The organism is Leucobacter musarum subsp. musarum, from assembly GCF_001273845.1.
Lineage (GTDB): Bacteria > Actinomycetota > Actinomycetes > Actinomycetales > Microbacteriaceae > Leucobacter > Leucobacter musarum.
This window is the reverse complement of record NZ_JHBW01000086.1, coordinates 1-56330: the sequence shown is the minus strand read 5'-3', so window position 1 is coordinate 56330 and position 56330 is coordinate 1. Positions and strand designations below refer to the sequence as shown.

Sequence of the window (56330 nt, the reverse complement as noted above, 5' to 3'; positions counted from 1 at the left end):
TTCCACGTATCGTTACCGACGAGCCAATCAAAGCTCTCGAGCTGCAGTGCCAGCAGATTGGGCACCGACAGCGTGTCGGAAATCTTGGCGAAGGAGAGCCGCTGGTGATCGCGGCCGTTCTTCGGATTCTGGGTGGACGATGCGTTGCGCGCAGCAGCCAAGGAAACTACCTCCGTGGGCCCCGTCGGGCCGGTTGACCTGGTCTTGCGAGAATTGCTTCGGGATCACGCGGGCGAGGCTCATCTGCGCTTTCGCGCCAGCTCCCGGGGCCTCCCGCTATATGGAGGCACACTGGTGTCCGTAGTGCAACTGCCAACTGTAACAGCATTGTTATGGGATGTCCAGTTCCCATTCCAGAATTCGCGGGGATGCGGATCGCGCAGCGTTGCGATGCATTCTCGTTCAATGCATGGACGCCTGCGTCGCCCCCTCAGGCGACTCCACTACCGTATCGGGATGGCACCGAGTGAACCCCCCGCAGGCCGCACCCCGTCGCAACAGCGGGCCTCCCCCGCACGCCGCACACCGCCCCGCGCGGCTGTGGGCGGCGCCATCGTCGCGATCCTGCTCGTCGCCGTCTTCGGCGCGTTTCTGCGACTGACGCACACCGGCGCGCTGCCGATCGACACCTGGTGGAACAGCGTCGTCACGGTCGAACGCGGCTCCGGCCCCTACGCCGTCGCCGTGTTCCTCGCCCAGGTCGGCGACGGTGCCGGCTCGGCGGCGCTCGTCGCCATCTTGGCCGCGCTCTGCCTCGCGCTCCGCCGCCCGCGAGATGCTGCGGCACTGATGACTGCCGCACTCATCGGCGTCGCGTGCTCCGAGACGGCGAAAGCGCTCGTGCTTCGCGTGCGTCCGTCTGGCCAGCTCTTCGAGAGCCACGGAGCGTCGTACCCCTCCGGCCATTCGATGGGTGCGGCCGCGATCGCCGTCTCGATCGCCCTCATCGCGATCGGCTCGGAGCGACTCGGCCCGCAGCTCACCCGATGGATCATCGTCGCCGCGGGCATCTGGATCGTCGCGATGCTCTGGAGCCGTACCGCCCTGCACGTCCACTGGCTCACCGATACGCTGGCCGGCGCAGCGCTGGGCGCAGCTGCTGCGGTGCTCGCCCGGCGACTCTGGTTCAGCCCCGAACGCCGCCCCGCCCTCAGTCGCTGAGCAGTTCCTCCGCAGTCGCCTGCGGCAGTGCGAGGGTGACCTGGGTGCCCCAGGGATCGTGCGCGACGATGGAGCGGCCGGTATCGGCGAACGCGATCCCGCGCCGCCGCAGGCGATCGCCGAGCGCGTCGAGATCTTCCCGCGCGGGCAGGGTGATGGCGACATCGCCCAACCCCAATCGTGCCGCACGGGGGCCCGCGCCGCGGCTGTTCCACGTGTTCATCGCGACGTGATGGTGGTACCCGCCCGCCGACGCGAACAGCGCCGTCGGGATCCCCGATACGGTCGGCTCGAACCCCAAACCGTCGACGTAGAAACCGCGAGCCGCCGCGACATCGCCGACCTGCAGGTGCACGTGGCCGACGCCTCCGGCCTGCTGCGCGACATCGGCGAGCACCTGCTCGTCGAGGTGAGCGCGCAAGTACGCATTCGGATCGAGATACTCGGTACCCATCTGCAGTTCGGCGCCGACATAGCTCCACTCGTCTCGGGCACGATCGACGTAGAGCTCGATCCCGTTGCCCTCGGGGTCGGTGAAGTAAAAAGCTTCGCTGACCCCGTGGTCCGACGAACCGGAGAATCGGCTGCGCGCATCACTCGCGGTGCGGAAAACGGTGGCGGCGAGCGCCGCCTGCGAGGCGAACAGGAATGCCGTGTGGAAGAGACCGGCATCGCCCGGTCGCACGGGTGGCAGCTCGGGAGTACCGATCAACCGCACGAACGGCACCGACCCGCGGCCGAGCACACGGTGCACCTCGGTGCCGCGGGCGCGCTCTTCGATCGGGGTGAGCGCGAGCGCCTCGGCGTAGTACGACGACATCTCTTCGAGGTCGCCGACGCGCAGCGTCACCGCGTCCATGGCGAGGTGCGGGCTCAGCGCCTGCTCGTCGACTGCTGATGCGTGCATCGTGCGTGCTCCGTTCGTTCGCGATGCGCCGCGATCCGCAGGAACGACGCTCTCCTGTTGTCACAGAACACGGCGCGCATCGGTTCCATTCCCCCGGCACGGCCGGCATCACTCTGCGCGAAATCGACATCGGATGTCGGCGGCCCCGCGTAGGCTGACACCATGAGCGATCAGATCTCCACCGAGCCCATCGCCGGCGCGGCCGCACCCACCACCGAGACCGTCATTTTCGGTGCCGACTGGTGCGGCGATTGCCGCCGCGCCAAGCTCATCTTCGACCGTTCGGGCACGCCCTACCGCTACGTCGACCTGGTGCAAGATCCGGCGGCCGCCGACGTTGCCCGCGATATCAGCGGTCGCACCAACATTCCGGTCATTCTGTACCCCGATGCGAGCCACCAGGTCGAACCGTCGAATGCCGACATGCTGCGCAAGATCGACGAGCTGGGGCTCTCGCGCCCGTGAGGCAGTTTCCCGACCCGGTGACGCTCAGCTCGGGGCTGAGCGCCGAGATCGAAACCGACCGATGGGTGCCCGGAGCCGTCCAGCTCGTCGTCGACGGCACGCCGCAGTCGCATGTGAATCTCCGCGATCCGAGCGAGCTCTTCTTCGAGTACGTGCGTCGCATCGGGCACGTCATCGACCTCTTCCGCCCGCAGGGCCGCCCCATCTCTGCACTGCATCTCGGCGGGGGCGCGTTCACGCTACCGCGATACATCGAGGCGACCCGGCCCGGCAGCCGACAGCAGGTCATCGAACTCGAGGGGGCACTGGTCGACCTCGTCCGCGAGGCCGCTCCCCTGCCGAAGCGGGCGAGCATTCGCGTGCGTCGGGGCGATGCGCGCGATGTCGTCGCCAAGCTACCCGAGGGCATGCGGGGCGCCATGGATCTGATCGTCGTCGACATCTTCGCCGGCGCACGCACACCGGCCCATGTGTCGAGCGTCGAGTTCTACGAATTGCTGCGGCCGCTGCTCACCCCCGACGGCGTCGTCGTCGTCAATGCGGCAGACGGCGCGGGGCTCCCGTTCGTGCGCGGTCAGGCAGCCACACTCGATCGCCTCTTCACGTCTGCGGTCGCCATCGCCGAGCCTCAGGTGTTGAAGGGCCGCCGGTTCGGCAATGTCGTCTTCGTCGCCTCCGACGCCGACCTCGAAGCACTCGAATGGTTGCCGCGTCTGCTGGCGGGGGGACCGCACCCGGCTCGCATGCTCGTCGGGTGTGAGTTCGCCGAGTGGGTGCGCGGCACTGCCGCGGTCACCGACGCAACCGCCGTCGACTCCCCCGAGCCTGCCCGCGAGCTCTTCGAACGGAACTGATCGTGTCCGATCTCGCGCGTGTTCGTGTCTGGGCGGAGGCGCTGATCACGGCGCACCTGCAGCCGCGGCTCGCACCCGGTGACCGGCCCTGGTCGTTCGCATTCGATCACGCCAAGCGGCGCGCGGGGCTCTGCAACTACACCGACCGTCGCATCACGGTGTCGCGCTATCTCGCGGAAAAGTTCGACGACGATGAGATCCATCAGGTGCTGCTCCATGAAGTGGCCCACGCGCTTGCCGGGCCCGAAGCCGGCCATGGAGCGAGCTGGAAGGCCATCGCCCGCGACCTCGGCTACGTCGGCGGAGTCACGCACCACGGCGAGATCGCGCACGAACGCGCGCCGTGGGTGGGGCGCTGCTCAGCGGGGCACGAGCACTATCGCTTCCGCAAGCCCACGCGCGTCCACTCATGCGGTCGATGCGCGAAGCGGTTCGCGCCCGAGCACGTCATCTCCTGGCGCCCGCGCGACTGACGCAGCGGGCCGACCTCGCCCGCGGTCAGCAGCTCATGGACGAGAGCGCCTGCCGCAGCAGGGCACCCCGGCCATTCACGAACTCGTCGAGGTTCGCCGGGTGCAGCGCCTGGTCCGGGGCCATCCACGTGACCTCGAGCGCATCCTGGCGCGGATTGCAGGTTCCGGTGACCGGCACGACGTACACGAGCGACACCGCGTGCTGCCGCTCATCCACATAGGGCGAGATGCCGGGCATCGGAAAGTACTCCGCGACCTGCACCGGCACGAGAGCCGCGGGCATCTGCGGAAACGCCATCGGCCCGAGGTCGTTCTCGAGGTGACGGAAGAGCGCCTCTCGCAGCGTTTCGCCGTAACGCACGCGACCGGAGACGAGCGATCGCGTCATCACACCCTCGGGGGTGCTGCGCAGCAGGAGGCCGACTTCGACCACCTGGCCGAGACCGTCGAGGCGCACGGGCACCGCTTCGACGTACACGATCGGCAGCCGGCCGCGTACGAAGCTCAGCTCGTCGTCGCTCAGCCATCCGGGGTTGCCCGGCGGTGTCGGTCGATCTTCCGGCCCCTCGGGGTCGGGGAGCTCGGCGGTATCGATCGTCATACCCTCACCATTCCCGGTTCGCGCGGCTCGCACGCGCGAACCGATCCGCGTTCCATCTTCGCATGACCCGAGACGCTGTCGCGCTCGGCGCGCCTCACCTAGGCTGGGAGTCATGCAGGTCACCGAGCACGCCCGTTCCGAGTCCGCGCGCCGTGTCGCACTCGTGCAGATCGCCAGCCCTGAAGCAGAACTCCCGCAGGCACGCATCGCCCGCGTCGAGGCGCTGCTGCGCCACACCGGCCCCGTCGACCTCTTCGTGCTGCCCGAGCTGTGGAGCGCCGGCTACTTCTCGTTCGAGCAGTACCGCGAGCGTGCGGAGACGCTGGACGGGCCGACGGTGCAGATGGCGCAGCGCGTGGCGCGCGACCTCGGCTCGGCCGTGCACCTGGGCAGCTTCGTGGAGCTCGGGAATGACGGCCGGCTGCACAACACGGCCGTGTTGATCGATAGCGCCGGGCGGATCGCGCAGACGTATCGCAAGATTCACGTGTTCGGCTATCAGTCGCTCGAATCGCAGTTGCTCACCCCGGGGTCGAGCCTCAGTGTCGTGCCGGGGCCGCTCGGCCCGACCGGCAGCACGACCTGCTATGACCTGCGCTTTCCGGGCCTGTGGCAAGAGCTGAGCGCCCGCGGCGCCGAAGCCGTCATCGTGCCTGCGGCGTGGCCGGCGGCACGTCGCGAGCACTGGCGCTTGCTGACCCAGGCTCGGGCGGTGGAGCACCAGCTCTGGGTGATCGCGGTGAACGCCTGCGGCGCGCAGGGCGACGTGCAGCTCGGTGGGTTCAGCCGCGTCGTCGACCCGTCCGGGCGCATCGTCGCCGAGTGCGGCGACGCGGAAGAGGTGCTCGTCGTCGAACTCGACGGCGCGCGGGTCGCGGAGGTGCGCGGCGAGTTCCCCGTGATCGGCGACCGTCTGAGCGTCGACGATTACCGGGCGCTCGCGCACGACTGAGGCGCCGAGCTCGCCAGCGGACGGGCGTACTTCTCGGAGGCAGGCGGCGCTACTCCGGAAGGATGGTGACGTCCGGGCCGAGAATCGCACTCGATGTCGCCACCTGTTGCTCGGCGGTCACGCCGAAGCGCGTCGTCGCCAGCAGCGCGTCCGCCTGCACCAGCGGCGTGATCGACAGGTTCGTGCGGGCGAGCAGATCGTTCGCCGCCTCCTGCTCCGCCGTCCAGTCGTAGTGCATGTAGGTGAGGATGCCGGTCGGGTTCGCAATGCTCACCGCGCCGGTTGCCGAGTCGCGCACCGCATCGAAGCCTGCGATCACCCCGGTGCGCTGGTCGAGTTCAATCTGGGTGTTGAACATGTTGCCGATCGAGTACCAGACGAGCGTGCGCCCGCCATCGGCGCGGTCGAGCCAGGCCGTGGGCTGCAGCACGTGCGGGCCGGTGCCGACGATGACGTCGGCACCGAGATCGGCGACCTGCTGCGCAAATGCCCGCTGCTGGTCGTTGACCTCGTGCGAGTCTTCGGTGCCCCAGTGCGCCGAGACAATGACCACGTCGGCCGCAGCGCGCGCCTGCGTCATGAGATCGGTGACGAGGGCCGTATCGCTCATCATGTTCAGCGAGACCCCGTCGATGGGGGCATTCGAGTACTCGGCGAACGACACGAGAGCGAAGGTGATGCCGCCCTGCTCGAACACCGGCACCGAGCGCTGTTCTTCGGCCGTGCGGTTGGCGCCATCAACGACGGCCGGTGCCAGCCCGTCCCAGACGCCGCGGGTCGCCGCGATACCGGCGGCGCCGAGGTCAGCCGAATGGTTCGTGGCGATGTTCACGAGGTCACACCCTGCCGTGGCCTGCAGCGCCTGCGCGAACTCTGCGGGCGCGTTGAAGGTGGGGTACCCACTGATGCCAAAGTCGACGCCGGCGCTCGGCACCTCCTGGTTGCAGAAGGTCACTTCGGCGGCGGCGAGTTGCGGGGCGATGCCCGAGAAGAATTGGCCGTAGTCGTACGTGCCATCTGCGCCGAGCGCGTTGGCGTTTACCGAGTCGTGCGGCAGCATGTCGCCCATGGCGATGACGTGCACCGATCCGTCGTTGTCACCGGTCGCGGGAGCCTCCGTCGGCTCCGATTCAGGGGTCGGCGACGCACTCGGGCTCGGTGCGGGGGTTGCGACCGGCGGCGCTTCGTCGCGCGACGCGCCCCAGACGAGCGCCGCTGCTCCTCCGCCCAGACCGAGCACGATTACGGCGATCGCACCGAGCGTGATCGCCGTGCGAGCGCGACGCGAGAGCCGCTTCCTGCCGGTCACCGCGATGGGGGTGTACCCGGGTTCAGGGGTGCGCGATCCGCTGCCGTCATCCATGCGTTCCAGCCTAGCCGGGGCCTCCGACAGTCGGGCGTCGGATCGAGCCCGAACGCTACGATGGAGGGTATGACACTGCGAGCGATCACCCGCGCGACGATCGCCCTCCTGGCCTCTGCAGCGGTGCTCGGCAGCGCCGGGTGCGCCCCCGAGCCGAACGACGCATCGGGCGCTTCGACTTCGTCCTCGTCCTCGTCTACGTCAGTGGCGCCCGCTACGACGGAGCCGTCGACCCCATCGCCGACCGCACCGGCGTTCGACGCGACCGCGAATTCGACCGATGATCCGATGTCGATCTGGGTCGTGAGCAACAAATTGCGTCCGCTGCAGCCCCTCGGCTTCGCCCCCACCGACCTCGTCATGCCGGAGGGCGTCGAGAACGAGTTCACCCAACCGCTGCGCGAACCGGCCGCGCGGGCTGCCGAGGCGTTCATCGCGGGTGCAGCCGACGCGGGGCTCGACGTCCGCATCATCAGCGCCTACCGCGACTACGCGACGCAGGTCTCTCTCTACGACAGCTACGTCGCCCGCGACGGCCAGGAGGCCGCCGACACCTATTCGGCGCGCCCCGGCTTCTCGGAGCACCAGACCGGCCTGGTGATCGACCTCGACGATCACGGCGACTGCTACCTCTCTGCGTGCTTCGGCGACACCCCGGCCGGTGTCTGGCTCGCCGAGCACGCGGCCGAGTACGGGTTTCTCGTGCGCTACCCCGACGGCAAGCAGGAGGTCACCGGATTCATGCCCGAGCCCTGGCATTTCCGATTCGTCGGCCCCGACCTCGCCCAGCACCTGCGCGACACCGGTGTCACCACGCTCGAGGAATTCTTCGGTCTCCCTGCAGCCCCCGGGTACGCCTCGTGAATCCACAGGAGCACCGCGACGTTCCGGAGCACCCGAGCATCGCTGAGCGCGTGATTCGCGTCAGCGCCGTCGTCATGCGCGATGCGGCCGGGCGGGTGCTCAACGTGCGCAAGCGAGGCACCGCGTCGTTCATGCTGCCGGGCGGCAAGCACGAGCCTGATGAGGCGCCGATCGACACCGCGGTCCGCGAGTTCGGCGAGGAGCTGGGTATCGATCTCGACCGCGAACTGCTGCGCCCGCTGGGCGTCTTCCGTGCGGTGGCGGCGAACGAACCCGGTCACATCGTGGAGGCGACCGTGTTCGAGCACCCGTTCGTGGAGTCGGCCGACGCCGCCGGGCCGCTGGCGGAGATCGCTGCGGTGGAGTGGATCGATCCTGCAAGCGATCGCGATGATATTGCTCCGCTGAACACCGATTACATCTTCCCCGCACTGCTGCAGGGCTGAATTGCAGGACGGCGCGAGCGCGCCCGTTTACCTGCGATTCATCTTTCGCGAAGCGATTGCATAACTTTCACATAGCATCACCGGTTCGAATGGATCCAGTATCCACCGGGGCCCCGCCCCACCGCCCTCGATCCTGGAGATCCCGTGACGTCCAGCACTCTCATCCTCATCGCCGTCGACCTCGCCGCAGCGCTCATCCTCACCTTCGGCATCTACTACCGCCGCCATCGCCGCCGCGACCTCGTCGTCGCCTTTCTCGGCGTGAACATCGGCGTACTCGCGGTCGCGACGGTGCTGAGCACGGCTGAGGTCGCCCTCGGTCTCGGTCTCGGTCTCTTCGGGGTGCTCTCCATCATCCGTCTCCGCTCCTCGGAGATCTCGCAGCGCGAGGTCGCCTATTACTTCTCGGCGCTCGCGATGGGACTGCTCGGCGGGCTGAACACCGCCAGCCTGGTCACGCCGATCCTGTGTATCGCGCTCATTCTCGTCGTCATGTGGGCGGCGGATCACCCGGCCCTGCTCGCACGCAGCCGGCACCAGGTCGTACGCCTCGATCGCGCGATCGTCGACGAACACGAATTGCGCGGCGAGATCGAGCAGCGGCTCGGCGCACGCGTGACCTCGCTCACCGTGCAGGATCTCGATTTCGTGAACGACACGACGCTCGTCGACGTGCGCTATCGGTTGCCCGCGCCGCCGGCACCTCAGATGCACACGGCGGGTCGCACTGCGGGGCGTACCGAGGTGGCAGCCCGATGACCGCCGAACTCAGCCGCATCGCCGACTCCCTCGCTCCGATCGACCTCGATGAGCTCGTCTCGGACGCGGCGCTCCTCACCCGCGTCGACCGCAAGTATCTGCTTCCGGCCGCCGACGCCGCGCACCTGCTCGCCGCCGTCGACCCGGCCACCCGCGTGCTCGATATCGCCGGCGAACGCGCCTTCGCGTACTCCTCCGTGTACTTCGACACCCCGGATCGACTCAGCTACCACCTCGCCGCACGACCGCGTCGCCGTCGCTTCAAATTGCGCACCCGCGCCTACCTCTCGAGCGGCACCGCCTACCTCGAGATGAAGACGCGCGGCGGCCGGGGGGCGACGGTGAAGGAGCGCATTCCCTACCCCGCCGACCACCTCGACCGATTGACCCCCGAGGGGCACCGGTACGTCGGGGAATCGTTGGAGGCGATCGGGCTCGATCCGAACCTGACTCACGAGATGCGCCCGACGATCACCACGCGGTACTGCCGCACCACTCTGCTCGCTCCCGGCGGCAGCCGGGCCACCATCGACACCGAGCTCGACTGGATCGACGCCGGCGGCGAGCGCGTCGCGCTCCCCACGCACGTGATCATCGAATCCAAGTCAGCGGGCCCCGCCACCGCCATCGACCGGGCGCTCTGGCGACTCGGACATCGCCCGCAAGGCATCAGCAAGTTCGGCACCGGCACCGCGGCGCTGCACCCCGAGCTGCCGAGCAACAAGTGGGCGCGCGTCCTGCGCGACACTTTCTCGGATGCCGACCATTCGGTTCCGCCTCGCGCCTCCTCCGCCGGTCCGATCCCCCGGCGCACCGCACCCCACCCCCACACCCCCGATTCCTTGGAGGACGCAGCATGACCCCCTCACTCAAACGCACCGTCTTGGCCACCTCCGCGGTGCTCCTCTGCGGAGGCCTCCTCGCCGGCTGCACCGCGGTCACCTCGTCGGCAACCACGACCTCCGGCAGCGACGGGTCGACCACTACGGCGGTCTCCGCGGCGTTCACGGGCGATCTCAGCCCGGACGACGTGCTCGCCGCCAACGCGAACGCGACCACCGTGAACGATGACGAGTGGAAGCTCGACGACGCGGTGGACATCGCACTGAACGGAGATTCGGCGACGGACGAGAGCGACGCGGTCGCCGTCAGCGATGCGTCGGGTACCCCGACGCTCACCATCTCCGCCGGCGGCGTGTACCGGCTCGCCGGCAGCTTCGACGGCACCGTGGTGGTCGCCGCCCCCGACGACGCGCAGGTCGTGCTTGTGCTCGACGGCGCCACGATCACGAACACCGCGGGGGCGGCGATCGACGTGCAGACGGCCGATGACGTCGCGATGTATCTCACCGACGGGTCGAAGAACGCGGTCTCCGACGCCTCGAGCTACGCGGACGACGCCGATGCCAACGCGGCGATCCACTCGCACGCCGATCTCACCATCTCCGGCACCGGTGCGCTCACCGTCGCCGGTAACGGCAATGACGGCATCGTGAGCACCGACGACCTCGTCATCCTCTCGGGCACCATCACCGTGACGGCCGCTGACGACGCCCTCCGCGGCAAGGACTCGCTCGTCGTCTCCGGCGGCACGCTCGAGCTCACGGCGACCGGCGGCGACGGACTGAAGAGCGACCAGGATTCCGACGACACCCAGGGGTACATCTGGGTGTCGGGAGGCACGATCGACATCACCGCCGGCGACGACGGCGTGCAGGCCCAGACCGATACCGTCATCTCGGGCGGAGACCTCACCGTATCGGCCGTGGACGACGGCGTGAAGGCCGAGGCGATCGTATCGATCGGCGACGGCAGCGTGAACATCACGCAGTCGAACGAGGGCATCGAGGCCGCCGCGATCGGCATCGGCGGCGGTACGGTCTCGGTGACCTCCAGCGACGACGGGCTGAACGGTTCGGGATCGGCCAGCTCCGCGACCACCAGCACGGATTCGAGCGGCACTAGCGCCGAGAACGGGATGGGCGGCGGCGACATGGCCGACGGCGGTCAACGCGTCGAGATCTCGGGCGGCACCGTCACCGTGAACGCAGAAGGCGACGGTCTCGACTCCAACGGCTCGCTCACGATCTCGGGCGGCACGATCACCGTGTACGGTCCGAGCGCCTCGATGAACGGCGCCCTCGACGCGAACGGCGATCTCTCGATCACGGGCGGCATCCTGGTGGCGTTCGGCAACGGCGGCATGGAGCAGTCGCCGAGCGACGCATCGGGGCAGGGCTGGGTCATGCTGACGGGCCAGGTCGCCGCGGGCGACACTGTCACCGTGGTCGACAGTTCGGGAGCGACCGTCGCCACCGCGACCGCGGCGAAGTCGGCGGGCGCGATCACCGCTTCTTCGGCAGACATCGCGACCGGCGAGTCGTACACCCTGCTGGTGAACGGCTCCGAGGCCGGCACCGCGACGGCCGGTGAGTCGGCTGCGGGTCAGGGCGGCGGCTTCGGAGGCGGGCAGGGCGCTCCGACCGGTCAGGGTGGCGGCATGGGCGGCCCCGGTCAGCAGAACTGACCGGGTCTTTCCGCACACCGCTTAGAGCGGAGGGCGCGCTCCTGTCGGCACATCGAGTCCGAGGAGCGCGTTCTCCGCGACCTCCATCAGCGCGGGGTGAATCCAGTACTGGCCGCGCGCAGCCGTGTGGGCGTCGATGCCGAAGCTCATCGCCGTCACCACGACCTGAATGAGGTTCGATGCCTGATACCCCAGCACGTGCGCTCCCAGAATGCGTCCGTCACGACGGTCCGCGACGATCTTGAAGACACCCGTGCGGTCTTCCAGCGCCCACCCGTACGCGGTATCGCCGTAGGCCTGCACTTTGGTCGTCACGTGGTCGGCACCGATCTCGGCAACCGCCTCGGCCTCCGTCCAGCCCACCTGGGCGATCTCGGGGTCGGTGAAGATCGCTGCCGGGATCACCTCTTGTCGCGACGGGCGAAGGTCATCGGGGTGCTCGAGATTGTGGGCCACCACGCGCGCCTCATGATTCGCGACGTGTTTGAGCTGCGCGGCCGAGCTGATGTCGCCGAGCGCGTAGAGCCCCGCGACGGGCTCGCCGCCCGAGAGCACACGCTGGAACGCGTCGACGGCGATCCGGCCGTCCTCGTGCAGATCGAGCCCGGCCTCGCGCGCGCCCACGAGATCGGAGTTCGGCGTGCGGCCCACCGCGACCAGCACGACATCGACCGCGATGCGCTCCGATGCGTTCGGTGATCCGGCAGCAGCGTTTCCCGACGGCACCAATTCCGCGACGACGCCGCCGTCATCGCCGAGGTGCACCGAGGCGAGCTCGCGCTCGAGCCGCAGGTCCCACTGCCGGGCGGCCTCGCTGGTGAAGCGCTCCGCGATGTCATCGTCGGATCGGCGCAGCAAGCGCTCCCCTCGGTGCACATGTGTCACCTCCGAACCGAACGACGAGAAGATGTTCGCGAATTCGGCCGCGATGTATCCGCCGCCGACGACCAGCACGCGACGCGGCAGTTCGGGCAACCGCATGATCGTGTCGGAGGTGTGCACCTGGGGCAGATCGATGCCCGGAACATCGGGCAGCACCGCACGCGACCCCGCGGCGATGACGAGTTGCTTCGCCTCGACGCGAGTGCCGTCATCGGCGACGAAGCCGTGCGTTCCGGTCAGGCGCACACGCTGCGAGATCAGCGAGACGTTGTCGAGCTCATCGCGTCGATAGCGTTCGCCCCCGGCCGAGATGGCATCGATCCTGCCGAAGATGCGATCGCGCATCCCCGGCCAATCGACCGAGTCGGTGTGCTGGGTCACCCCGAGTCGGGCAGCCTCCTCCGGCCCGCGCGCCAATGCCGCCGGCCGCACGAACATCTTGGTCGGGATGCACCCGACGTTCAAGCAGGTGCCGCCGAACGTGCCCTGCTCCGCGATGGCGACCCGTCGGTCATCCCAGTACGGGGTGATGAGCGAGTTGCCCGATCCGGAACCGATGATGGCGAGGTCGAACGCAGCATTCTCCATGGGGAGATCCTACGGTCGACCCCGCCATCACGCGCGGGATGTTCGCTCAGAGGTTCTGCTCGGCGAGCCAATCCTTCGCGATGTCGGCGGCCGAGCGCTCGTCGTTCACGCTCTCCCCGTTCAACGACACCAGGTCTTCGGGGCTGAGCGCCGCATCGACATCGTTGATCACCTGCGCCGCCGCATCGTCAATCTTCTCGCTCGCGATCGGCACGACGTGCGAAGCGAGGAAGATGCCCTTCGTGTCTTCGAGTGTCACGAGATCGTTCGCCTGCAGCGAGGGGTCGGCCGAGTAGATGTTCGCGAACTGGATCGACCCGTCCTTGAGCGCCTTCACCGTCAGCGGACCGCCGCTGTCTTCGATCGGCGTGAACTTGACGCCCTCGATACCGTAGGTCTCCGCCAGCCCGGCGGGGCCGTAGGGGCGCGTCTCCGCCTCGGAGTTCGACCCGAAGGTCAGCGGATCAGTGACCTTCTTCAGATCTTCGACGGTCTTCAGTCCCCACTTGTCGGCGAATTCCTTCGTGACGACATAGGTATCCTGATCGGTCGCGGGCGACTGATCGAGCACGCGAAGCCCCTCGGGCATGGCCTTCTCGAGCGCGGAGTAGACATCGTCAGACACGCGCTCCGGCGCATCCGGAACAAAGAACTGCAGCAGGTTGCCCGTGTACTCCGGGAAGAGATCGATCTTGCCCGCCTCGATCTCGGGGAGGTAGACCTCTCGCTGCCCGATGCGGAACTGGCGGTCGACGTCGAAATCTTTCGCTTCGAGCGCCTGCGCGTAGATCTCGGCGATGATCTCGTTCGAGTAGTAATCCTGCGAGCCGACGACGATGGTGCCGCCCTCGGATGAGCCGCCGGAGTCGGCCGAGCCGCTGTCGAGCGGGTCGCCGCTCGAGCAGCCGGTCAGCGCGGCAGTGATGGCGAGCGCGCCAGCGGCGAGCGCGGCTCCCCACCTGGCGGAGCGCAGTGCGGGTCGACGATGCATGATCGGGTCCTCTCGGTAGGTGATCTGATGGTCGTACGGTGTTCGGTGCCGGTCGGCGTTTGGATGGTGCGTTCAGCCGGTGCGCGCGGGGAGCCGCGCGATCCGGCGGGCGGCGAGGCGTTGGCACGCCCCGAGCAAGATCTCGAGCACGATGGTCAGCGCGATGACGAGCAGCGCCCCCGCCAGCATCTGGCCGTAGTCGCGCGACTTCAGTCCGCTGAAGAGGTAGCGCCCCAGCCCGACATCGGAGGTGTAGGCGGCCAGCGTCGCGGTCGACACCACCTGCAGCGTCGCGGCGCGGATGCCGCCGATCATGACGGGCAGCGAGAGCGGCAGCTCGACCTGCAGCAGCACCTGCGTCGGGCTGAACCCGATCGCCTGGGCCGCCGCCGGCACGGTGGGCTCGACGGCACTGACGCCCGCGTAGGCACCCGCGAGCAGCGAAGGGATCGCCAGCACGATCAGGGCGAGCAACGGTGCCGTGATGCCGATGCCCAGCGCCAGACCGAAGAGTGTGAGCACGCCGAGCGTCGGCAGCGCCCGCGCAGCACCGGCGAGCGCGCCGACGGCGCCCGCGCCTCGCCGCGTATGCCCGATGATCGCGCCGAGCGGCAACGCGATGACACCGGCGATGACCAGCGCCGCGGCGGCGAGACCGAGATGCTGCAGCAGGCGGGTCGGAATGCCCCCGTCTCCCGACCAGTGGGCGGGGTCGGCGAGCCAGGCGATCGCATCGGCGAACAGATTCATGCGCGACGCACCTCCTCGCGCACGGCGCTCGTGCGCGTGCCCGATGCGACGCGTCGCGACCACGGCGTCATCACGCGCCCGATCACGAGCACGATCGCGTCGAGCACGAGCGCCAGCACCACCGTCGCCAGCACACCCGTCCAGATCTCCGCGAAGATGCCGCGCTGGAAGCCGTCGGTGAGGAGCGTACCGAGACTCGGCACGCCGATCAGCGCCCCCAGCGTAACCAGGCTGATCGTCGACACCGAGACGACGCGCACGCCAGAGATCAGCACCGGCACCGACAGCGGAAGATCCACGCGCCAGAACAGTTGTCGCGGTGCATACCCGATCGCGACCGCGGCGTCGCGCAGTTGCCGATCGACCGAGCCGAACGCGTCGGCTGCGGTGCGCACGAGTAGCGCGACACCGTAGACGCTGAGCGCCACCACCATGGTCTGCCACGACCGCAGAGCCGTGCCGATCAGGGCTGGAATGATGATGAGCAACGGCAACGCCGGGATCGCGTAGGCGAGGGTCGCCACCGAGAGCAATGGGCCGCCCACCCGCGGGTGGCGAAACGCGAGACGGCCGATCGGGATCGCGACGATCACGCTGATGATGATCGCCGGAACGCTCAGCACCAGGTGCGACAGCGCGAGCTGCGCCACGAACTCCCAGTTCGCGAAGAACCACTTCACGGTTCGAGCACTCCCACCGGGCGCCCGGCCGCATCGACTGCGATCCGCTGCCCCTCCGTTTGTATGACGTGCAGATGACGCTCGCCGCGGTCGGCTCCGACGAAATCACGCACGAAGTCATTCGCGGGGCTGCCCAGAATCTCGGCAGGCGTGCCGCGCTGGGCGATCCGGCCACCGGTCTCGAGCACCACGACCTCGTCGCCGAGGAGGAACGCCTCGTCGATGTCGTGGGTGACGAACAGGATGGTCTTGCCCAGCTCGGCCTGCAGACGCAGCAGTTCCTGCTGCAATTCGCGCCGCACAATGGGGTCCACGGCGCCGAACGGCTCGTCCATCAGCAGAATGTTGGGGTCGGAGGCGAGCGCCCGGGCGACGCCGACGCGCTGCTGCTGACCGCCCGAGAGTTGCGCGGGGTATCGCGAAGCGAGCGCGGGATCGAGCCCCACCCGCTCGAGCAAAGCCCCCGCAGCGAGTCGGGCCTCTCGGCGCGACGTTCCGGTGAGCACGGGTACCGCCGCGACGTTGTCTGCCACGGTGCGATGCGGCAACAGGCCGCCCTGCTGCAGCACGTACCCAATCGAACGGCGCAGCGCGACCGGATTTTTGTCGCGCACGTCTTCGCCGTCGATCAGCACCCGCCCGCTCGTCGGGTCGACCATGCGGTTCACCATGCGCATCAACGTCGTTTTACCCGACCCCGAAGACCCCACGAGCACAACGGCGCGGTGCGATGGAATCGTCAGCGAGAACTCGTGCACCGCCGTCGCGCCGCCGGCATACACCTTCGACACCCGTTCGAACTCGATCACGTCGGCCCCTCCCGGTGCGTGCGCTTGAAGCAGCGCGTCGTTCCACCCTAATGCCGGTGCCCACAATCGCCGCAAGCCCTTGTGACCGGATCGTGCCCTGCACTATGCATTTCCTGTGCACTCGTGGGCGTGTCTCGTACCGGGAGGCGCGGCGATAGTCTCGGAGCGTGCGTTCCGCCGAACCTGCCACATCAGTCCCGTCGCCCGGGCCCGTCTTCGTGATCGGGCGAGCCGTGCTGCGTCCGCTGCTGCGGCTCCGGTTTCAGCCTCGGGTCACGGGCCGCGAGCATGTGCCCGAGGCGGGGCCAGTGCTGCTGGCGAGCAACCATCTCTCGGGGCTCGACACGATCCTCATCCCCTCGTTCTCACCGCGCAAGGTGCAGTTTCTCGCCAAGTCGTCACTGTTTGCCTCGCGCATTGGCGGCTGGTTCTTCCGACAGATCGGCGCGATCTCGGTGCACCGCGAAGCGTCATCGGCCGCGCAGGCCGCGCTCGACGCCGGGCGCGACGTACTCGCCGCGGGCAGAGTGTTTGCCGTGTTCCCCGAGGGCAGCCGTTCGCGCGACGGCCGTCTCTATCGCGGGCGCAGCGGCGCGGCCTGGCTCGCCCTCGAAACGGGGGCCGCGGTCGTGCCGGTGGGGCTGATCGGCACGAATCGAGCGCTGCGCAATCCAGCCACGGGCCGACCCGAGCGCGTCGAGGTGCGCTTCGGAGCCCCCGTGCAGCTGCACGATCTCGCCGAGCTCCCCGCTGGTCGCGCCCGTCGTGAGGCCACAGAGCGCATCATGCAGGCGATACACGACCTCACCGGTCAGGAGCGCGCCGAAGAACACGCCGCAATTGACCCGCAACGAGGCACAATGGGGGCATGAACCCCAGCAACGCCGCTGATGTCATCATCGTCGGTGCCGGCCTCGCCGGCCTCGTCGCCGCTCGCGAGTGCGCCAGCGCTGGCTTGCGCACACTCATCATTGACCAGGAGGGGCCGCAGGATCTCGGCGGGCAGGCCTGGTGGTCGTTCGGCGGGTTGTTTCTCGTCGACTCCCCCGAGCAGCGCCGACTCGGCGTGCAGGACTCGGCCGATCTCGCCTGGCAAGACTGGCGCGGAAGCGCGCAGTGGGATCGGCTCGGCACCGGCGACGGGTCCGAGTCCGGGCCCGGCGACGGGAATGCGCCGAGCGACGAAGACGTGTGGGCCGAGCGATGGGGACGAGCGTACGTCGAGTTCGCCGCGGGCGAGAAGCGATCCTGGATCCGCGAGGCAGGCATCGATCTCACGCCGGTCGTGGGCTGGGCCGAGCGCGGCGATCTCACGGCGAGTGGCCACGGCAATTCCGTGCCGCGATTCCACGTGCCTTGGGGCACGGGCACCGGAGTCGTGCAACCCTTCATCGACGCCGCGCACGAGGCGGTCGACCTCGGTCGCACCGAGATCAGGCACCGGCACCGGTGCGACGAGATCGTCACCGAGGCGGGCGCCGTCGTCGGAGTGCGCGGCACCGTGCTCGCGCCCGACACGACCCCGCGCGGTGCGGCTTCCAATCGCGTGCCCGCGGGTGAATTCGAGCTGCGGGCGCCGGCAGTCATCATCACAAGCGGCGGGATCGGCGGCAGCCACGATCTCGTGCGCCGTTTCTGGCCCGAGCGCCTCGGCACGCCGCCGAACCGCATGGTCACGGGTGTACCCGAATATGTCGACGGGCGCATGCTCGGCATCGCCGAGACCGCCGGAGCACGACTCGTCAACCGCGATCGCATGTGGCACTACACGGAGGGCGTGCGCAACTGGGCGCCCATCTGGCCGGGTCACGCGATCCGCATCTTGCCCGGCCCCTCCCCACTCTGGCTCGACGCCCTCGGTCGGCGTCTCCCGCTGCCCGGACTCCCCGGGCACGACACCCTCGGCACACTCAAGATGCTGCGCACCGACCCGGCCATCGCACCCCACGACCACTCGTGGTTCATCGTTACGCACCGCATCGCGGCGAAAGAGTTCGCGCTCTCGGGGTCGGAGCAGAACCCCGATCTCACGTTCCGCGACCGCAAGCTGCTGCTGCAGACGCGGCTCGGCTCAGGAGCGCCGGGCCCCGTGCAGGCGTTCATCGACCGCGGCGCCGACTTCGTCTCGGCCGCCTCAGTGCCCGGACTCGTCGAGCGCATGAACGCACTCACTGACGAGCCGCTGCTCGACGCCGCCGCAGTCGAGCGCGTCGTACGCGAGCGAGATGCGCAGCTCGCGAACCCGTTCTCGAAAGACGCGCAGATGCACAGCATCCGCAACTCGCGTCGCTACCTCGGAGACCGACTGACGCGCACCACTGCCCCGCACCGGCTGCTCGACCCGGCGGCCGGGCCGCTCGTCGCAGTGCAGCTGCATGTGCTGACCCGCAAAAGCCTCGGCGGCATTCAGACCGACCTCGACTCTCGAGTGCTCGGAGCCGACGGCGCGCCGATTCCTGGCTTGTTCGCCGCCGGCGAGGCCGCCGGATTCGGCGGCGGGGGCGTGCACGGCTACAACGCGCTCGAAGGCACCTTCTTGGGTGGGTGCCTGTTCTCGGGGCGCGCTGCCGGCCGCGCGGTCGGCGCCGCCGGGTAAGCGCCACCGGAGCGGGGCGACGGGGTCTACACCGACAGAGCTGCGGCGAGCGACTCGCGCACGATCGCGATGCCGCGATCGAGTTCGTCGGCAGTGATCGTGAGCGCGGGAAGGAACTTCAGCACCTCGTCGCGCGCACCCGACGTTTCGATGACGACGCCGCGTGCGAACGCCTGCTGCGATGCCGCCCCGGCGAGTTCGGGTCGCGAAGGCGAGGCGAGGCCGCACATGAGGCCGCGGCCGCGCACCGTGAACGCGGCTTCGGGGAAGTCTGCAGCGATCGCTTTGAGCGCCGCACCCAACTGCTCGGCGCGCTCCGCGATCTGGGTCGTAAAGGCATCATCGGCCCAGTAGGTTTCGAGCGCGACGCGTGCACTGACGAACGCGAGGTTGTTGCCGCGGAACGTGCCCGTGTGGGCACCCGGCTTCCAGACATCGATCTCGGGGCGCAGCAGCAGAATGGCCATCGGCAGACCGGATGCGGAGATCGACTTCGAGACCGTGACCAGGTCGGGCACGATCCCCGAGTCTTCGAAGCTGAAGAACTGACCGCTGCGACCAACGCCCGACTGGATGTCATCGACGATCAGCAAGATGCCGCGCTGTGCGGTGATCGCGCGCAGGCGTCGCAGCCACTCGGCACTCGCGACGTTTATGCCGCCTTCGCCCTGGATCGCTTCGACAATCACGGCGGCCGGAAGATCGAGGCCCGAACCGGGGTCGTCGAGCATGCGCTCGAGCAGGTCGAGCGTGTCGATGCCCTCGCCCAGGTAGCCGTCGTAGGGCAGACGCGTCACGTCGCCGAGCGAAACCCCACCGGCTGCGCGATACTTCTCGTTGCCCGTCGCGGCGAGCGCGCCCAAGCTGAGGCCGTGGAAGCCGTTGGTGAAGGCGACGATGTTCTGGCGCCCCGTCGCCTGGCGCGCGAGTTTCAATGCCGATTCGACCGCGTTGGCGCCGGTCGGGCCGGTGAACTGCAGCTTGTAGTTCAGGCCGCGCGGAGCGAGCACGAGACGCTGGAACGCATCGATGAAATCGCGCTTCGCCGCGGTCGCCATGTCGAGACCGTGGATGATGCCACCGCTCTGCAGGTACCCGATGAGCGCCTCCGTGAAGACCGGATTGTTGTGGCCGTAGTTCACGACACCGGCTCCGCTGAAGAAGTCGAGGTACTCGGTCCCGTCTTCCGCGGTCAGCACGGACCCCTGCGCACGCTCGAACACCACGGGGAAGGAGCGGATGTAGCCGCGCACTTCAGACTCGTACTGATCAAACACTGCAAGGTCGCTCATGGATCCAGCTTTCTCTCTGCCTCTGCCCGACGCGAGGTCTCCGCGCCGCACCGGAGATCAGCTGCAGGTTCGGCACCGGATCCCCTGCTATCGAGGATAGAGGGTATCCGTTGCCAGGGACGCCAAGAGCCGGTCCCGCCGCTGAGCGCTTCTCAACGGGAGGACCGGCTCGGAGCGACCCCGTAGGCTATCGCGTCAGTCGTGCGCGCAGTGCGAACGCCGCACGAGCATCTGGTTCGGGGTCATGACCAGATCGGCGTACCTTTCGGCGTGGGCACTGGCCGCGGCGATCGCGCGGCGATGGCGCTGCTCGGCGCGGAGCCGATTCCCCGCTCGACCCCGACGGGCAGAAGCCCGCTCGGCGTCAGAGGCTCGATGCGATGTCTGCGCAGCCTCACCGATTTCGGCTGTCGAATGCGCCCCGCTCACTGTGCTGCCTCGAGCCGCTGGCGCAGCGCAGTGCCGAGCTCGGCGTCGACCTGCGTCCAGTAGCCGATGGCGCGCTCGCGAATCTCCGCACGCTGCACCCCGCCGACGGCGCCCGTGATCGTATCGAGGAAGCGATCCTTCGCCGCCGCATCGAACACGTCACGGTACAGCGTGCCCGCCTGACCGAAGTCGTCGTCTTCGGCGTGCAACGACGCCGCGGTACGCACCAGGTCACCGTCGGACTCCCAAGACCCCGCCCCGGCAGCCTGCGCATCGGCGACAGGGCCGCCCGCCGAGTTCGGCGCGTAGACCGGGGTGCTCGGCGCGTTGAAACCATGACGCTGCGCGCCATCCTGCGAGTAGTTCGCCACCGGCGCCACCGGAGCGTTCACCGGAATCTGATTGTAGTTCGTGCCCACGCGGTAACGCTGCGCATCCGGGTACGAGAACACGCGCGCCATGAGCATGCGGTCGGGCGAGATGTCGATGCCGGGCACCGTGTTCGCCGGAGAGAACGCGGCCTGCTCGATCTGCGCGAAAAAGTTCTCGGGGTTACGGTTCAGCGTGTGCACCCCAACCTCGATCTTCGGGTAGTCGGCATGCGGCCACACCTTGGTGAGGTCGAACGGGTTGAAGCGGTAAGTCTTCGCCTCTTCGTAAGGCATCACCTGCACCGAGACCTTCCACGCGGGAAAGTCGCCGCGCTCGATCGCGTCGAAGAGATCACGGCGATAGTAGTCGGCATCGGCACCAGCGATCGCCTCGGCCTCAGCACCCGTCATCTCCTGGTTGCCCTGCAGCGCATCGAAGTGGTACTTCACCCAGAACCGCTCGCCGGCCTCATTGATCCACTGATACGTGTGCGACCCGAACCCGGGCATGTGACGCCACGAGAGCGGCAGACCACGATCGCCCATGAGGTACGTCACCTGGTGGGCCGATTCGGGCGAGAGGGTCCAGAAATCCCACTGCATGTCGGCGTCGCGCAGTCCAGATCCGGGCAGACGCTTCTGCGAGTGAATGAAGTCGGGGAACTTGATGCCGTCGCGAATGAAGAAAACCGGGGTGTTATTGCCCACGATGTCGTAGTTGCCCTCAGCAGTGTAGAACTTCACCGAGAAACCGCGCACGTCACGCCACGTATCGGGCGAACCCTGCTCCCCCGCGACCGAGGAGAAACGCTGCAGGGTTTCAGTGCGCGCACCCGGCTGGAACACCGCGGCCCGCGTGTACGCAGAGACATCACCGGTGACCACAAACTCGCCGAACGCGCCGCCGCCCTTGGCGTGCACGATGCGCTCCGGGATACGCTCGCGATTGAACTGGGCGAGCTTCTCGACGAGATAGCGGTCATGGAGGGCGACCGCGCCGTCTGGCCCGGCTGCGAGCGAGTGCTCGTCGCTGGCGACCGGGGTACCGGTCTGCGTGGTGGTCTTGGGATTACTCATGAGGCTCCTCCAGGAGTTTCAGGCACGACGAACACCGCCCCGTCACCGGGGGCGCTGGTGCGTGTTCGCCTATGCAGCCAAAACGGCGCACTCGGGGCAGATGCCCCAAAACGTCACTTCGGCGGTCTGTACGGTGAACCCGGCCGTGGTGGACGGGGCGAGGCACGGCGTGTGACCGACAACGCAATCGATATCGGCGACCGCTCCGCACTGGGAGCAGACGACGTGATGATGGTTGTCGCCCACGCGTCGCTCGTAGAGCGCCGCGGAACCTGCCGGCTCGATCCGGCGGGTGAGGCCCGCCGTCGTCAGGTCCGCGAGAATGTTGTGCACCGACTGGATCGAGGTGGTCGGCAATGCGCTCACGACCACTCGGAACACGTGCTCCGCGTCCGAGTGGGGCATGGAGGCGAGCGCCTCGAGCACGGCGACCCGGCCAACGGTCGCACGCAAACCGGCACTGCGCAACGCCGTTTCGTTGCTCGTCTCCATATCGATCACCCTACCCACCTATTTTGAGTAATTCAAATAAAGCGCGCGAATCGCGCCCTGTGATTCTCGCACGACATGAGGAGTTCTCACGCCCGATCCAGTTGCGCCATAGTTTGCGCATAGGGCAATCGGGTGTTGTGAACACATGACCCCCGAGCAGCATTCGATTCCCCCGCAAGACACCAGCCCCGCTCCACGCCCGAAACGCCGACGGTCGATGCGCGCGACGACCGCAATCGCTGCGGCCCTCATGCTGGCCGGAATCTCTGGCGTCGCGGGCTGCAGCGCCGTGGCCGCCGCAATGCAGGCCACCGATTCCGACGCATCCGATTCCGCCGAATCCGCAAGCGCATCAGCCACGGCCGCCAGCACCTCCACCCTGTGGGATACCTCGCAGGTCCACACCATCGACCTCACCTACGACGCCGACGACTACGAGGTTCTCATCGCCGCGTACCTCGATTCGGGGAGCAAGGAGTGGATCTCCGCTGACGTCACCATCGACGGCACGACCTATCAGAACGTCGGTCTCAAACTCAAAGGCAACTCGTCGCTGCGCTCGCTCTCGACCAGCGAGGACGCGACGCTGAGCTCCGCGAACCCCCAAGACCTCCCGTGGATCATCCGTCTCGACAAGTACGTTGACGGCCAGAACCACGAAGGTGCAACTGAGCTCGTCGTGCGCGGCAACTCATCGGAGACCTCGTTGAACGAAGCGCTGGCCCTCGACCTGCTGCGCGAATCGGGCCTCGCGACCGAGCAGGCAACCGCCGTGCGCTTCAGCGCCGACGGCTCCGACGCTTCACTGCGCCTCGTCATCGAGAACCCCGACGACGACTGGATGGAGCGCGAGCTCGGCGATGGCCTCTTGTACAAGGCTGACGCCTCGGGCGATTACAGCTATCGCGGTGATGACGAGAGCTCGTACACCGACGTGTTCGACCAGCAGGGCGGCGACGACGATCTCACCCCGTTGATCTCGTTCCTGCAGTGGATCAACGAGTCCGACAACGACACATTCGCGGCGGATCTCGACGAGCATCTCGACGTACAGTCGTTCGCGACGTACCTCGCGTTCCAGGAACTGGTGCAGAATTCCGACGACATCGACGGCCCCGGCAACAACTCCTACCTCTACTACGACCCCGATACGACGCAGATGACCGTGGTGAACTGGGATCTGAACCTCGCATTCGGAGCCAGCCCCGGCGGCGGAATGGGCGGGGGCTTCGGCGGTGGCGGTGGCGAAGACGCCGACACCGACGGTGCAGGTTTCGGCGGCGGCATGCCTCCGGGCGGGCAGGATCGCACGACCGACAGCGATGCGGGCACCGATGGCGGGTTCGCGCCGGGTGGCGCGGGCCCCGCTGGAACCGCGGACGACACTGACGACGCTGACGGAACTACCCGTGCCGGTGGCAATGCCGGCGGCGGCATGGGGTCGATGGGCGGGTCGAACATCTTGGTCGAGCGCTTCATGGATGTGCCGGAGTTTGCTGCGCTCGTCGATGCGGCGTCGGCGTCACTGCAAGATAACCTGGTGGACTCGGGTGTCGCGCAGGAGCTGCTCGACACCCGAACGCAGACGCTGCTCGACGATGCCTCGGATCTCGTGGACGCGGCGACGATCCAGGAGGAATCGGACGCTCTGTCTGCCACCCTCGGCAAGTAGATCGGTGCGGGCCGGGATCATCGCCCCGGCCCGCTCGGGTTCAGCCTCTCGGGCCGCCCGCCACGTACAGCACCTGACCCGATACGAAACCGCTCTCGGGGGCAACGAAGAAGGCGACCGCGTTCGCGATATCGTCGGGCGACCCGACGCGACGCACCGCGGTAGCTGCGGCCTCGCGCTCGACCAACTGCTCGAACGGCACGCCCACGCGCTCGGCCACGCTGCGGGTCATGTCGGTGACCGTGAAGCCCGGGGCCACCGCGTTCGCCGTGACGCCGAAGCGCCCGAGCTCCAGCGCGAGGGTTTTCGTGAACCCCTGAATGCCGGCCTTTGCGGCCGAATAGTTCGCCTGCCCCGCGTTGCCGAGCGCAGACGTGCTCGACAGGTTGACGATGCGCCCCCACTTCGCGGCGACCATGTGCCGCTGCACTTCGCGGCTCATGAGGAACGCGCCGCGGAGGTGCACGTTCATGATCGTCTCCCACCCATCGACCGTCATCTTGAACAGCAGGTCGTCGCGCAGCACGCCCGCATTGTTGACGAGAATCAGTGGGGCCCCGAGCGCATCGACCACCCCGGCGACGCCTGCCCGCACCGCGCCCTCGTCGCTGACGTCGACCTCGAAAGCTGCCGCTGCTGCCGCATCCCCGGTCTCTGCCCGCACCAGATCGACCGTCTGCTCGGCACCGGCGAGATCACGGTCGAGCACCGCGACCCGTGACCCCCGCCGCGCGAGCTCGAGAGCGATCGCTCGCCCGAGCCCGCGGGCGCCACCGGTAACGATCGCGACGGCACGGCGGCCTTGCGGTCCGGTATCCGCTCGCTCCGAGCCTGAAGCTCCCGGCGTCGGCATCTGCGCCGGCGTCGACTCGGGCTCAGCCACGCACCGCCTCCGCGATCGGGGTCTGACCCGAATTGAACCTGATGGTGCGGCGCACAGTCGAGTCGTCGACGAGCACCGCGGCGATGACGCCGGCGACGTCGGCCCGGGCCACGCTCGATGACTGCTCGGCCTGCGTGTCGACGGTGCCGGTTGCCGGGTCGAGCGTCAGGCTGCTGGGCCCCAGCACCGTCCAGTCGAGTGCGGTCGCGCGCAGGTGCTCATCGGCGGCCGCCTTCGCTTCGGCATAGGCGAAGAACGAGTGCTCGGGGTCGACGCCGTGGTCGAGCGATGCGCCGAAGTACGACACCATCACGTAGCGCTGCACGCCCGCGCGTTCGGCAGCCTGCATCGTGCGAATCGCCGCATCGCGGTCGACCGCCCAGGTGCGCTGGGGGTCTCCCCCGCCGGCACCCGCCGACCACACCACGGCGTCATGACCGCGAATCAGATCTGCAAGCGCATCGGTGTCGAGCTGTTCGACGTCGGCGACGAGGGGCTCAGCACCGGCAGCGCGCACCTCGTCTGCATGGTCGGGGTTGCGAATCACCGCCGTCACCGAATCACCGCGCTGCGCGAGCAGCGGTTCTGTGAGGAGTGCGATCTTGCCGTGTCCGCCGAAGAGAATGATCTGTGCCATGCGGCCCACACTACGCCGGGCCGCCGACACTGCTCCAGGGGTGTTCGCTGCGAACGATCGGAACGATCGGGGGCTGGCGATCCGGCACCGAATTCGGTAGCCCCGCGCCTAGCGCTCGTACCGTCGATGCGCAACGGGGTGATGCGCTCAGCGGTGCCCTGCTGAGGTGGTGATGTCGGCCTCGGGTGTTCCGGGGTCGACGCCACAGCACCCGCACTCGTACGCCTCAGGAGGCCTCCAGATGTCACATCTCACCGGAAAGCGCGTCGCCATTCTCGCCACGGACGGGTTTGAGGATTCGGAGTTGACGAGCCCGCTCTCGGCGGTCGTCGAGCACGGCGCCGAGGCCGTGGTGATCTCCACGGAGACCGGCACGATCACGGGCAAGAACGGCCACGAGCAGGAGGTCTCTCTGACCTCTGCCGACGCTCGAGCCGAGGAGTTCCACGCACTCGTGCTGCCGGGCGGGGTCGTCAACGGTGATCAGATTCGCCTCGATGCCGCCGCAGTCAGCCTGACGCGCGATTTCTTCGCGCAGCACAAACCGGTTGCGGCCATCTGCCACGGCGGGTGGATTCTCGCCGACGCCGACGTGCTGCAGGGCCGAACGGTCACCTCGTACCCGAGCCTGCGCACCGACCTGCAGAACGCGGGAGCGACGTGGGTCGATGAGGAGGTCGTCGTCGACCAGGGCTTGGTGACGAGCCGCACTCCCGACGATCTGCCGGCGTTCAACGCCAAGCTGGTCGAAGAGATCGCGGAGGGCAAGCACGCCGGTCAGAGCGCGTAAACCGCCGACGCCCGCCGATTCGAGCCGACGCAGACCGCAGTCACCGTTAGTGCCCGACCGCGGTCTGCGGCAGCCCGAACACTCGGTCGAACGCCCACGTGTACACGACCGTGAAGGCGAGGAAGAACACGAGGAGCCCGCCCTCGATTGCCAGTGCCTCGAACAGCCCGATGCCGAGCAGCGCGGCGACGAGCGGGATCGTGACGAGCAGCACACCGCCCTCGTACCCGATGGCGTGCATGGCGCGGGCGCGCACCCCGCGGCCGGTCGCTCCGGTGCGGCGTTCGAACGCTTCGAAGACGGTGTTCCAGAGGTAGTTCCAGAGCGTCGCGACGGTGGAGACGAGGATCGCGGTCACCGTCGACGCCTCACCGCCGTGGCCGAGCAGCGCGCCGAGCACGAACACGGTGAACAGCACGCTCAGGGTTTCGTAACCGCCGACGAATGCGACGCGTCGCAGCCGGGATCGGCCGATGAACCAGCCGAGCGGCGCAGTGGGGGCGGTGGGACGAGCGGATTGCTCCGCGGTGTGGCCTGGGGAGGTCACGGGTATCACTCCAGTCGAGTGCGCGATTCGGGTTCAGATCATCACCTGAACACACGGGCGATATCGCGCACGCCTGGATCATATCACAACGAATTTAGTTGCATATTACGTAAAGTACAACTGAAACCGCATTGCATGTGATGCGAGGTCACATCCTACGTGCCGCAGAACGTCACGTGCGCCGGGCCACCCGCAGGAGCCGGCCGCTCGTATCGCTCGAACCCCAGACGCGACTCAAATGGATGCTGGAGCACACTCAGCAAGGTCTCGTAAGGCTCGAGATCGCCCGCCACCGCGGCGTCGAGCGCCTCCTCGACCAGATGATTGCGGGGAATGTAGATCGGGTTCACCCCATCCATCGCCGCGGCGTCGGGGCCGGCCGCTCGCCAGCGTTCAAGCCAAGGCCCCGCCGCCTCGCCGAGCGGGAAGGCCGCCTCGAGCGCGGCACTGTCGCCACGCACCGACGACGCGAGCGCGCGGAAGAAACTGGTGTAGTCAATCGAGTGACGCTGCAGATCCGCGAGCAACTCAGCGGTCAGCTCAGCGAGCGCCCCATCATCGACTGCCACACGAGCGGCCACGCCACCGAGGCCGAGCTTCTCGCGAATGCCCGCCATCCACGCGGCGTTGTAGAGCTCGCCGAAACGGTCGAGCGACGCGACGGCCGCATCTCTCGCCGCGTCGACCTCTTCGCCGAGCAGCGGCAGCAACGACTCGGCGAACCTGGTCAGGTTCCACAGCGCGATCGACGGCTGATTTCCGAAGGCGTACCGCTTCTGCGCGTCGATCGAACTGAATGCCGCGCCCGGGTCGAACGCGTCGATGAATGCACAGGGCCCATAGTCGATCGTCTCACCCGAGAGCGTCATGTTGTCGGTGTTCATCACGCCGTGCACGAACCCGACGAGCACCCACTGGGCGACCAGCTGCGCCTGCACCGCGATCACATGGTCGAGCAGCGCGACAGCGGGAGCCGCGGCGGGTGCGACGCCGCCAGGCGCAAGCTCGGGCGCGTGGCGTTCGAGGGCGTACTCGACAAGTCGCGACAGCAGTTCAGGATCGTCGAGCGCGCGCGCGAACTGCGCACTTCCGACGCGCAAGTGACTGCTCGCCACCCGCGCGAGCACCGCCCCCTCGAGCAGTTCACCATCGCGGGCGAGGCGGCGACCCGTAGCGACCACCCCGAGCGCACGGGTGGTGGGCACGCCGAGGGCGTGCATCGCCTCGCCCATCAGGTGCTCGCGCAGCATCGGCCCGACTGCGGCGAAGCCGTCGACACGAGAGAACGGCGTGCGCCCCGAACCCTTGAGGTGCAGATCACGCAGCGCGCCGGAGGGGTCGCGCACTTCTCCGAGCAGCAATGCGCGACCATCGCCGAGCCGTGGCGAATACGCTCCGAACTGATGTCCGGCATAGGCCTGAGCGACCGGCTCGGCGCCCGCCGGCAACGCATTGCCGAGCAGCAGGCGCACGCGCGCGTCGCCCTCGAGCCGATCGCCGTCGATGCCGAGCGAGGCCGCGAGCGCGTCGTTCCAGACCAACAGGCGCGGCGCATCCGGTCGCAGCGCTCGCCAGGGCGCCGAGAGCTCGGGCAACCGGCTGGCGAAATCGTGCTCGAGCACGGTGCCGGTGTCAGCCGACAGCACCTCGACCGGTTCGCCCGGCGCCCCCGCAGCAACCGCCGCTGCCGCGGCGGCCTCGGCTTCGGCGGGGGTGGTGCGTCGGCGCGGTTCAGACATGCGGCGAGTCTACGCTCGCCCGCTCCAGCGACTCGGGGGTGCGCACCTGCAGCGACACACGGCGACACACGGGTGTCGACACACGGGCGAACGCCGAAGGCCGTTCGACTTCACATCGTCCACTCCGAGCGGCTATATTATTGCTAGCCAAGCTAGATACTTTCTTCGAGAGATAGTAGAGAAATGTCTCAACATGACACGCAATCGGCTGCCGCCCAGCGCGGCGCCGGTGCCACTCCGCCACGCGCAGGTCGCCGATGGCTCCGCATCCTGGTGCCCGCGCTCCTGATCATCGTGTGGTTCGCCGGAGCCGGGGCCGGTGGGCCGCTGTTCGGCAAGGTCGACGAGGTCTCATCGAACGACCAGACGACCTACCTGCCCGAGTCGGCCGACGCGACAGCGGTACGTGAAGTGCAGGCCGACTTCCTCGGCGACGACGCAATTCCCGCCATCGTCGTCTTCTCGTCGGCAGACGGCGCGAAGCTCACCGAGAGCCAGCTGAGCGGCATTGACACCGCCGTTTCCGATGCGACACGGCTCGATGGTGTGCTCGACGAGACCTCCCCGGCGATTCCCTCTGAAGACGGCCAGGCCGTGCAGGTCTTCGTGCCGATCGACGCGAACGCCGAGATCAAAGATGTCGTCGCCGAACTCGGCGACACCCTGCGCGCAGACGCCCCCGCTGGCGTCGACGCGCACGTGACCGGCCCCGCCGGCTTCACCGCAGACCTCGCCGCGGGCTTCGCCGGCATCGACGGCATCCTGCTGCTCGTCGCCCTGCTCGCGGTGCTCGTCATCTTGGTGATCGTCTACCGCTCGCTCCTGCTCCCCCTGGTCGTGCTCAGCACCAGCCTGTTCGCGCTGTGCGTCGCACTGTTCGTCATCTGGCACCTGGCCGACGCCGGCGTGCTGCTGCTCAGCGGGCAGACGCAGGGCATCCTGTTCATCCTCGTCATCGGCGCCGCGACCGACTACTCGCTGCTGCTCGTCGCGCGGTTCCGTGAAGAGTTGCGAGTGGCGCAGGATCGCGGGGCCGCCATCATCGCCGCCATCAAGGGCTCGATCGAGCCGATCGCTGCCTCAGGCGGCACCGTCATCGTGGGCCTCCTCTGTCTGCTGCTCAGCGACCTGAAGTCGAACAGCACGCTCGGCCCGGTGGCCGCGATCGGCATCGTGTTCGCGATGCTGTCGGCACTCACCCTGCTGCCCGCGCTCCTCTTCGCGTTCGGCCGCGCGGCGTACTGGCCGCGTCGCCCGAAGTTCGAGCCGGAAGTCGTCGCAGCCGAGAACGGCATGCCCACTCGCGGCATGTGGAGGCGCATGGCCGGGGTGATCCGGCGCCACCCCCGCCCCATCTGGATCGTGACCGCGCTCGTGCTCGCCGTCGGCGCCGTCGGCGCCACGCAGTTGCAAGCGACCGGCATTCCCCAGTCCGACCTCGTACTCGGCCAGTCAGAGGCCCGCGACGGCCAGGCGATTCTCGGCGAGCACTTCCCGGGCGGCTCGGGCAGCCCCGCCTATGTGCTGGTCGCGCAGGATCGCCTGCAGCAGACCGCTGACACCCTCCTGGCACATGACGGCATCGACAGCGTCGCCGTCACCGCAGCCGACTCGCCGAGCGGTACCGCCTCGGTCACGGCCGATGGCATCCAGGCGTTCGGTCCGCCCGGCACCCCCGCTCCCGAGCCGACCGTCAGCGATGGCAAGGTGCTGCTGCAAGCGACCCTCTCAGATGCGGCCGACTCCGACGCCGCGGCCGAGACGATCACCAGTCTGCGCAGCGAGCTCGAGGGCACCGGCGCGCTCGTCGGCGGTGTTACGGCGACCTCCGTCGACACGAATCAGGCATCAATCCACGACCGCAATCTCATCATTCCGCTCGTACTCGTGGTGATCCTCGTGATCCTGATGCTGCTGCTGCGTTCGGTGCTCGCCCCGATCCTGCTCATTCTGACGACGGTGCTCTCGTTCGGCACCGCACTCGGTGTCGCTGCGCTCGTCTTCAATCACGTGTTCGACTTCCCCGGAGCCGACCCCGCCGTGCCGCTCTACGGCTTCGTCTTCCTGGTCGCGCTGGGCATCGATTACAACATCTTCTTGATGACGCGGGTGCGCGAGGAGACGAAGCGGCATGGCACGCACGAGGGGGTGCTGCGCGGGCTCACCATCACCGGCGGCGTCATCACCTCGGCGGGCCTCGTGCTCGCGGCGACGTTCGCAGCGCTCGGCGTGATTCCGATTCTGTTCCTCGCCCAGATCGCCTTCATCGTGGCTTTCGGCGTGCTGCTCGACACCTTCATCGTGCGATCGCTGCTCGTGCCGGCACTCGCCACCGACATCGGGCGCGCGATCTGGTGGCCGTCGAAGCTCTGGCGCGATGAGCGCCGCACCCCCGAGCACCGACCGGAGCACGCCGGCTCGGTTGAGGGGCGCCACGACGATCACACGGCCGAACCGCACCCGGCGCACGCGAGCGCAACAGATTCCGCGCCGGCCGACTCGCCGCGCTGAGAACTCGCCCGGCCCCTGCGCACGAACCGCGTGGGGGCTGGCGCGATCGCCCGCAAGGGTGAACCCTGGAACCACATCGAACGATCGGGGCGGCACATGTCAGTCGGAGCAGCAGACGCACACGAATCTGGCACCTCGGGTGCCGGATCACCCGCCCCCGGGCGCGTAGTCATCGCCGGCGCTTCCGGGCTGATCGGCGAGGCCCTCACCCGCTCGCTCCGCGGTGACGGCGTGTCCGTCACGCATCTCGTGCGCCGGGCTCCCGAATCCGAGCACGAGGTGCGTTGGGATCCGGGTACCGCTCCGCTCGACCCCGCTGTGCTTGCGGGCGCACGCGCCGTGGTCTGCCTCAATGGCGCGAGCATCGGCAAGCTCCCCTGGACGCGCGAGTACCGCGAGACGCTGCGCACGTCGCGTCTCGACCCCACCCGCACCATCGCGGACGCGGTGCGCGCGCTCGGCGCCGATGCACCCGCACTCGTCAATGCCTCGGCCGTCGGCTTCTACGGGAGTCGCCCCGGCGAGCGGCTCGACGAATCGAGCTCGGCGGGCGACACCTTTCTCGCGGAGCTCTGCGTCGAGTGGGAGCGCGCGGCGCTCAGCGCGGGGGCTGACGCCCGCGTCGTGCTGCTGCGCACGGCGCCGCTCATCGACCGCGGCGGCGTGCTGAAGCCGTTGATCCTGCTCACGCGCCTCGGCCTGAGCGGGCCGCTCGGCGGCGGCAGGCAGCTCTGGCCTTGGATCACGCTCGACGACGAAGTCCGTGCGATTCGGCACGTCATCGACACCGATATCAGCGGCCCGGTGAACCTCACGGGCCCCACTCCCGCCACCGCGAACGATACTGGTCGGGCACTCGCTCGCGTGCTGCGACGGCCGTTCCTCGTGCCGGCGCCCGCGTGGGCGCTGCGTCTCGCGCTCGGTACCGACGCCGCAGATTCACTGCTGCTCAGCGACGCGCGGGTCGCACCGACAGCGCTCGAGGAGTCGGGATTCACGTTCACACACCGCACGGTCGAGGAGGCCGTCGACGCGGCGCTCGCCCGGTAGCTGGCTCCGCCCAGACCCCGTTGCTCAGGAGCGGTTCAGCGCAACAGCCTCGCGCACCAACGCGGTGAACGCAGTGTCGTCGAGCGCAGCGTCGACGTGCAGGTCGATGGCGCGTCGGGTGCCCGCGTCGAGGCTCGCGTTGAAGAGCCGGGTCGGGTCATCGAGCGATGCTCCCTTGGCGAAGGTCACCTTCACCTTGTCCTTGTAGGTCTCGACCGTGCACACGAGCCCGTCGGCCGAGAACGTCGGCACCCCATCGGGGTTCGACGGCTTGCGCCACTTCACCTCTTCAGCGACACCGGGGTCCGCCTGCAGCAGGAGTTCGCGGAGGTGCGCGACGCGCGCGCTGCGCCAGTCTTCAGTCATGACGATGATGCACCTCCGTCACACTGACATCGGAGATGGAGCGCGCGAGGAGGGTCGATCCCGCACCGCTCACGCGATGGCGAGACCGATCGCGAGCACGATCACGCCGACGAGGGGCACGGTCCCCTGCTTCACCGCTGCCCCGCGCTTGCCGGGCGACGAGATGAAGAGCACGAGCGCCGCAGCCAGCATCGATCCGATTCCGGCGAAGACGAGCGCGTTGCCGGCACCGGCGTGACCCGCGGCGGCGAGGGCGACACCCAAGACCGTGACGATGGCGAGGAAGAGGTTGTAGAAGCCCTGGTTGAACGCCAGCTCTTTCGTCGCCTCGGCCTCGGTCTCGGAGACGCCGAACGTCGCGCGAGTGCGCGCGCTCGTCCAAGTCACCGATTCCATCCAGAAGATGTACACGTGCAGCAGCGCTGCAATGATGCCGAGCACCCATCCCGCCACGATCATGGTCGTCGCCCTTTCGTCCGTTGCGTCGCCAGACTACCCGGCAGCCTGCGCCCCCGCGCGGTCGCCACCCGGAAGCTCACCCAACCGCCGCAGCTCGCCCGCTTCGAGCTCGAGCACGGTATCGACCGAGATGCGCGAGAGGAACGCGACATCATGGCTCACGACGAGGAGTGCGCCGCGGTAGGCATCGAGCGCTTCGGCAAGATGCTCCACGCTCTCGAGGTCGAGGTTGTTCGTTGGTTCATCGAGCACCAACAATTGCGCGGGAGGGTCGGCGAACAGGAGCCGCGCGAGCGAGGCCCGAAAGCGCTCCCCGCCTGAGAGCGTCGACACGGGGCGATCGGCGGCGCTTCCCCGCAGCAGCAGGCGCGCGAGCCCGTTGCGAATCGTGCCTGCCGGCACCCCCGGCGCCACCGTTCGCACGTTCTCAAGCGCGCTCACACGGTCGTCGAGCGCGTCGAGGCGCTGCGGCAGGTAGCCGACGCGCTCAGTCAGCAGGCGGGCCGTGGGGCGGCCGCCCTGCGCATCGTCGTCGGAGGGCCCTTCATCGCCGCGCAGCAGCTGAGCAAGCAGTGTGGACTTGCCCGACCCGTTGGCACCGATGAGCGCGACGCGCTCGGGGCCCTGCACGACGAACGACCGCTCCCCCGAGACGAATTCGATGACGCGACGCCCCTTTGCGAGCTCGGGATCGGGCAGCACGAGCGAGATGTGACGGTCGTCGCGCACTCGCGCGTCGGCAGCATCGACGGCGGCCTGCGCCGCGTCGACCTTGCCGTCCATGGTGCCGCGCAGCGCTCCCGCTGAGACCTGCGCAGCATTCGCGCGCTTGCCCGCGAGAATCTTGGGCAGACTGCCCGAGAGCTGCACTTTACGGGCCGTGCGCTCGCGTCGTGCGAGTTTCGTCTCGGTCTCGACGCGCTGCCGCTTCTCGGTCTGCAGCACCTGCTGGGCGGCCCGTGCGGCCTGCACGGCAGCGGCCTGCTCGTGGTCGCGGTGCTCGCGCCACGCGCTGTAGGGGCCGCCGAACGTGGTCAGCGCGCCGTCGTAGAGCTCGGCCGTGTGATCCATGCGCTCGAGCAGTTCGAGATCGTGGCTCACCACGATGACCGTGCCCGGCCAGTCGACGATGAACTCGCCGAGTCGGGCACGCGTCGCACGATCGAGGTTGTTGGTCGGTTCGTCGAGCAGCGTCACGGCCGCGCGGCGCAGCCTGAGCCCGGTGATGGCGATGAGCATCGACTCGCCGCCCGATACCTCGGCCACCCGGCGATCGAGGTCTCGCGCCGAGAACCCGATGCGGCCGAGCGCCTCGTCAGCGCGCGATTCGATGTCCCAGTCGTCGCCGACCGCGTCGAAATGACGCACATCGACGTCGCCCGCTTCGATCGCGCGAAGACCGGCCAGTGTGGGGGCGATCCCGAGCAGCTCGGCGATGGTCGTGCCGCCGTGCAGCGTCAACGTTTGCGGCAGCGTTGCGACGTCGCCGGCGACGTCGATGACCCCCGACGCGGGGGCGAGGTCGCCGGCAATGAGTTTGAGCAGCGTCGATTTGCCGGCGCCGTTGCGGCCGATGAGACCGGTGCGGCCCTCGGGAAAGGTGCCCGAGACCTCGACGAGCGAGGCCGAACCGTCGGGCCAGGCGTGGCTGACGGCGTGCAGGGTGACGGCTGATGGAGACATGGTGACTCGATTCATTCTGCGCTGTCACAGAAGGCCCCGATGCGCCGCGGAGCGCAGGGCTCGAACGCGGGTCGTCACGGGAGGGACAGCGGCATGCGGCGTATGGCCGCGAGACAGAGGATGCGTGTGCATCACGCGGCCGCACGCAATGCGTGCGATGACCGCGGAGCAGCGACTAGATTCTGTCGACCTCGATATCCATGTGCCCCAGTGTAGCGCAGCCTGCGCCGAACGCGAGCGGGCTGCGACGACGCGGGCTAGTGCGCGGCGGCCACGCGCGCCGGCGACTGCAGTCGCACCGCGCACGCGACACCGGCCAGCACAATCACGACGGCCCCGTACCCGAAACTCACCGGGGCCAACCCGAAGAACTGCACGAGCAGCCCGGCGATGACCGTCGGAATGCCGAACGCAAGGTACGACACCAAGAAGATGACCGCGAACACGTCGGCCCGCTGAGCCGCAGGAATATGCGGGGAGAGCGAACTCACCACGCCGAAGAACGCGGTGCCGAACCCGGAGCCGGTAATCGCCACGGCGACGAAGTACGCCGGGAGCGACCCGATGGCGAGTGCGGCGAGCGAGAGCGCGGTGCCGATCGCGAGCGCCGCGGTGCCGTAGATCGCGATCGTGCGCGCTGATCGTCGGCGCAGGAGGAACGCCGCGATGGCGCCGCACCCGGCGAGCACCCCGACCGAGAGCCCCTGCCAGACATGCGCCTCGCCGCCGAGCTCGACGTGCACGATGCTCGCTCCGAGCGACAGGAACAGCCCGCCGGTCGCCCACCCCGCGAAGATCGCCGGGGCGCCGCGCAGGAAGTCAGCGCGCATCGACGCCGGCACGGTGAGCTGGAATCGGAGGGATCGCAGCGCCCCCGGAGTGAGCGCGGCGGTCTCGGGGATGCACCAGAACAGCACCGCCAGCGCGAGGTAGAGGCCGGTCAGCGGCGCAAAGATTTCGGCCATGGCGTCGCCCGCGCCGTCGAGCGCGATGCCGGCGACGAGCGCGCCGATCCCGAGCCCCAGCATCGGTGCCACGGCGTTCCAGACCGCGGCGGAGCCGGGCCTCGATGCGGGCTCGAAATCGGTGATCGCCGCGGAGACCGCCGAGAGCAGCAACCCGCTCGCCACGCCCTGCACGATGCGCCCGAGCACGAGCAGACCGACGGTGTCGGCGTGCCAGAAGATCAGGATGCTGACGGCGAGCAGCACGAGGCCGAAGCTCGCGACGGGGCGGCGACCGATGTGGTCGGAGAGCGACCCGGCAGTCAGCAGAGTGAGCAGCAGCGCGACGGCGTACACCGCGAAGATCGACGTCGTCACGACCGGCGAGAAGCCGATCGTTTCGGCCAGCACCGGGTAGAAGGGCGACGGCGCGCTGGCTCCCGCCATCATGACGGTGATGGTGACGATCGACAGCGCGAACCCGAACCCGCGCCCGCGATTGCGTGCGTGCCCGGCGACACGAATACCCGAAGCGGCCATGCGATGACTCCCATCAGTTCGAAGTTTTTCGAACGAACGCGAGCTTAGTGGATTTTCAACAATGGTTCAACTATTCTCGAACCATGCCAGCCGCACCGCAGCTCCCGCATCCCTCGCGCGATGAAATCGCACTGCACGACGTGCTCTTCGCACTCAGCGATCCCGAACGCCTCGCGATCGCACGCCAATTGGTCTCGGGTCCCCTCGACATGGCGTCGTGCGAACTCACCGACCCGACGATGCCGAAGTCGACGAAGTCGCACCTCATGAAGGTGCTGCGCGAATCCGGAATCATTCGCAACGAGGCGAACGGCCGAGGTCGCCGACTCAGCCTGCGCACCGACGATCTCGAGTCGCGTTTCCCCGGGCTGCTCGACGCCGTGCTCGCCGCAGCAGCGGCACCCGCACCGTAACGGCCCGACTCAGTCGCCGAGCCTGCGCTAGACGAGGTCGGGGTTCGCAGCCGCGAACTGCTCTGCATCGTGTTCAGACATCACCCGGATCCCCTGCGCCGAGTGCGACGTCGCGGCGAGCGCTTTCACCCACGAGACGTTGATCTCCGGCGGCTTGCTCCCGAAGAAGTGGAATGCGAGATCCGCCGAAGGCGACAGCCAGAGCGAGACACGGCCGCTTCCCTCTTCTGGGCGAATCGCCCAGCTCACGAAGAAGGATTCCTGCTGCCGCAGCTTCTGCCCGATCGCCAGCTTCAGATGCGCGAGAACGCGATCGTCGAACGCGTACTCATTGCGTCCATGCACGAGATACCCCATGCGGGCATCCTCGCACACGTCGTCGCGCGGGTCACGTGTCGGCTCCGCGAACGCGCGAGGAATCCCACCCCAGGGTGGTACGGCCGATCGCCGACGGCGACGAAGCTGAAGACATGCACACCGACACCCTTCTCGCACAGCTTCCCTCCATCGTCTGCGGCATCGCCGTCATCGGATGGGTGGTGTACCGACAGACCACGTGGCGTCGACTCGAGCCCGCGCGCATCTGGCGCGCACCCGCGATCCTCGCGCTCGCCGGCATCGCCAGCATCGGTTCGGGCCTGCACGGCGGCGTCACCGTTGACCAGGTGATGCCGAGCATCTGGATCACGCTGATCACGATGGCCATCGCCGCGGTGACCGGTGTGGCCATGGGCGCCATCGCGCACTTCCGCCCGAGCGAGATCCCGCCTCGATCTCGCAGCCGCGCGACGCCGTCGGCGCTCGCCGCAGCGTTCGACACCCGCACCGGCGGCTGGGGCATCGCCCTGTGGGCCGTGGTGATCGCCGTGCGCATTCTCGTCGCGGTGATTGAGCATCGTGGCACCGGCACCGTGGGCGCCTTCTCGACGGGCGGTGCGCTGCTCACGATCGCAATGAACCGCGGCGCCCGGGCCAGTGTGCTGCTCTTCCGGGCTTCCCGCCTCGACGAGCGCGACCGCGGCACGCGCAGCGCCAACGGCCGTGCGCACGCTCCAGCCGGGGGCACTGCGGTGGCTCAGACACCGGGCACCGCGGGAGAATAGGGCGTGCCCGAAACCCCCGACGACCGCCGCGCGCTTGCGCAGGTGATCCTGCCGTGCCTGGTGGCCGCCGGGATGACCGTGGGCATCATCGCCAACGCCGCCGACGGCGCTGCGCTGCTCCCCACGGTCGTCGGCATCATCGCACTCGCAGCGTGGGTGGTACGCGCCCTCACCCACCGCCCCAACACCCCGTTCGACCTCGCACTCATCGCGGTCATGGTCGTGTGCGGATCGCTTTCGGCACCGGGCACCCAGTTCCTCGGTTTTGCCGGTGCCATCGCCGGCACGATGACCGCGCTCTCGCAGATCGAGCGGCCGTGGTGGCAGGGCATCTCCGCCGTGACGGTGGCGCTCGCCATCACGCTGGGGCTCGGCGCGATCGGCGTGAGCCCCTTCGAGCTGGTCATCGGCTGCACGGGCACGCTCGCGCTCACCACGCTGTTCGCACTGCTGCGCCGCCAGTCGCGCACACTCGTCCGAGCGCAGCGCCAGGCCCTCGTCGACCAGGTGGCCGCGTCGCAGGCTCGGGCCGACACAGCGGCATCGGAGGAGCGAGCCCGCATCGCCCGCGACCTGCACGACATCCTCGCGCACACGCTCGGCGGCCTGACGCTGCAACTCGATGCCGTCGATGCCGAGCTCGAGGCCGGTGCCATCGAGGCGGCGCAGGATCGCGTGCGCTCGGCGCATGCGCTCGCCGCACGCGGGCTCGACGAGGCACGCGAGGCGGTCGCCTCGCTGCGGGCGGCGCCGACCGCGCTGCCGCGAGCGCTCGCCTACCTCGTCGATCAGCACCGCGAGCTCGGCGGTGCGGCGACGCTCCAGATCGCGGACCTCGGCGAGGTCTCCCCCGACGTCGCCGACGCGCTGGCCGCTGCCTGCCGGGAGGCGCTCACGAATGCCCGCAGGCACGCTCCGGGCAGCGCAACGACGGTCACGGTCACCCGAATCGGGTCAGCGCGCGACACGAACCCAGATGCAAGTTCCGCGACCACTCCGAACCCGCAGACAACTGATCGCCTGGTGCTGCGAGCGAGCACTGCGCACGCTTCCGGAGCACGCTCAGCGTCCGTCGGCGGCGGGCACGGCCTCACCGGAATGCGCGAACGCATCGAGCGCCTCGGGGGTTCGCTCCGCGTCGCCGACGGCGCAGCATTCACCCTCGAGATCGAGGTTCCCGTATGACCGCGCCCATTCGAGTGCTCATCGCCGACGATCAAGACGATGTGCGCGACGGCCTGAACACCGTGCTCTCTCTCATGCCCGACATCACCGTGGTCGGCACCGCCGCAGATGGACGCCGAGCGGTCGAACTCGCACGCGAGACACGGCCCGACATCGTGCTCATGGACCTGCGCATGCCCGTGCTCGACGGCGTCGCCGCCACGGCGCTTCTCGCGCGAGAACTCCCGGCGATCCCGGTACTCGTGCTCACGACCTACGCCGACGACGCGACCATCGCTCGGGCGCTCGCCGCTGGTGCGCGCGGGTATCTCGTGAAAGGCTCGCGTCGCGGCGACATCGCGGCGGCGATTCGCACCACCGTCGCCGGTCAGTCGACGTTCTCGGGCGAAGTCGGAGCGCTGCTCGCGCGCAGCTTCGCACCGCCGGCGCCCGTGGGCGAGCGATTCCCCGCACTGACCCCGCGCGAGATCGACGTGCTCGCGCAGATGACCGTCGGGCGCAGCAACCCCGAGATCGCCGCGGCACTGCACCTCTCAGTCGCGACCGTGAAGTCGTACATCAATACGGCGTTCGCGAAGATCGGCGCGCGAGATCGCGGTCACGCCATCGCGATCTGCAACGGCACAGCGGCAGACTAGCGCCACTCCGATCGATCGGCGACCGGCACGGGAATCGCTCCGGTGATCACCGGCACCGCCGCCCGCTTCTCGGTGACATCGAATTCCTCGCGGTACGCGCCGACGAGCAACCGCGATTGCGCGACGATGGCGCTCATCGTGTTGTAGCAGAGCAGCGTCACCGGCAGCAGAATCCACTGCACGAGCATGCCGAGCGAGCGTCGCCTCGGCACTCCGTCGGGTCGCGCGGGGGTGAGTAGCAGAGTCAGCACGATGGTGATGCACACTCCGACGAGCGCGAATCGCTGCACGCCACCGATCATTCCGGGCAGATCAGCCGCGAACTGCGCGACCGAGAACGGAGGTGCGACGAGCGCGTGCGCGAAGGGCGTCGGAATCGATCCGGTCGATGCAGCAAGGGCGGGAATGCCCGCCGAGAGCGGCAATCCAAGCACTTGTGAGACGCCGTCGAGCACCGACGTGCTCGCGCTGGCCGCCTCGCGGAAGAGGATCGCGATGGGCGTACCTACGCCGCCCGACAGGCTGCCAACGATGATCGGAATCCAGGCACCGAACGCCACCATCGGCGCGACCGTCGCCAGCGTGACGTGTGAGTCGAGCAGCGTGATGAAGCGCCAGAGCGTGCGGCCGAACGGGGCCCGGCGATCCGGAGCGACAAGCCGTGAGCCGACGAACGCGATATCGGATGCGCCGTACGCCCACCGGCACAGCTGTGTGAACTGGGCCCGCAGCGTGCGACCGAGCGTTTCTCCGAGCACCGCATCTTGACTGATCGGTACGTGAATGGCCGACACCTCGTAGGCGCCGTCGAAGTGGAAGTAGCTGCGCCAGTACTGATGACCGTCTTCGACGATGGTGCGCCGGCTCCAGAAATCCATGTCGATGAGCGCCCGCATCGGCTGGGTGTGCGACGCGAAGTTGCGCAGGGTGCCGGGGCGCACGGTCGAGATGAGGTTCCAGAGCGTGTTGCCCGCCGCGATCACTCGGGTGGGGGCAGGCGCGTGCCAGAGGTTGTTCACGAAGGTCGAGATCGGCTGATACGACCGACGGCCGCGATCAGGTGCGCACGTGAATGTGTAGTTGACATTGTCGAAGTACTGAGGGTGCACGCGGTTGTCGCAGTCGAGCGTTGTCACGAGCACCCGCTCGGCGTCGATGCCGGCTCCCTGCAGCCAGCGCTCGAGCGCCCGACCGGCCCACGTGATGTTCGCGCCCTTGCCGGGGAACTCGTCAGGGAGCCCCGCGGGGTGCTCCACGGTGAGAAACGCGCGGAACTCGTGGCCGAAATTGCGCCGCAGTCGCTCGACTGTCGCCCGCATCGCCGGCCCACCGCGCTCCTCGTGGGCGAATACGATGACGAGCTGCTGCCCGTCGGTCGTCGAGCGAACGAGCGAACGAATGCTCGGCTCGATCACGTCGTACGGTTCGTTGTACGCGGCGACGATGACGGCGTGCAGCAGCTCCGAGGGCAGCGGGAACGACGCGGGGTCGGCTGCGAGGTCGGCGCGGAAGCGGTGATGCGCCGAGCTGAATGGCCGCGGCAGTGACGCGATCGCTGGGGCCGGCGATGACGGCGCGATGCCGAGTCGGGCGCGCACGATCTCGGTTTCCGTGTCGCGCACGATCGCCGACCAGTCGAGCGACTCAGCGGTCTTCAGCCGCCGAAACCCGCGAAGGGCATCGACGCCGCCGCGCACCGCGCGCACCAGCGTCATGGCGATGAACAGCATGACGAACCCCATGCCGGCGCGCAGGTCGATGAGCGAGAGCACCACCGCGACGACGGGCACGCCGATGCTGAGTACTGCGGGCAGCATCTCGAAGAAGCGGTACTCGGGAGACCGGGCCCCGCGCGGAATCTCATTTTCGGCGCGGAGGCGCGACTCCTGGCGATCGGAGCCCGAGATCGCCCCGGTCTTCTGCTGCGCAGCGGCCTGAACCTCATTCACCACACCGAGTGTATGAGCGCGTGAACTGGGAATTTTCTCGCCAGCACCAACCGTTCACACCCGAGGGCTTGACATCCGGCGCCCCTTTTCTCTGGCACCTCAGCGGCGAAGCCCCCTCACGGCACAAGCGCCCTCGCCGCACGCACCCGCGGCCTCCGAGCGTTCGTCGAGGGTTTTCGAAACGTTCACCTGCGCGATCGACGCGCCACGACCAACGCACCGAGACCGAGCAGCGTGGTGCACCCGATCAGCGCTGCGGCGAGCGCGCCACTCGCAATGGACGCACCGGTGCCGGGAAGGGCGTCGTCGGCGCTCGACGACTCGGCGCCTTCGGGCGCCGGCGACAACGGGCGCTCCGCAGATTCAGCGGGCGGCAGCGCTGCGTGCCCGCCCGGCGATTGTGTGTCCGTGCCCGATGTCGCGCCCGCTCCCGTCGCAAGCTCGTCCGGAGTCTCTCCGGGTCGCGGGCTCACGGGCTTGCTGCTGGTTCCCTGAGCGCCATCGGCGACTCCGCTTCCGCCCGTGCCTGCCGTCTCGCCACGGTCGCTCGTCTCTGCATCGTCACTCGTCTCTGCATCGCTGACGCCCTCATCGTCGAAGCAGGTGGACGGAATCGCGAACGACGAGCCGTTCTCCAGCGTGATCGCGGCGGGGCGCACCGTGCTGGCCGAGCTCGCGGCGCGGGCGGTCACTCCACGGTCACCGTCTTGACTCGGTGTTCCCAGCGAGCTGGGGTTCTGCGGCGCACTCGGCGTCCCCGTCCCACCGGGCTCCCCCTGCTCTCCCGGAAGCCCCTGCGGACCGGGCACTCCGACCTCGCCGGGGGTGCCGGGTTCGCCCGTGGGCCCGACCGGCCCGACCACCGTCACGGTGCACGCCGTATCGATACCGGGGCATGCGGGTGCCCGCTGAGCCGGCGACTCGGCATGCCTCACGACCGCTACCGCGGCCGCGGCAACGGCTGCCCGCGTCGGCTCATGGTGCGTGAGCGATAGCGCCGCATCAGTATTCGGGGTTCCGGGCAAGCCCGGCGGCCCGGGAACCCCGGGTTCACCCGTCGGGCCAGGAGCACCCTTGATACCCGGCTCCCCCTGCTGCCCCTGTGCTCCGGGCAACAGCACCACGCATACCTCGGCAACATCGGCGCAGTTGGGCGCGGCACTCTCGCCGCGCACCGTGAACAGTGTCGTCGCCGTGGCGACCATCGCACTGCGCACCACGTTCGCGCTCGTCTCGGCCGAAGGGCCGCGCGGCCCGGGCTCCCCGGTGGGCCCCTGTCGACCGGGATCACCCTGCGCTCCGGGTTCGCCCGCGACTCCGGGTTCTCCGCGAGGGGCATCCGGCACGACACACGAGGTCGGGTGCGGTGCAGCAGCGGAGGCCGGCGCGGGCGCGGCGATTCCAATGACCGTTCCGCAGCTCGCCGCACCGATCATCATCACCGTGAGCGCACCCGAAGCAGTGCGACTCCAGCGCCATCGCGATGGCCACGCGCGCGAATCATCGTGCATTGCGAACCCCCATTCGCACGACTCGTTCCCCGTTCGACCGTATCCGGGGCCTCAGTCACGCGCAAGGCGCGCTTATATGAGGTCGGGGTTCTTCTGCGCGTAGCGTACGGCGTCGTCTTCAGAGATGACCACCAGGCCCCGGTTGGAGTGCGAGAGCGCAATGAGCACTTTTACCCATGCAGGATTCAGTTCGGGCGGGCGGCTTCCCGCAAACCGAAACGCCACGGTCGTATAGGGAGACAACCAGACCGAAACGCGTCCACTGCCTTCTTCCGCCGACTTCGTCCAGCTCACGAAAAAGCATTCCTGCTTCTTCAGCTTCTGCCCGATGACCATCTTGAGATGCGCCAGCAGGCGATCCTCGAACTCGTACTCAGTGCCCCCATGTATCAAAAACCCCATGCCGCCCAGTGTGTCAGTCGGTCGGTTGCAAACTGCGTCTCTCGTGCCTCGCCACGCAGAGCGGTACAGAAGACGCAAGAACTCTTCGCCCCCGCACGCGAAACCGCGCCAGTATGCGGCATAACGCGCACCGAAATGCATTGCATATTCTGCTTCGTTTGACCACCCCTGCCGAGAGCTTTGTTGCACTCAATACGCTCGACCACACGTGCACCTTCGCGCGTCACCGCGCAGCGCGAAAGGATCGTTCGACACCCGTGCCACCGACCGAGATTCGTCGCTTCCGCTCCACTGATGCGACCACCGTTGCGCAGACCTGGGCGGAATTCGCCCCCAGCTCGCAGCTCGTCAGCATCGACGACGATCGCAGCAAGCTCGAGTGGTTCTCTGCCGCTGCGACCGGGTTCTCACTCGTGCGGTACGAGCTCTCGGCGCAGGTGGAGTCGTCGATCGCTCCTGAAGACCAGCTCTTCACCTGCAGTGTGCACTCGCCTCGCGGCGGCGCCGAGACCGATCGACGCCCGCTGCCGCACGGGCGCCCCTGGGCCTCGCACGGCCGCCCTGTGCGTGCGCAGTGGGAAGATTCGGCGATTGTGCACGCCATGGTCTTCGAGCGCGGTCACGCGCAACGACTGGCACGACAGATGATCGGTGACGATGCACTCACGATCCAGTTGAAAAAGCCTGAGGCCGTCGGCGACGCCGAAGCCGCGCAGTGGGAGCGCACCTTCACCTATCTCACCGCGGCAGTGCTGTCGGGCGACGCCACGCTCGACCCCGAGACGGCGGTCGGCGCCGGTCTGCAACGGCACGCCCTGTGGACGATTCTCACGACGTTCTCGACGACATTCACCGATTTCTGGGAGAACGCGCCGCAGCGCACGGCTGCCCCCGATACGGTGCGCCGCGCGCTTGCCTACATCGACGCCCACGCCCAAGACGCGATCACCATCGATGACGTCGCCGCGGCCGCGCACATCTCGACTCGTGGGCTGCAGTACGCGTTCCGACGGTCGATGGAACTCACGCCGAGCGAGTATCTGCGCCGCGCCCGCTTGGCCGGAGCCCACCACGATCTGCTCGACGCGTTCCCCAGTGACTCCGTCGCGAGCATCGCACGTCGCTGGGGGTTCTCGAACGTGTCACGGTTCTCGACGGCGTACCGCATCGAGTTCGGCGTGCACCCCGGCCGCACCCTCTCAGCAGATCGCTGACGCGGCGCACACCCCTGCCGCGCGGCACACCACCGGCGCGCCGCTCACCGCAACCCGTCAGGCGCTCTCGTCGGGCGTTGGGGTCTCTTCGCCGGTCTCGGGGTGCCGAATCAGTTCGGGATTCTCTTGCCCGTAGCGCGGATTCTTCTCTTGCCCCTCCGAGCCGTAGTCTTCGGTCGAACCATCGAGTACCGGGTGGTCGAGCGTCTCACCCGAGCCGAAATCGTGGACGGTACCGCCACCGTTCGATGCTTCGTGCTCATTGGCGGGGTGGGGGTGGGTGTGTGATTCGGTCATGACGTGCTCCTTCCCAATGGGATCTCCACGCTAGGTGCTGCGATGCGGCGGCGCCACGGGGTGACGCTCGATGCGCGAACGTGCTAGCCGGCGCGACGCGGTGCCGGTCGAGGCTCCGCGCCGAGTGACATGCCGCAAGTGTCATCCCTGTACCACGGCGCAATGTCAACCCGGCATGCCCTGTGATCCCGTTGTCGGCGGCGACGCGTAGCATCGCTCGTACGAGAGGAGCATCGATTTGGGCATCCGAGAAGAACACACGCTCGCGAACGGCAGTTCGCGGTTCGACGCGGCAACTGCAGAGGAGACGCTCCGAGAGCTCGACGAACAGTATGCGAACGGTGAACTCAGTCGGCATGCCTACTTTGCGAAGAAGCGCGCCCTCGTTCGCCTATTCGTGAAGGCGACGACGACCCCGCGTCGCACGCGGCGAGAAACCGAGCACGACGCTGAGCAGGCCGCTCGCGCCTTGTCACCTGACGTCGACTCAACGGCGTCCGCGAGAGTTACGCGCGACGGTACTGCGCCGTGATCGGGCAGTCGAAGGGGTCACGAGCGGCGAGGCCGACACGGTTCAAGTAGTCGATGACAATCGCGTACGAGCGCCACAGCGAGGTCTCCGTGTACGGAACATCGAGCGTACTGCAATGTTCACGCACGATCGCGCGAGCACGTGAGAGATGCGGCCGGGCCATGCTCGGGAACAGGTGGTGCTCAACCTGGTAGTTCAGTCCTCCCATGAGCCACGTCGCCCACCAGCCACCGCGAATGTTGCGTGACGTGCGTACCTGCTTCGAGAAGAAGTCGAGCTTCGCATCATGCGCGATGACGGGCATGCCCTTGTGGTTCGGAGCAAAGGAGGCACCCATGTAGACGCCGAAAACAGCCAGCTGCACCCCGATGAAGGCGAACGCCATGCCGACCGGCAGCAGCAAGAACACCGGAACCAAAATCAGCGCGAAACGCGCGGCGATGATCGACAGCTCCGTCCACCGCCCCGACACTGGGCCCCGGCTGAAGAGATACCTGAAGCTGTGCAGATGAAGGTTCGCGCCCTCGAGTGTGAGCAGCGGGAAGAAGAACCAGCCCTGCCGCTTCGTGATGGCGCGACGCAGGCCGCGTGCCTCAACCGCGTCTTCTTCAATGAAGGAGATCGTGTCGACCTCGATGTCGGGGTCTTTGCCTACCTTGTTGGGGTTCGCGTGGTGGCGGGTGTGCTTCGAATCCCACCATGAATAGCTCATGCCGATTGCGCCCGACAACCAGCGGGCAAGACGATCGTTCGCGGGCCCGGTGGAGAGGATCTGACGGTGTGCCGCTTCGTGGGCGAGAAACGCCGTCTGCGTGAAGATGATGCCGAGCGCACCGGCGATGAGCAGCTGGAACCAGCTGTCGCCGAGCAGAATGAATCCGGTGACCGCACCGCCGAAAGCGAGCACGATCGCCGAGCCGACCAGCGAGTAGAACCAGGGCGCTCGTCGCAACAGCCCCGACTCACGCACCACCTGCGACACGCTCGTGTAGGCCTTGGCGATCGGCGGAAAGTCGGCGGCGCCCGATCGCGTCGGTCGCAACGGCCCAAGGCCTTCGAGGGTGCGCGTAAGTTCAGCCGCCATGATCAGCACCGATTCCGTTCCGAGCCGATTCGCATCGGCCCTGGTCAGCCATGGGCGGGTGCCGATCGCTACGCCCACGCTAGCGGTCGGACCATGCACGAACCTGCATCGATGGCGTTGCCAGGCGCATGCTCAGCCGTTTGCCTCCTCGCACTCAGGTTCGCCCCCCTCACGACGCCGATTTCAGCGCATCGTCGCGGGTGCGCTCGAGCAGCTCACGGAGAACGTCTCGGTCGATTGGTGCAAGCCGGGTGAGGTACAGGCACGCCACGCTGGCGCGATGGGGCCCGAGGCGTTCAAGCAGGTCGGGCCAGCGCTCGGCGAACCCCGAGGTGAGATAGATGGTGTGCTTCGATGCACCGGGGGCGAAGGCGATCACGGGCATGCGACCGGAATGGCCCGTGTCATAGGTGTACCCGACCTCACCGAACCCGATGATGCGGCCGGCCCACACCACGGGCTGCTCTCCGCTCACGGCGCGGTGCAGTTCGAGAAGTTCGTCGACCTCCGCGCGCCGCGGTCCGCTCGCCTTCGCGAGCACCTCGTCGACGGGAGCATCGGAGGGAGACATTGCCGGTTGCTTCGGGGACATGGTGCATTCCTTCCCGTGGGGCCAGAAGTGGTGAAACATCGCCACACTCGCGAGTACTGATTCTCGCAGTGTTTCCGCATCGACCAGGTTCAGCGTACTCGGCATCGGCACTCGCGTACCCCGGTTCTCCCCCGCAAGGGGGATGTGCGCAGGCATCCGGACACGTAGGTTCGCCCTATGAGCACGCAACGACCGACGCCGCCGGGGCAGCGCGAGCCGTCTGACGACGACCCCGGTGCTGGCCCGAACCGCCGGCTCGCCTATGGGCTCGTGTTCGGCGCGCTAGCAGGCGTCGTCATCGGCGTACTCACCGACAACATCGGGCTCTGGATCACCATGGGGCTCTCGCTGGGCATCTGCTTCGGGGTGGCGTTCTCGAACCCGAGCAAATAATCACCCGCTATTACGCACCTGATCGTAGGCAGCGAGCGCCCGTGCGCGCGTCGCGCGGAGGTCGACGATCTCGGGGTACATCACGCTGTCTGACGCCCAGAGATTCACGTAGTGCCCATCGGGGTCGAACTTCTTCTGCTGTGTCGCCGGGTTGAAGATGCGGAAGTAGGGGGCCGCGTCGGCTCCGCACCCCGCGACCCACTGCCAGTTGAACGGGTTACTGGCTTCATCGGCGTCGACGAGGGTGTCCCAGAACCACGCCTCACCGATCCGCCAGTCCGTGAGCAGATTCTTGGTGAGAAACGACGCCGTCACCATGCGCACCCGGTTGTGCATGTATCCGGTGTGCCACAGCTCGCGCATACCCGCGTCGACGAGACCGTAGCCGGTCTGGCCCTGCTGCCAGGCGCGCAGCTGCTCGGGGTCGGGCTCTTTCCACGGGAAGCCGTCGAACTGTGCGTTCAGGCCGTGCAGGTGCAACGGCGGGTTGTGAAACGTCGTGTGCCAGGCGAACTCGCGCCAACCGAGCTCGGAGAGGAACGTGCCCACGTCTTTACCCGACTCGAGCGCCCGGTGCCAGATGGTGCGCGGGCTGATCTCGCCCCACCGGAGGTACGGCGAGAGCCCCGAGGTGACGTCTTCGGACGGGAAGTCGCGCTGCGTCGCGTACTCGCTCGTGGGGCCGTCCAAAAACTTGGTGAGGCGGAGCGATGCCGCACGCTCGCCCGGGGTCCACGTCTCGGCGATCCCGCCTGACCAATCGGGAGTCGTCGGCAGCAGGCCCCAGTCTTCGAGTGCGTCCGATGACGGAGGCTCGGCGACGCCGCGCAGCGTGCGCGGGCGCGGCAGCGGCGCGGGCGGCGCCGGCATACTCAGGCACGCGCGCCAGAACGGCGAGTACACGCGGTAGTGCCCGCCGGTCTGGGTCTCGATCGTCCACGGCTCGAACAGCAGCCCGCCCGGGTACGAGTGCGTGTCGACGCCGTCCGCGCGCAACTGCTCCTTGATGCGGGCATCGATGTGCCGCTCGGAGCCGTAGCGGCGATTCCAGGCCACGCGATCCGCCCCCGCTTCGCGCACGACGGCCGGTACGATCTCTTCCGCGCGGCCGCGCCGCAACACCAGCGGCACACCGTGTTGCTCGAGTGACGCCTGCAACCGGGTCAGCGAATGGTGCAGCCACCACTTCGTCGCGCCACCGAGGGCGCGCGTCTCGTCCGATTCCTCGTCGAGCACGAACAGCGCAACCACGCCGTCCGGGTCATCGGCGAGCGCGCTGAGTGCCGCATGGTCGGCGAGGCGCAAATCATCTCGGAACCAGATCAGAGCCGTCATGCGTCAATCGTAGGGTTCCGGCGGCCACTGCCGCTCGGGGTTGCGCTGATGCGGTCGAGGTCATGCGCACCTTTGCGTTCCGACCCACCAGCGGGGTTGCTCACTCCCCGGCGCACCAGGAATGCTGGGGATGTCGCGTTTCAAGCATTCGAGGGGAGATCCATGGCGCAGCAGTCGCAGTCCTTCCCCGCTCCCTTCGTGCGCAGACCACGAGACTGGGCTTTTGCAGCCGCTGCAGTGATCGCCGCCATCTGGCTTCTGGTCTGGGCGTTCGGGGCGTTCGGCGGCCCCGCAGACTCCTCATCGGTGCAGCGCGACCTCGTATTCGAGGCACAGACGGCCTCCGCCGAGTCGATGAGCGTGCGGTACATCGTCGGCGATGACGACGTCACCGAAACGGCCGAGCGCGTGTTCACCGAGGAGCGCCGCTCCGATGTCGACCATGTGCAACTGATCGTGCAGCTGCCCGCTTCGGCGACCGACATCCGCACCGTGTCGTGCCGTGTGTCGGTCGCCGGCACCGTCGTCATCGAGCGGTCGAGCGACACCGGGTTCGTCGACTGCACCACCGAGATCGGTGGCACGACAGCTGAGTAGTCGTGCGAGCTACACCACGGTCAACGCGACACGTTCGACGGTGTCGTCGAGAAACCCCTGTGTGAACCGCTCGGCATCCTCCGCGACGAGCGAGCGGCAGAGTTCCGCGACGAGATGGTCGCTGCCGGCGGGCAGCGCATTGATTCCCACCGCGGCCGGGCCCGCGCTGATGAGCGCGGCCTGGTTGAGGAAGTGCACGCGGTGCGCCCAGCTCTCGGCTTCGGGGGTTCGCGGCGTCGCGGTCATTCCTCGACCGAGGTAGGGGTACCGGCCCAGCCGCGCATCGGCCGAATCGCTGCCGAGGTCGGCGCGATCCGCCCAGGTCGCGATGCCGTCGCGCAGCGACGCGAGCCACGGCACGCGGGTCAGGTCGACGGTGAAGCCGGTGCCGGCGATCAGCAGGTCGAATTCCTCTTCTGCACCGCTCGTCAGGATGACGACTGCGCGGCCTCCGCGTTCGTGCACCGACTCCCAGGCAGACCCGAAGCGCAGGTCGAAGGTATCGAAGTCGGTGCAGCGCGCCACGGAGTGCTGCGGCGGCGGCACCGAGAGCGACAGCGTGCGACGCCCGATCGCGAGCCGGTCGGCATCGGGCAGCGCGTCGAAGTGCCGGAAGATGCCGCGATTCTCGAGCGACCGCAGGCCGTTGACCGTGGGCAGGTGATCGCGGCGCACGAACTGCGTGACCTGCGCGCCGGCCTCAAGCGCGGTCGCAGCGTTGTCGAACGCGCTCGCCCCCGCGCCGAGCACCGCCACGCGGGCGCCGCTCAGCCGGTGAAGCGGCAGATCGTGCGACGAGTGGCGCCAGAGCTCCGGTGAGAGCGTGCGCGTCCACTCGGGCAGCACCGGGCCGCCGATGCCGTCGGTGCCGGTACAGACCACGACGCGGCGCGCGGTGACCGACGACCGTGTGCCCCCTTCGTCGAGGTGCACCGCCAGACCGGTCGCGGTCGGCACGACGTCGGTGACTTCGGTTCCGCTGCGCACAGTGAGATCGAAGACGCGAGTGATCCAGCGCAGGTAGGCCATCCAGAGCTCACGCGGAATGAGGTCGAGATGATCCCACTCGGGTTCGCCGTACTGCGCGCGATACCAGCTGTGGAAGGTCGCAGAGGGAATGCCGGTGTCGGGTCCGTGCAGCTCTTTCGCGGTGCGCAGTGTGCGCATCCGTGCCCACGTCGCCCACGGGCCTTCGAACCCCTCCGGAGCCCGGTCGACGAGCACCACGCGCTCCACCCCCTCGCGGCGCAGCTTCGCCGCGGTGGTGAGCCCGGCCTGACCGGCCCCGATGATCACGACGTCGACGTCGTCGGCCGCGAACAGTGACGCATCGTCGGCTGCGCGCACGGCGTGCACCGCGTGCGCGCCCATATCGCGACTCACGTCGGCCGCGTCATGCGCCGCCGCACGCGTCCACGTGGTCGACGGATACGCCACCATTGCGGCGTCATCCGCGACAACGCGTTCGAGGCGGTCGAGGCCGTCGAGGCCGCTCATCGCGAGGTCAGCCCTGCTGCGCGGCGAGCGCCTCGGCCGTGACGTCAGAGGTGATGACGGTGGTGAGATCCGGCACACCCGTGATGAGGCCCGAATCATGCTGCAGCTCACCGACGCGGTTCATCCAGTCGATGTCGGTGTCCGAGGGCACCGTCACTTCGTAGTGGCGACGGTCGATGGTGATCTCAGCCGCCTCCTTCGTCATGCCCGTGGCCTCAGCCATGTAGTCGCGCGCCTCGGTCGGGTTCGCATTGATCCAGTCGGTGGAGGCGATGTAGCCCTCGATGAACGCCTTGATCGATTCGGGGTGCTCATCGAGGTACTTCTGGGTCGTCTGCATGACGATCGGGTTCAGGAAGAAGTCGTCGCCCGTGACGATCGGCTTCGCGAGATCCTGCAGCTCCGCCTGCGCGAAGAACGGATCCCAGGTGTACCAGGCGTCGATCGCGCCCGAGGTCAGCGCCGCGAGCCCACCGTCGTTGGGCACCTGAATGTAATTGATGAAGTCAGGATCGCGCCCGTCCTTCTCCAGCATCAGCGACAGGAACGGCGGCAGCGTCGCCTGGAAGCCGCCGACCGTCTTGCCCTTCAGGTCGTCGACGCTCGCGATGTCTGAGCCCGGCTTGACGAGCACCGCGTGGGTCTCGGGGCTCGCCTCGGTGAGCGCGAGGATGCGCACGTCGCCGGTGAGCAGCACACCGGGGTCGTAGCCGCCGATCACGATGTCGGTGTGGCCGCCGGTAAGCGCCTGCACCCCGTCAGGGCCCGAAGCGACGTAATCGATCTGCATGCCCGAAGCGTCTGCGCCGAACGCATCGTCGAAGAGGCCCTGCTTCAGACCTGACGGCAGCGTGGGGTACGAAGCGACGGTCGAGACACGGGGCAGATCGATCGAGCTCGCGTCATCGCCCGAGGCGTTGCTGCCGGATGCTGCGCCGGCGCAGCCCGAGAGCAGGGTGGCGAGCGCTGCGGCTGCGGCGAGCATGCCGAAGCGCATGCGTGAGGAGGTCTGCATCAGTGGTTCCTTCGAACTGGGGGTGGTGGGTCTGGGAAAGGTTCAGTGCACGAGGTCGAACTGCGCGAGCAGACCGGCGCGGTAGGCACCGAACTCGGCGTTCGCCCGCACCCGAGGGTGCGGCAGGTCGATCTGTTCGATGTGCTGCACGCGGCCGGGGCGGGGCGCCATGACGACCACGCGATCCGCAAGCACCACGGCCTCTTCGATGTCGTGCGTCACGAGCACCGCGGTGGTGTTCTGCGTGCGCCACACTTCGCGCAGCGCCTCCTGCATCTCGACGCGCGTGAACGCATCCAGTGCCCCGAACGGCTCGTCGAGCAGCAGCACCTCGGGGCGAGGTGCGAGGGCGCGAGCAATCGCGGTGCGCTGCGCCATACCGCCCGAGAGCTGATGCGGGTAGGCGTCGGCGAAGGCTTCGAGATGCATGAGCGCGAGCAGTTCGTCAGCGCGCGCATTCTTGGCCTCGCGGCCCTCGGTGACGCCGAACAGGATGTTGTCGCGCACGTTGAGCCACGGCAGCAGCCGGTGCTCTTGGAAGACGACACCGCACTCCACACTGGGGGCCACGACGCGTCGCTCCCCCACGTGGATTGCGCCCGTGAACCCGGTATCGAGCCCCGCGATGCCGCGCAGCAGGGTCGACTTGCCGCAGCCCGAGGGTCCGACGAGTGCGACGAACTCCCCCGCATCGACGGTGAAGTCGACGTCCGAGAGTGCGACGACGTCGCTGCTCGTGCCTGCGAACACGCGCGATACGTGCTCGATGCGCAGTTGCTTGCTCATGCGTTCATGTCTTTCTCGATGTTGTCGCGCCAGCCGAGCAGACGGCGCTCGAGCAGCCGCACGAGCGAGTCGACGATCTTGCCGACGGCGGCGAAGACGATCAGCGCGGCGAGCACGATGTCGACGCGCACGTATTCGCGACCGGTCTGCATCCAGTAGCCGATGCCGGTGTTCGCGCCCGTGAGCTCGGCGATGACCAGTGCGAGCCAGGCGATCCCGAGCCCGAGCCGCACGCCCTGGAGGATGCTCGGCATCGCCCCCGGGATGATGATGCGACGCAGGGTCTGCCACGTGGAGAGCTCGTAGACGCGGCCGACTTCGAGCAGCTTGCGGTCGATGCTGCGGATGCCCGCGAAGACCTGAATGTACATCTGGAAGAAGGTCGCGACGGCGATCAGGATCACCTTCGGCGGCTCTCCCAGGCCGAACCAGAGAATGAACAGCGGCACCAGTCCCATGATCGGCACGGTACGGAGCATCTGGAATGACGGATCGAGCAACCGCTCCGATACCTTCGACAGCCCGGTCAGCGCACCGGCGGCGAGGCCCAGCGCACCGCCGATCGCGAAACCGAGCAGCCAGCGACCGACACTCGCGCTGAGGTTGGTGACGAAGGATCCGTCGAGCACCGCGCTCCAGAAGGCCTTAGCGACCTCGACTGGAGACGAGAACAGCACCGGGTTGATCCACTGGAACTGGTAGGCCGCGAACCAGACGAGCACGATGGCGACCGGCAGGATCCAGCCGATCGGGAAGCGCTTGCGGGTTCGGATCCGTGCACGCGATTCGGGCGTCGTCGGAGCGTCGCCCCGAACCGGCTGCCGAAGGTCGCTCGCCGGGCGCGAAACGTCCAGGCTCTCCGCCGTCATCTGCCCTGCCTTGCATTCTGAGCGACCGAGACTCGGGCGCCCGACCGGGCACCTCGCATCACCAACGCTGATCGCGAATCGCAACAAATACTTATCGTAGGGATTGCACGGTGTCACCTTCGGCGAATGTGACGCCGCGTTACAGGCAGCCTGCATTGCAAAACCGTAGGCCTGAATCTAGTAGGAGATCTGAAGCGAACCTCGGGAAACTTCCGTTCGGCATACCTTCGTCAATTTCAACGCAATATATACAGTATTGCAAAACGGACATATCGAACCGACAGGCAGAACTTAGCAAAAACCCGAGCTGGGTTAATCTACTTCACACAATGACAAAACTATTCCTCATTGCCGCGGGCTTCATCGGTGCCACCGTGGTCGTCCTGACTGCAATGGTTCTGATTTTTGGCCAAATCAAAACTCGATCCGCGGACCTGACCGCCATTGGAACGCTCGGCGCCGTCTTCGCCTCATTACTTTTTTCGATCGATTCGGTATTGAGGGAAAGAAAGCGCGACGCGAGCATCGAGCGAGAATCCCAGAATGAGAGATACCGCGGTCAGGCTGAGGCTATTTGGTGGTGGCTTGAGGAGTGCCCCGTGCACAAATCACCATTCCTCACTCTCTCCATCGAAGAGTATGTCGCGGACTTTTCGCTCGAACGCACGGATCGCTGTTGGGGCATCAACCTAGTCGTAGAGAATCGCTCTGATCACCCAATCAACCACATTGCCCTCGTGAGCAGCGAATACATCAAGGCGGACCTCACCTTGGGTTTTTATGAGACTCTCGGCGGCTCTTCGAAACGCACCTATCACTTGTCGGCGGCCGGTTGCAGCTTGCTCTATACGCCCCCCTACCCCGGTACTTCTGTTCATTTTGCCGACAGCAAGGGCATGCAGTGGGTGAGGGAGGTGAATGGCAAGCTGAAGGAGAGTGGCCTGAACAGCAGCGAAGTAAAAACGATGGCGGAGGAAGCCGAGAGCGTCCAGCGCACGACAGCGTCCAAGGCGGCAGGCGCTACGTATGATCAACGGCTTCGCGATGACATAAATGGTGCAATAGAGGACGGCACATTCGAATCCCGAATCGAGGAGTTTGACCACCGCACTTTCCTGCTGCTCCAGGACTTGCAGCCGGGACATCCAAGGCGACGCAAAGCCGAATTGTGGTGGCAATGGCGGTCCGGAAAGTCTCGCAGCCTGTGGTAGCGCATAGCTAATCGATGAGACTCCACCCTCACGCGGCTAAACAGAGTCACAAGAACGCACAGTGCTTCGTATTGACATAACGAAAATCTTGAGTTAGTTCGACCTGCCGATTTCAATATAATGAGGGCCACGTCCCCATTTGTCGCGAATGAGGCGCGGGCCTCGGGAATCGAACTCCACTCCCAAAAGCTTCGACTTCTACGCGCCATGGAAGGAAGCTAAAGCAAGGCTCCACCACCACCTGGCGCTTCCATTTCCCCTATTTCCAACGGACAAATAAGCACGCTCCTATAGGGATTAGACAAGCCAGGGAGAGTTTCGCCGCTTCGGATTGAGCACGAGCTGCCAAGACTCACAGCGCAGTTCAATAAAGCTAGAGTGCTTCAATCAGTCTGCGTTCTTCCACAGAACGTAGGCCCAATTGCGTGATATGCGCTGCATCATCGGTGAGCGTGATGAAGTAGCAATCATGTAAAGATCGGAGAGTACGGCTTGCATTTTTGCGCAGATTTACGGGAAGCCATGAGCTGAGGACTTTTCGATCAATTGGTCGATCGCCCCACCAATATAAGAGCACTAACAGATGATCGTTGTGGCTGACTTTTTTCAATATTCGAGGCTTGCCGTCGAATACTTGAATCATGGGAACTTCACGTCGAACGAGCGCCTCGATGATGTCTTGCGCCTCACTTGCAGACACATTGTGATACAAGCGCACGAGCTCCGCCAGGATCCAATCGAGATTGGCAATCACAAGCGTGGCGTCCTGCAAGTTCGGATCAATACCATCGCTCAGGTGTGCAGTATTTCGCTTGTTCCTAATGTCATAAACGATGCGAATAGCACGCGGCAGATGGAGCCTGACGCTTTCCGGGAAAGACCCTAACGACAGTTGGCCGAGTTTGACAATCACCCCATCAGCTTTGAACTTGGGGTCCGCCAGGGGCGTGTAGGTCCCGCACGTCTGCCATTCCAAGATCCGCAGCACTGCTTCGGAGAAGCGACCACCTTCGACTGCGTTCGGGCGAAAGTCACCAAGATGGAACTTACGCTTCGCTGCAACAAATGCACTCAAGGCCTCCGAAGCAAGTTCGGCAGGGACTCCCGCAGAAGTCAACCCCTGCTCGATCGTTGCAAGTTCTAAGAGTTGCGCCAAGTAGTTCACTCCCCATTTCCGCGAGCAACACCCACGACGGCGCGCAGCGCGGATTCAATCTCGCCGGGTTTGATTCGCAGGACACGGTTGCTACCCGTACCGGACAGCACCGTTCCCGCAGCCGCACCCATATGAGCGAAGAAGTTCTTTCTGTCATAGCACTTCAGGCGGAGGCACTCTGCACGAATAAGCTCAACCGACACTGCCGGCTCGTCTGCCACGTAATAGTATGCAGCTGCAACTGCAGTCGCGACCGCCTTAGCCTTTGCCGCCGTCGATTCCCCGAGCCTTCGGGCCGCAACATTTACATGGGCCGCACCATCGTCTCCGAAGAAGAAAACTTCAACCAGTTCCGCAACACCAACGGTGGATTCCTTTGCAAAGGGTCTGATGCACGTTTA

General features: G+C 67.5%; 57 protein-coding genes (1 of these 57 running past the window's edge). 24 read left to right on the top strand and 33 right to left on the bottom strand.

Annotated features, from left to right (window positions below):
• Positions 1–161: the start of a DNA-directed RNA polymerase subunit beta gene (gene rpoB / locus CH42_RS08515; protein WP_053352778.1), read on the bottom strand. 3337 nt of this gene lie to the left of the window's left edge; only the first 161 of its 3498 coding nucleotides appear in the window; its start codon is at positions 159–161; its stop codon lies beyond the left edge, outside the window.
• 295 nt (positions 162–456) lie between these two features.
• Here rpoB and CH42_RS08510 point away from each other — a divergent pair, with 295 nt between their 5' ends.
• Positions 457–1161: a phosphatase PAP2 family protein gene (locus tag CH42_RS08510; RefSeq protein ID WP_053352777.1), complete on the top strand. Its 705-nt coding sequence runs from the start codon at positions 457–459 to the stop codon at positions 1159–1161.
• On the opposite strand, the gene CH42_RS08505 is transcribed toward CH42_RS08510, so the two are convergent.
• Positions 1151–2068: a VOC family protein gene (locus tag CH42_RS08505; protein ID WP_053352776.1), complete on the bottom strand. Its 918-nt coding sequence runs from the start codon at positions 2066–2068 to the stop codon at positions 1151–1153. The two genes, CH42_RS08510 and CH42_RS08505, sit on opposite strands and share 11 nt — an antisense overlap.
• Before the next feature lie 162 nt (positions 2069–2230).
• On the opposite strand from CH42_RS08505, the gene CH42_RS08500 reads away from it, so the two are divergent.
• The 3 genes from CH42_RS08500 to CH42_RS08490 are packed head-to-tail and all read left to right on the top strand — an operon-like array spanning position 2231 to position 3860.
• Positions 2231–2533, top strand: coding sequence for a glutaredoxin domain-containing protein (locus tag CH42_RS08500; protein WP_053352775.1), 303 nt, complete (start codon positions 2231–2233; stop codon positions 2531–2533).
• The gene (locus tag CH42_RS08495) at positions 2530–3387 is read left to right on the top strand and encodes a spermidine synthase (RefSeq protein WP_053352774.1); all 858 of its coding nucleotides are present in this window, start codon (positions 2530–2532) and stop codon (positions 3385–3387) included. Before CH42_RS08500 ends, CH42_RS08495 begins: the two co-directional genes overlap by 4 nt.
• A 2-nt stretch (positions 3388–3389) precedes the next feature.
• Entirely contained in the window at positions 3390–3860 is a 471-nt protein-coding gene (locus tag CH42_RS08490) for a SprT-like domain-containing protein (RefSeq protein ID WP_053352773.1), read from the top strand.
• Between the two features lie 25 nt (positions 3861–3885).
• On the opposite strand, the gene CH42_RS08485 is transcribed toward CH42_RS08490, so the two are convergent.
• Positions 3886–4461 carry an NUDIX hydrolase family protein gene (locus tag CH42_RS08485; protein ID WP_053352772.1) on the bottom strand — a complete coding sequence of 192 codons (576 nt, stop codon included), beginning with the start codon at positions 4459–4461 and terminating at the stop codon, positions 3886–3888.
• A gap of 112 nt (positions 4462–4573) precedes the next feature.
• On the opposite strand from CH42_RS08485, the gene CH42_RS08480 reads away from it, so the two are divergent.
• Positions 4574–5413 (top strand): carbon-nitrogen family hydrolase, encoded by an 840-nt coding sequence (locus CH42_RS08480; protein WP_053352771.1) that lies wholly within the window; start codon positions 4574–4576, stop codon positions 5411–5413.
• A 49-nt stretch (positions 5414–5462) separates the two neighbouring features.
• On the opposite strand, the gene CH42_RS08475 is transcribed toward CH42_RS08480, so the two are convergent.
• The gene (locus tag CH42_RS08475; protein WP_053352770.1) at positions 5463–6776 is read right to left on the bottom strand and encodes a CapA family protein; all 1314 of its coding nucleotides are present in this window, start codon (positions 6774–6776) and stop codon (positions 5463–5465) included.
• Between the two features lie 69 nt (positions 6777–6845).
• Between CH42_RS08475 and CH42_RS08470 the strand changes: the two genes are divergently transcribed.
• The 5 genes from CH42_RS08470 (at position 6846) to CH42_RS08450 (ending at position 11372) form a co-directional block, all read left to right on the top strand.
• Positions 6846–7640: a M15 family metallopeptidase gene (locus CH42_RS08470; protein ID WP_053352871.1), complete on the top strand. Its 795-nt coding sequence runs from the start codon at positions 6846–6848 to the stop codon at positions 7638–7640.
• The gene (locus CH42_RS08465; protein WP_275575612.1) at positions 7637–8086 is read left to right on the top strand and encodes an NUDIX hydrolase; all 450 of its coding nucleotides are present in this window, start codon (positions 7637–7639) and stop codon (positions 8084–8086) included. The genes CH42_RS08470 and CH42_RS08465 overlap by 4 nt, the downstream gene beginning before the upstream one ends.
• A gap of 144 nt (positions 8087–8230) precedes the next feature.
• Positions 8231–8845: a DUF4956 domain-containing protein gene (locus tag CH42_RS08460; RefSeq protein ID WP_053352769.1), complete on the top strand. Its 615-nt coding sequence runs from the start codon at positions 8231–8233 to the stop codon at positions 8843–8845.
• Complete coding sequence (locus CH42_RS08455) at positions 8842–9705, top strand: polyphosphate polymerase domain-containing protein (protein WP_075205310.1); 864 nt, start codon at positions 8842–8844, stop codon at positions 9703–9705. The genes CH42_RS08460 and CH42_RS08455 overlap by 4 nt, the downstream gene beginning before the upstream one ends.
• On the top strand, positions 9702–11372 hold the full coding sequence (locus CH42_RS08450; protein ID WP_053352768.1) for a carbohydrate-binding domain-containing protein: 1671 nt from the start codon (positions 9702–9704) through the stop codon (positions 11370–11372). The genes CH42_RS08455 and CH42_RS08450 overlap by 4 nt, the downstream gene beginning before the upstream one ends.
• A gap of 21 nt (positions 11373–11393) precedes the next feature.
• Here CH42_RS08450 and CH42_RS08445 read toward each other — a convergent pair whose 3' ends face one another.
• The 5 genes from CH42_RS08445 to CH42_RS08425 all read right to left on the bottom strand — a co-directional run bounded on the left by CH42_RS08445 (position 11394) and on the right by CH42_RS08425 (position 16072).
• Complete coding sequence (locus CH42_RS08445) at positions 11394–12842, bottom strand: mycothione reductase (RefSeq protein WP_053352767.1); 1449 nt, start codon at positions 12840–12842, stop codon at positions 11394–11396.
• Between the two features lie 46 nt (positions 12843–12888).
• Positions 12889–13833: an ABC transporter substrate-binding protein gene (locus CH42_RS08440; protein WP_053352766.1), complete on the bottom strand. Its 945-nt coding sequence runs from the start codon at positions 13831–13833 to the stop codon at positions 12889–12891.
• A 72-nt stretch (positions 13834–13905) separates the two neighbouring features.
• On the bottom strand, positions 13906–14583 hold the full coding sequence (locus CH42_RS08435) for an ABC transporter permease (protein ID WP_053352869.1): 678 nt from the start codon (positions 14581–14583) through the stop codon (positions 13906–13908).
• Positions 14580–15263, bottom strand: a complete 684-nt coding sequence (locus CH42_RS08430; RefSeq protein WP_053352765.1) for an ABC transporter permease — start codon at positions 15261–15263, stop codon at positions 14580–14582. The genes CH42_RS08435 and CH42_RS08430 overlap by 4 nt, the downstream gene beginning before the upstream one ends.
• Positions 15260–16072, bottom strand: coding sequence for an ABC transporter ATP-binding protein (locus tag CH42_RS08425; RefSeq protein ID WP_053352764.1), 813 nt, complete (start codon positions 16070–16072; stop codon positions 15260–15262). Before CH42_RS08425 ends, CH42_RS08430 begins: the two co-directional genes overlap by 4 nt.
• 167 nt (positions 16073–16239) lie before the next feature.
• Between CH42_RS08425 and CH42_RS08420 the strand changes: the two genes are divergently transcribed.
• Together CH42_RS08420 and CH42_RS08415 are read left to right on the top strand one after the other, a co-directional pair.
• Positions 16240–16944: a lysophospholipid acyltransferase family protein gene (locus tag CH42_RS08420; protein WP_082309368.1), complete on the top strand. Its 705-nt coding sequence runs from the start codon at positions 16240–16242 to the stop codon at positions 16942–16944.
• On the top strand, positions 16941–18668 hold the full coding sequence (locus CH42_RS08415) for an FAD-binding dehydrogenase (protein WP_053352763.1): 1728 nt from the start codon (positions 16941–16943) through the stop codon (positions 18666–18668). The genes CH42_RS08420 and CH42_RS08415 overlap by 4 nt, the downstream gene beginning before the upstream one ends.
• A gap of 26 nt (positions 18669–18694) precedes the next feature.
• Here CH42_RS08415 and ectB read toward each other — a convergent pair whose 3' ends face one another.
• The 3 genes from ectB to CH42_RS08395 all read right to left on the bottom strand — a co-directional run bounded on the left by ectB (position 18695) and on the right by CH42_RS08395 (position 22329).
• Positions 18695–19960, bottom strand: coding sequence for a diaminobutyrate--2-oxoglutarate transaminase (gene ectB, locus CH42_RS08410; RefSeq protein WP_053352762.1), 1266 nt, complete (start codon positions 19958–19960; stop codon positions 18695–18697).
• A 425-nt stretch (positions 19961–20385) separates the two neighbouring features.
• A complete protein-coding gene (locus tag CH42_RS08400) occupies positions 20386–21837 on the bottom strand; it encodes a catalase (protein ID WP_053352760.1) in 1452 nt (483 codons plus the stop codon).
• 69 nt (positions 21838–21906) lie between these two features.
• Entirely contained in the window at positions 21907–22329 is a 423-nt protein-coding gene (locus CH42_RS08395; RefSeq protein WP_053352759.1) for a Fur family transcriptional regulator, read from the bottom strand.
• Between the two features lie 145 nt (positions 22330–22474).
• Between CH42_RS08395 and CH42_RS08390 the strand changes: the two genes are divergently transcribed.
• Positions 22475–24001: a CotH kinase family protein gene (locus tag CH42_RS08390; protein ID WP_053352758.1), complete on the top strand. Its 1527-nt coding sequence runs from the start codon at positions 22475–22477 to the stop codon at positions 23999–24001.
• A 40-nt stretch (positions 24002–24041) separates the two neighbouring features.
• Here the strand turns inward: CH42_RS08390 and CH42_RS08385 are convergent, their stop codons facing one another.
• Together CH42_RS08385 and CH42_RS08380 are read right to left on the bottom strand one after the other, a co-directional pair.
• Entirely contained in the window at positions 24042–24884 is an 843-nt protein-coding gene (locus CH42_RS08385) for an SDR family oxidoreductase (protein ID WP_239683995.1), read from the bottom strand.
• Complete coding sequence (locus CH42_RS08380) at positions 24877–25521, bottom strand: SDR family oxidoreductase (RefSeq protein WP_053352757.1); 645 nt, start codon at positions 25519–25521, stop codon at positions 24877–24879. Before CH42_RS08380 ends, CH42_RS08385 begins: the two co-directional genes overlap by 8 nt.
• 241 nt (positions 25522–25762) lie before the next feature.
• On the opposite strand from CH42_RS08380, the gene CH42_RS08375 reads away from it, so the two are divergent.
• Positions 25763–26311, top strand: coding sequence for a type 1 glutamine amidotransferase domain-containing protein (locus CH42_RS08375; protein ID WP_053352756.1), 549 nt, complete (start codon positions 25763–25765; stop codon positions 26309–26311).
• 46 nt (positions 26312–26357) lie between these two features.
• Here CH42_RS08375 and CH42_RS08370 read toward each other — a convergent pair whose 3' ends face one another.
• Together CH42_RS08370 and CH42_RS08365 are read right to left on the bottom strand one after the other, a co-directional pair.
• Positions 26358–26858: a PACE efflux transporter gene (locus CH42_RS08370; protein ID WP_204374541.1), complete on the bottom strand. Its 501-nt coding sequence runs from the start codon at positions 26856–26858 to the stop codon at positions 26358–26360.
• A 155-nt stretch (positions 26859–27013) separates the two neighbouring features.
• On the bottom strand, positions 27014–28597 hold the full coding sequence (locus CH42_RS08365) for a protein adenylyltransferase SelO (protein WP_082309367.1): 1584 nt from the start codon (positions 28595–28597) through the stop codon (positions 27014–27016).
• Positions 28598–28780: 183 nt separating this feature from the next.
• Here CH42_RS08365 and CH42_RS08360 point away from each other — a divergent pair, with 183 nt between their 5' ends.
• Together CH42_RS08360 and CH42_RS08355 are read left to right on the top strand one after the other, a co-directional pair.
• A complete protein-coding gene (locus CH42_RS08360) occupies positions 28781–31108 on the top strand; it encodes an MMPL family transporter (protein WP_082309366.1) in 2328 nt (775 codons plus the stop codon).
• A 96-nt stretch (positions 31109–31204) separates the two neighbouring features.
• Positions 31205–32158, top strand: a complete 954-nt coding sequence (locus CH42_RS08355; RefSeq protein ID WP_082309375.1) for a TIGR01777 family oxidoreductase — start codon at positions 31205–31207, stop codon at positions 32156–32158.
• 24 nt (positions 32159–32182) lie between these two features.
• Here CH42_RS08355 and CH42_RS08350 read toward each other — a convergent pair whose 3' ends face one another.
• The 4 genes from CH42_RS08350 to CH42_RS08335 all read right to left on the bottom strand — a co-directional run bounded on the left by CH42_RS08350 (position 32183) and on the right by CH42_RS08335 (position 36150).
• A complete protein-coding gene (locus tag CH42_RS08350) occupies positions 32183–32524 on the bottom strand; it encodes a DUF1801 domain-containing protein (protein WP_053352755.1) in 342 nt (113 codons plus the stop codon).
• Between the two features lie 69 nt (positions 32525–32593).
• Positions 32594–32983, bottom strand: coding sequence for a DUF1304 domain-containing protein (locus CH42_RS08345; protein ID WP_053352754.1), 390 nt, complete (start codon positions 32981–32983; stop codon positions 32594–32596).
• Between the two features lie 33 nt (positions 32984–33016).
• Positions 33017–34666, bottom strand: coding sequence for an ABC-F family ATP-binding cassette domain-containing protein (locus CH42_RS08340; RefSeq protein ID WP_053352753.1), 1650 nt, complete (start codon positions 34664–34666; stop codon positions 33017–33019).
• Between the two features lie 257 nt (positions 34667–34923).
• Positions 34924–36150: an MFS transporter gene (locus CH42_RS08335; protein WP_053352752.1), complete on the bottom strand. Its 1227-nt coding sequence runs from the start codon at positions 36148–36150 to the stop codon at positions 34924–34926.
• 83 nt (positions 36151–36233) lie between these two features.
• Between CH42_RS08335 and CH42_RS08330 the strand changes: the two genes are divergently transcribed.
• Positions 36234–36563, top strand: a complete 330-nt coding sequence (locus tag CH42_RS08330) for an ArsR/SmtB family transcription factor (RefSeq protein WP_053352751.1) — start codon at positions 36234–36236, stop codon at positions 36561–36563.
• A gap of 27 nt (positions 36564–36590) precedes the next feature.
• Here the strand turns inward: CH42_RS08330 and CH42_RS08325 are convergent, their stop codons facing one another.
• Complete coding sequence (locus CH42_RS08325) at positions 36591–36920, bottom strand: DUF7882 family protein (protein ID WP_053352750.1); 330 nt, start codon at positions 36918–36920, stop codon at positions 36591–36593.
• 113 nt (positions 36921–37033) lie between these two features.
• Here CH42_RS08325 and CH42_RS08320 point away from each other — a divergent pair, with 113 nt between their 5' ends.
• From CH42_RS08320 to CH42_RS08310, 3 genes are read left to right on the top strand one after another with little or no spacing between them, the layout of a single operon-like run.
• Positions 37034–37666 carry a hypothetical protein gene (locus CH42_RS08320; RefSeq protein ID WP_156322522.1) on the top strand — a complete coding sequence of 211 codons (633 nt, stop codon included), beginning with the start codon at positions 37034–37036 and terminating at the stop codon, positions 37664–37666.
• A gap of 3 nt (positions 37667–37669) precedes the next feature.
• On the top strand, positions 37670–38851 hold the full coding sequence (locus CH42_RS08315) for a sensor histidine kinase (RefSeq protein ID WP_053352748.1): 1182 nt from the start codon (positions 37670–37672) through the stop codon (positions 38849–38851).
• A complete protein-coding gene (locus tag CH42_RS08310; RefSeq protein ID WP_053352747.1) occupies positions 38848–39489 on the top strand; it encodes a response regulator transcription factor in 642 nt (213 codons plus the stop codon). The genes CH42_RS08315 and CH42_RS08310 overlap by 4 nt, the downstream gene beginning before the upstream one ends.
• Here the strand turns inward: CH42_RS08310 and CH42_RS08305 are convergent.
• The 3 genes from CH42_RS08305 to CH42_RS08295 all read right to left on the bottom strand — a co-directional run bounded on the left by CH42_RS08305 (position 39486) and on the right by CH42_RS08295 (position 43351).
• A complete protein-coding gene (locus CH42_RS08305; RefSeq protein ID WP_156322521.1) occupies positions 39486–41438 on the bottom strand; it encodes a glycosyltransferase family 2 protein in 1953 nt (650 codons plus the stop codon). The genes CH42_RS08310 and CH42_RS08305 overlap by 4 nt on opposite strands.
• 185 nt (positions 41439–41623) lie before the next feature.
• Positions 41624–42949: a collagen-like protein gene (locus tag CH42_RS08300; RefSeq protein WP_053352745.1), complete on the bottom strand. Its 1326-nt coding sequence runs from the start codon at positions 42947–42949 to the stop codon at positions 41624–41626.
• Positions 42950–43021: 72 nt separating this feature from the next.
• Positions 43022–43351 (bottom strand): DUF7882 family protein, encoded by a 330-nt coding sequence (locus CH42_RS08295; protein ID WP_053352863.1) that lies wholly within the window; start codon positions 43349–43351, stop codon positions 43022–43024.
• 158 nt (positions 43352–43509) lie between these two features.
• Between CH42_RS08295 and CH42_RS08290 the strand changes: the two genes are divergently transcribed.
• Entirely contained in the window at positions 43510–44565 is a 1056-nt protein-coding gene (locus CH42_RS08290; RefSeq protein WP_162231081.1) for a helix-turn-helix transcriptional regulator, read from the top strand.
• Between the two features lie 57 nt (positions 44566–44622).
• On the opposite strand, the gene CH42_RS08285 is transcribed toward CH42_RS08290, so the two are convergent.
• The 3 genes from CH42_RS08285 to CH42_RS08270 form a co-directional block, all read right to left on the bottom strand.
• Positions 44623–44862, bottom strand: coding sequence for a hypothetical protein (locus CH42_RS08285; RefSeq protein ID WP_053352743.1), 240 nt, complete (start codon positions 44860–44862; stop codon positions 44623–44625).
• Between the two features lie 506 nt (positions 44863–45368).
• Positions 45369–46478, bottom strand: a complete 1110-nt coding sequence (locus tag CH42_RS08275; RefSeq protein ID WP_053352862.1) for a fatty acid desaturase family protein — start codon at positions 46476–46478, stop codon at positions 45369–45371.
• Positions 46479–46647: 169 nt separating this feature from the next.
• Entirely contained in the window at positions 46648–47070 is a 423-nt protein-coding gene (locus tag CH42_RS08270) for a DUF1801 domain-containing protein (protein WP_053352742.1), read from the bottom strand.
• Positions 47071–47247: 177 nt separating this feature from the next.
• On the opposite strand from CH42_RS08270, the gene CH42_RS08265 reads away from it, so the two are divergent.
• Complete coding sequence (locus CH42_RS08265; protein WP_053352741.1) at positions 47248–47463, top strand: hypothetical protein; 216 nt, start codon at positions 47248–47250, stop codon at positions 47461–47463.
• On the opposite strand, the gene CH42_RS08260 is transcribed toward CH42_RS08265, so the two are convergent.
• Positions 47464–48798, bottom strand: a complete 1335-nt coding sequence (locus CH42_RS08260; protein WP_053352740.1) for a cryptochrome/photolyase family protein — start codon at positions 48796–48798, stop codon at positions 47464–47466.
• Positions 48799–48960: 162 nt separating this feature from the next.
• Here CH42_RS08260 and CH42_RS08255 point away from each other — a divergent pair, with 162 nt between their 5' ends.
• On the top strand, positions 48961–49395 hold the full coding sequence (locus tag CH42_RS08255; protein WP_053352739.1) for a hypothetical protein: 435 nt from the start codon (positions 48961–48963) through the stop codon (positions 49393–49395).
• 9 nt (positions 49396–49404) lie between these two features.
• Here CH42_RS08255 and CH42_RS08250 read toward each other — a convergent pair whose 3' ends face one another.
• The 4 genes from CH42_RS08250 to CH42_RS08235 are packed head-to-tail and all read right to left on the bottom strand — an operon-like array spanning position 49405 to position 53562.
• A complete protein-coding gene (locus CH42_RS08250; RefSeq protein ID WP_053352738.1) occupies positions 49405–50892 on the bottom strand; it encodes an NAD(P)-binding domain-containing protein in 1488 nt (495 codons plus the stop codon).
• Between the two features lie 7 nt (positions 50893–50899).
• Positions 50900–51907 (bottom strand): ABC transporter substrate-binding protein, encoded by a 1008-nt coding sequence (locus tag CH42_RS08245; RefSeq protein WP_053352737.1) that lies wholly within the window; start codon positions 51905–51907, stop codon positions 50900–50902.
• Between the two features lie 42 nt (positions 51908–51949).
• Positions 51950–52693, bottom strand: coding sequence for an ABC transporter ATP-binding protein (locus CH42_RS08240; RefSeq protein ID WP_053352736.1), 744 nt, complete (start codon positions 52691–52693; stop codon positions 51950–51952).
• Positions 52690–53562 (bottom strand): ABC transporter permease, encoded by an 873-nt coding sequence (locus CH42_RS08235; RefSeq protein WP_082309363.1) that lies wholly within the window; start codon positions 53560–53562, stop codon positions 52690–52692. The genes CH42_RS08240 and CH42_RS08235 overlap by 4 nt, the downstream gene beginning before the upstream one ends.
• Before the next feature lie 329 nt (positions 53563–53891).
• On the opposite strand from CH42_RS08235, the gene CH42_RS08230 reads away from it, so the two are divergent.
• A complete protein-coding gene (locus tag CH42_RS08230; RefSeq protein WP_053352735.1) occupies positions 53892–54773 on the top strand; it encodes a hypothetical protein in 882 nt (293 codons plus the stop codon).
• A gap of 373 nt (positions 54774–55146) precedes the next feature.
• On the opposite strand, the gene CH42_RS16370 is transcribed toward CH42_RS08230, so the two are convergent.
• Complete coding sequence (locus CH42_RS16370; protein ID WP_156322520.1) at positions 55147–55938, bottom strand: hypothetical protein; 792 nt, start codon at positions 55936–55938, stop codon at positions 55147–55149.
• Between the last annotated feature and the right edge of the window lie 392 nt (positions 55939–56330).

Bases quoted from the DNA above. Each gene is read 5' to 3' on its own strand.
- CH42_RS08450 (WP_053352768.1), top strand. From the start codon at position 9,702: ATGACCCCCTCACTCAAACGCACCGTCTTGGCCACCTCCGCGGTGCTC.
- CH42_RS08500 (WP_053352775.1), top strand. From the start codon at position 2,231: ATGAGCGATCAGATCTCCACCGAGCCCATCGCCGGCGCGGCCGCACCC.
- CH42_RS08375 (WP_053352756.1), top strand. From the start codon at position 25,763: ATGTCACATCTCACCGGAAAGCGCGTCGCCATTCTCGCCACGGACGGG.
- CH42_RS08295 (WP_053352863.1), bottom strand. From the start codon at position 43,351: ATGGGGTTTTTGATACATGGGGGCACTGAGTACGAGTTCGAGGATCGC.
- CH42_RS08260 (WP_053352740.1), bottom strand. From the start codon at position 48,798: ATGACGGCTCTGATCTGGTTCCGAGATGATTTGCGCCTCGCCGACCAT.
- CH42_RS08400 (WP_053352760.1), bottom strand. From the start codon at position 21,837: ATGAGTAATCCCAAGACCACCACGCAGACCGGTACCCCGGTCGCCAGC.
- CH42_RS08335 (WP_053352752.1), bottom strand. From the start codon at position 36,150: ATGGCCGCTTCGGGTATTCGTGTCGCCGGGCACGCACGCAATCGCGGG.
- CH42_RS08510 (WP_053352777.1), top strand. From the start codon at position 457: ATGGCACCGAGTGAACCCCCCGCAGGCCGCACCCCGTCGCAACAGCGG.
- CH42_RS08345 (WP_053352754.1), bottom strand. From the start codon at position 32,983: ATGATCGTGGCGGGATGGGTGCTCGGCATCATTGCAGCGCTGCTGCAC.
- CH42_RS08390 (WP_053352758.1), top strand. From the start codon at position 22,475: ATGACCCCCGAGCAGCATTCGATTCCCCCGCAAGACACCAGCCCCGCT.
- CH42_RS08360 (WP_082309366.1), top strand. From the start codon at position 28,781: ATGTCTCAACATGACACGCAATCGGCTGCCGCCCAGCGCGGCGCCGGT.
- CH42_RS08255 (WP_053352739.1), top strand. From the start codon at position 48,961: ATGGCGCAGCAGTCGCAGTCCTTCCCCGCTCCCTTCGTGCGCAGACCA.
- CH42_RS08435 (WP_053352869.1), bottom strand. From the start codon at position 14,583: ATGAATCTGTTCGCCGATGCGATCGCCTGGCTCGCCGACCCCGCCCAC.
- CH42_RS08310 (WP_053352747.1), top strand. From the start codon at position 38,848: ATGACCGCGCCCATTCGAGTGCTCATCGCCGACGATCAAGACGATGTG.
- CH42_RS08265 (WP_053352741.1), top strand. From the start codon at position 47,248: ATGAGCACGCAACGACCGACGCCGCCGGGGCAGCGCGAGCCGTCTGAC.
- CH42_RS08275 (WP_053352862.1), bottom strand. From the start codon at position 46,478: ATGGCGGCTGAACTTACGCGCACCCTCGAAGGCCTTGGGCCGTTGCGA.
- CH42_RS08320 (WP_156322522.1), top strand. From the start codon at position 37,034: ATGCACACCGACACCCTTCTCGCACAGCTTCCCTCCATCGTCTGCGGC.
- CH42_RS08475 (WP_053352770.1), bottom strand. From the start codon at position 6,776: ATGGATGACGGCAGCGGATCGCGCACCCCTGAACCCGGGTACACCCCC.
- CH42_RS08505 (WP_053352776.1), bottom strand. From the start codon at position 2,068: ATGCACGCATCAGCAGTCGACGAGCAGGCGCTGAGCCCGCACCTCGCC.
- CH42_RS08285 (WP_053352743.1), bottom strand. From the start codon at position 44,862: ATGACCGAATCACACACCCACCCCCACCCCGCCAATGAGCACGAAGCA.
- CH42_RS08440 (WP_053352766.1), bottom strand. From the start codon at position 13,833: ATGCATCGTCGACCCGCACTGCGCTCCGCCAGGTGGGGAGCCGCGCTC.
- CH42_RS08355 (WP_082309375.1), top strand. From the start codon at position 31,205: ATGTCAGTCGGAGCAGCAGACGCACACGAATCTGGCACCTCGGGTGCC.
- CH42_RS08230 (WP_053352735.1), top strand. From the start codon at position 53,892: ATGACAAAACTATTCCTCATTGCCGCGGGCTTCATCGGTGCCACCGTG.
- CH42_RS08485 (WP_053352772.1), bottom strand. From the start codon at position 4,461: ATGACGATCGATACCGCCGAGCTCCCCGACCCCGAGGGGCCGGAAGAT.
- ectB (WP_053352762.1), bottom strand. From the start codon at position 19,960: ATGAGCGACCTTGCAGTGTTTGATCAGTACGAGTCTGAAGTGCGCGGC.
- CH42_RS08270 (WP_053352742.1), bottom strand. From the start codon at position 47,070: ATGTCCCCGAAGCAACCGGCAATGTCTCCCTCCGATGCTCCCGTCGAC.
- CH42_RS08300 (WP_053352745.1), bottom strand. From the start codon at position 42,949: ATGCACGATGATTCGCGCGCGTGGCCATCGCGATGGCGCTGGAGTCGC.
- CH42_RS08445 (WP_053352767.1), bottom strand. From the start codon at position 12,842: ATGGAGAATGCTGCGTTCGACCTCGCCATCATCGGTTCCGGATCGGGC.
- CH42_RS08340 (WP_053352753.1), bottom strand. From the start codon at position 34,666: ATGTCTCCATCAGCCGTCACCCTGCACGCCGTCAGCCACGCCTGGCCC.
- CH42_RS08470 (WP_053352871.1), top strand. From the start codon at position 6,846: ATGACACTGCGAGCGATCACCCGCGCGACGATCGCCCTCCTGGCCTCT.
- CH42_RS08365 (WP_082309367.1), bottom strand. From the start codon at position 28,597: ATGTCTGAACCGCGCCGACGCACCACCCCCGCCGAAGCCGAGGCCGCC.
- CH42_RS08325 (WP_053352750.1), bottom strand. From the start codon at position 36,920: ATGGGGTATCTCGTGCATGGACGCAATGAGTACGCGTTCGACGATCGC.
- CH42_RS08455 (WP_075205310.1), top strand. From the start codon at position 8,842: ATGACCGCCGAACTCAGCCGCATCGCCGACTCCCTCGCTCCGATCGAC.
- CH42_RS08330 (WP_053352751.1), top strand. From the start codon at position 36,234: ATGCCAGCCGCACCGCAGCTCCCGCATCCCTCGCGCGATGAAATCGCA.
- CH42_RS08235 (WP_082309363.1), bottom strand. From the start codon at position 53,562: ATGACGGCGGAGAGCCTGGACGTTTCGCGCCCGGCGAGCGACCTTCGG.
- CH42_RS08240 (WP_053352736.1), bottom strand. From the start codon at position 52,693: ATGAGCAAGCAACTGCGCATCGAGCACGTATCGCGCGTGTTCGCAGGC.
- CH42_RS08350 (WP_053352755.1), bottom strand. From the start codon at position 32,524: ATGACTGAAGACTGGCGCAGCGCGCGCGTCGCGCACCTCCGCGAACTC.
- CH42_RS08380 (WP_053352757.1), bottom strand. From the start codon at position 25,521: ATGGCACAGATCATTCTCTTCGGCGGACACGGCAAGATCGCACTCCTC.
- CH42_RS08480 (WP_053352771.1), top strand. From the start codon at position 4,574: ATGCAGGTCACCGAGCACGCCCGTTCCGAGTCCGCGCGCCGTGTCGCA.
- CH42_RS08415 (WP_053352763.1), top strand. From the start codon at position 16,941: ATGAACCCCAGCAACGCCGCTGATGTCATCATCGTCGGTGCCGGCCTC.
- CH42_RS08245 (WP_053352737.1), bottom strand. From the start codon at position 51,907: ATGCAGACCTCCTCACGCATGCGCTTCGGCATGCTCGCCGCAGCCGCA.
- CH42_RS08395 (WP_053352759.1), bottom strand. From the start codon at position 22,329: ATGGAGACGAGCAACGAAACGGCGTTGCGCAGTGCCGGTTTGCGTGCG.
- CH42_RS08250 (WP_053352738.1), bottom strand. From the start codon at position 50,892: ATGAGCGGCCTCGACGGCCTCGACCGCCTCGAACGCGTTGTCGCGGAT.